Source organism: Paraburkholderia sp. (assembly GCF_049581445.1).
GTDB lineage: Bacteria > Pseudomonadota > Gammaproteobacteria > Burkholderiales > Burkholderiaceae > Paraburkholderia.
In genome coordinates, this window is record NZ_JBAURZ010000392.1 from 57,672 (window position 1) to 109,351 (window position 51,680).

Below are 51,680 nucleotides of genomic sequence, written 5' to 3' on the forward strand. Positions count from 1 at the left end.
AACAATTCATAGAGTGACAAGTTACCGGCAAGGGGCAAAGCATCCATCTCTATCCTCCCGAGGGCGCAAAACTGCAACAAGGTGAAAAGGAGTTTCCTACGCTGAAACTCGCCAATCAACTTCGCAATGCGTCGCAGACTTGCGCGAAATGACGCGCCCCAAGTCGAACTTGTTGACCGATTATCCTACCCAGCCAACCCAAACTTTCTGCGCCAGTCTGCGTCACTCCCTCACCGCGTCGCGAACTTGCGCACAACGTTTTGAAGCCAGATACTCTGGGTTAGCAAGGGGCGGACAGTAAACTACCTTCATGCAAGGCTTGATTGAAATGACCGGTAAAGACACGAATTTGCTCGCAGCATTCTGGACTATTGCAGGCGACACGCACCCTGATGACGCAGAATGGATTAGCCCCGACGCCCTTGCGGTGCGAGCTGAGGCCGCCTCCAAAGCTGGCTGGAAGGGGATTGGCTTGAGCCTTGACGATTGCCGCTACAGCGTACAAAAGTACGGTGTAGCGGGAGTTCGTCAAATCCTTAAGGACAACGGCCTCGAGTTCTTTGAACTCGAAATTCTGATGGACTGGTACACGACCGATGGCCGTCGCGAAGCATCGAATCGCGCACGCAGAGAATTCCTGGAATTCGGTGGTGAGCTAGGGATGTGCAATCTGAAAGTCGGAGTCAGCCATCTTGACCTCACTCCTATAAACCAACAGCAGATGGCCGACGAGTTCGCCAAACTCTGCGACGACTTCGATACCATTAACGCTACGGTCGGGCTTGAATTCATGCCGTTTTGCAAGGTCGCAAGTCTCGCAGACGCGCTACCCATCGTCCAAGGCGCCAACCGGGAGAACGGTGGCCTCATCATTGATATCTGGCACGTGGTCCGTAGCGGCACTACCTATGAAAATGTCGCCGCCGTCCCGGCCAACCTTATCAAGGGCGTTGAGCTCAACGACGCGAATGCCAGTGCCATCGGCACGCTGATGAATGACTCGACCTATCATCGCAAGGCTTGTGGCGAGGGCGAGTTCAACAGCCCATCCTTCATCGACGCCGTGAAAAAGGCTGGATTCCACCAGAAGTATTGGGGAGTGGAAATTCTCTCCGACTTCCTTCGCAAGGCGTCCGTCGATGTGCGCGCCCAACACGTATTCGACACGACTATCGCCCAGTTCAGCCCGGCTTGACCTGCAAGCGCGAGGGGACTCGCCCGTTCACACGAGTTTCATCGTGAACGAACGTTACGCGTAAGTCGATGAAGCCCGTATGTTCCTCTCACGGGCTTCATCACGTGCATCAACTGAAGACAAGCGTTTCCAGTTGTCGCTTCATATCCTTCGCCACAACGAAGCTGTTGCCATGCTGTTGCTTCTTGCAGAAGGTCTCACTGCACCACCAGCCGTCGAAGCCTGTCGCTTTCACAGCGTCAGTCCAATCTCGCAGGTTCAACACGCCACTTCCCGTTGGCACATCTCGCAAGACCGTCTCCATAGGTACGCCACCCATGTACGGCAAGGAGTCGCACACATGCACGCCATAAATGTAATCGCGTCCGACTTTCGAAAGTTGCTCTGGCGTTGCTCCCGATGTATAGCAATGCCAGAAGTCGATAACTAGCTTGAGGTTTTCTCGACCGGCTCGCCGCACGACGTCAACCTGCTCTTCAAGGGAGTTGAGCGGAGCCCATGAGAGTGCTTCAAGGTAGACCGTCAAGCCATACTCATGTGCGCGGTCAGCGATTGCGCTCAAATTCTTCACGGTCAGCCTCACCTGGTCTTCGTACCGGTGCTGCAGAAGTCCCGTGTATCGCTTCGAATGCCCCTTTTCGTTGAAGTCCATGACCGCGTGGACGTCCAGTGGTCCCGACACGATCTGCACTCCTTTGGCTCCGATGGCATACGCCAGCATGAAAAGCTCATCCGCCTCCCGGAAGAGATTCTTCTCGGCGCTGCCCTGCCGCTCAACGTCAACAAGAGCCCCAATCCCGTGGACCACCAAGCCGTCCAGCTCGCTGCGCAAGTCATCGACCGAATAGCCAGCATCGAGATAGCTTCGCACTTTGTCCTGCGTTATTTCTACCGCCGTGTAACCGGCGCTTCGCGCGATATCCAGTTCCATCACCAACGTTGAATGCTTCGCGGCAGTAGTGTTGAACGTGATACGGTTTTTCTCGAGAAACACCTTCTACTCCAATCATTGCTGCGGCGCGATAAAGCAAACTAATCTACGCGGGTTCGATTACGCCCCGCTCTCTGTGAGCACGGACGTTGGAAGGGAAAGGCGCCTGCCGCGGATGATGTCCGCGGCCTTCTCGCCAATCATCGTGCAAGCGGCATTCGTGTTGCCCGACGGAATCCGCGGCATCACTGACGCATCTGCGACTCGAAGGTTTTCAATCCCTCGAACCCGTAGCTCGGGGTCGACCACGCTGAGCGCATCGCTGCCCATTCGACACGTCCCGACCGGGTGAAGCGCAGCGCGCGCGTTCTTGCGAAGATATTCTCCTAGCTCCGTGCGGCTCTCGAACTGCTTACCGGGATAATGCTCGCGTTCGATGTACGGTCGGATCGCCGGTTGGCTCATGATTTCCCGACCGATAAGAAATCCTTCGGTCAGCCTGTCAACATCGTGTTGTTCAACCATATAGTTGGGCACAATCCGAGGTGGGTCTGCTGGGTTCGAACTGCGCAGCAACACCTGTCCCCGCGAATGAGGCTGGACATGCTCAAAATTCAGCGTGCACCCCGTTCCGCCCGGAACGCTTTCTGTACCTTCTTCAACGCCTGCGCCCACGATAAAGAAATACTGCAAGTCAGGCGGCAAGTCGGTTTGCGACCCTCGGCAGAAAGCACCTCCCTCAATGAGATTAGATGCGATGGGACCACTGCGCGCGACGGCATACTGAAGTGCGGCCCACGCTTTCCAGTGCAGTTTTTTGAACTTGTCGTAGCTGTCCGAGCCAGCCTTCATCTGATAAACGAGCGACATTTCGAGGTGGTCCTGGAGATTCCTGCCGACACCAGGAAGATCAGCATGAATCTTGATGTCATGCCGTTCCAACAGCGGGGCATGGCCAATCCCGGAGAGCATCAGCAGTTTGGGCGTATTGATCGTCCCCGACGAAACGATGACCTCTTGCTCCGCGAAGACCTGCTTCTTCTCACCGGCAACGACATATTCAACGCCGACGGCCCGGTCCTTGTCCAACAAGATTCTCAGGGCCTTCGCCCCGACCAGCACCGTGAGGTTTCCGCGCTTCTCCGCCGGCCGCAGATAGGCACTTGCCGAGCTTGAGCGCAGTCCGTCCTTGACGGCGACCTGATAAAGCCCACAGCCGTCTTGCGCGCCTCCATTGAAGTCCGGGACGTACTGCAATCCGGACTGCTGGCAAGCTTGAAGCCATTTTCGTGTTAGAGGATGGACACTCGCTGGGAAGCTGATGCCGACGGGACCTACCGTGCCGTGGTATTCGTTTGAGAAATTTGCATTGCTCTCCGCACGCCGGAAGTATGGGAGAACGTCCCGGAATGCCCAACCATGGGCGCCCGAAGCTTCCCAAGTGTCATAGTCCTGCGGGTTTCCTCGCACATACACCATGCCATTGACGGAGCTACCGCCACCGAGAACGCTTGCCTGCGCCATAGTGTCGTTCTCATCACGCTCGTACCCAATTGTGGACTCCCAACGATACCGCTTGAGCAAACCGCCCTGCGCAGTCTTGTAGTACGTGCCTGGGAAGCGAATATACGGACTTGAATCCCTAGGGCCCTCCTCAAGAAGAATGACCGTTGCGCACGGGTCTTCTGAGAGTCGAGCTGCGATGATGCAGCCTGAAGTTCCCCCACCTACGACAACATAAGTTGCACTCATTGAACGAAGCTTGTTCATCTTGTATTTCGAAGATAGTGAAAAGACAGCCGCTCTACATGACTTGCGATGGAGACGTTCTAGACACGCGCATAGGGCAAGGAAACACGACTTGACCGCCCACGGAAGTACCCCAGTCGATTTAAGCAAGTATTTTCGATCAAATGAGCGCATTCAATTTCGCACCCTCGCAATTACTGACGCACCGTGACGCATATCGATGAGTTCTCCCATCTGCTGGTCCGCCTAACAACGGTAGTGCGTCACTTAACTTCACCTGCTGCGGAGGATGCGAAATTGACCAGCATGTTTTGAACGCAGACCCTTAGGCCTCTAGTCTCGGACTCGTGGCAAACGTACTGCCTTAAGCCGGTGCTCCCGGTTTTCGATGCCACTGCTGCTGGTACGTCCGTTCAGCATGGCCAGATGAAGGCTGAGAGCTTTTGAACCACAACCTTGAGAGGCAACCATGCAGCAGATTGCAAACGCGCGCCGTGAGCACGACCTACTCGGAGACCGCGACGTACCTGGCGCAGCCTTGTATGGTGTCCATACACTTCGTGCCGTCGAGAATTTTCCTATCAGTGGCATACCCATCGGCCAGTACCGGGGCCTGGTCCGTGCGCTTGCCGAGGTAAAGCTAGCGGCGGTTCAGGCAAACGCAGAGCTTGGGCTTATTGATCTGGAGCGCGCTGATGCAATCGCTGCGGCCTGCAAAGAGATAATTGATGGCCACCACCATGAACACTTCGTGGTCGATGTCATTCAGGGAGGGGCAGGAACCTCGAGCAACATGAATGCGAATGAGGTCATCGCCAACCGCGCGCTCGAAATCCTAGGCCATTCACGGGGGGACTATCAGAAGCTGCATCCGAACGAACACGTCAACATTGGGCAGAGTACCAACGACGTCTACCCTTCCGCAATCAAACTGGCGCTGCAGTTCTACATCGACGAATTGCTAGACTCGATGGCGTACCTGCGTCAGGCGTTCCAAGCAAAGGCTGACGAATTCCGGGGTGTGTTGAAAATGGGTCGCACTCAACTTCAAGACGCCGTACCAATGACGCTGGGGCAGGAATTCAGCACCTATGCCGTCATGCTTCATGAGGATGAGGCTCGACTGGCTGAGGCTCGACTGCTGCTGCTTGAAATCAACCTCGGGGCAACTGCAATTGGTACCGGCATTACCGCACATCCCGACTACGCCGCCGGTGTGTGCCGGCACCTTCGAGGCAACTCTGGATACGCGTTCCTAACGGCAGCGAATCTTGTCGAAGCAACGCAGGACTGCGGGTCATTCGTGCAAGTCTCCGGTGTCCTCAAGCGCATCGCAGTCAAACTATCGAAGGTATGTAACGACCTTCGGTTACTGTCCTCTGGTCCGCGCTGCGGTTTCGGTGAGATCAATCTTCCGCCAATGCAGGCCGGCTCCAGCATCATGCCGGGCAAGGTGAATCCCGTCATTCCAGAGGTCGTGAACCAGATTGCCTTCGAAGTAATCGGCAACGACCTGACAATTACACTCGCAGCCGAAGGTGGGCAGCTTCAGCTTAACGCGTTCGAGCCCATCATTGCGTTTAGCCTGTTCAAGAGCATCCAGCACCTGGCGGCTGGGTGCAAGACACTTGCCGACCGATGCGTTCGCGGCATCGTCGCGAATCACGAACAGTTGCGCATGAGCGTTGAACGTTCGATTGGGGTGGTAACTGCGCTGAATCCGTACATTGGCTACGCGAACGCAACGGAGATCGCACGGGAAGCGCTTGAGACTGGCGCGCGCGTCTATGACCTGGTCCTCGCGAAGGGGCTGCTGTCGAAGTCCGACCTGGATCGCATCCTCGACCCGCTGGCATTGACAGTTCCTGAGAACCAGCCTCGGTCGTATAACAACCCGTCAAGTTGAGGCGGAACGGTCGGTATCAGCGCAGATAAAGTCACCGGATGCGAATTCAAAGAGGCCCTCGTTGGCGGGGCCTTGAGCTACGAAATCACCGTGTTTCTGTTAGTACGTCACAGAAGTCCCACTGCCAGTAAAACTGTGCTGGACAGGAGAGTCATTTGCATAGTCGCCAACGGCCTGGATGATGTTCACGATCTGCTGCGGCAACGCCCCGCCGCTGACGGCGGTCATTGCAGTACGATCCATCTCAACGACTACGGGGAGGTCTTTGATTACCAGCGTGTTCATTTCGGTTCTCCAAGGGTAAATTGATCCGTCAGGAATGTCAGAGCTTGTTTTGAGGGTGTCGCCACTCCTCGATGGGGATTAATGCAAAGTGCGTGCCAATCGGCGGCGCCGCGGCAAGCGATAACACAACTAGTTGAAAATATTGGATTTTTAATTGCGACCAGGGCGAATTGGTAGACCGACCTGCGCGCTGCGGCTGGTGGGTCGGATCCAACTCTCCGTCTGGCGCTGTTGGTTAGATCGCGACGCATGCGGTCCGCCTCCGTATCCCGTGTTTGTACGATGTCCTTGAGGCTCAGAATCCGATCGAAGCCTGACGACAATGAGTCTGTCGCGGACGGTCTCGCTTTCCTGCTGGACTGCTATGGCCACCATGCTGCTGTGGCCTACGATGGCGAAACTGCGCTCAGGCTCCTTCGTACCGGCGCTTTTGAAATCACTCTTCAACGGCAAGCCTCTTCCGGGTCACGGAGCAAAGCGAGCGGCAGTTTTCAGCATGAAAGCGACTTTCCTAAGTCGGCGGACCAGGCCGCGCCGCGCTCGGTGTATTGCGCGTACGTTCGAACGCGCAAAGACTAGAACAACGTGCGGATACCGACCCGTACCGCAGTCGAAGACTGACCACTACCCACGTAGAGGCCATTGGCAAACACGGGTGCCGCGCCTCCGCCAAGGAACACCGGCGCGGCACCGCCCGACGCGTGCAGATAAGTCGCGCTCGTGTAAACATCCGTACGCTTGGACAAGGAGTAATCGAGCAAAAGTGTCGCGTTCTGCCACTTCTGTGAGCCAAGCTTGCTGTACCAGTAGCCGCCCATCACGGTCGTTGCCGGTGTGAGTTGGAGCACATCGTTCACTTCATACGTCGGCATCGAGCCATTGTCGTTGCCAATGCGGAAATGCGTATCGGTGAAGAGCAGCCGCGTTATGCTTATGCCGAAATGATAGTCGGCGCCCACGCCCAAGGTGCTCACGCTTTCCGCAAGCACTGGGGTGGCGGGCAGATTGGGGAAGAACGTAGTGCCGGCCTGGCTGGGTCCATTCAGACCGAGGTCATGTGTGTCGGTGTACGCAGCAGCGAAATCCACCGGTCCATTCGAATATCGCATGCCAAACGCAATCACCCGCCCTGTTCCCGCCGATACGGATTGCGAAGGAAACGCATACAGTGCGCCAGCCTGAAATCCTGAGTAATTAGGTGACGTGTATTTGATTGCGTTATTGATGTGCAGCGTGCCCGCAAGGTGATCGAAATCGCCGGGGTGCCACGCGTACTGTCCGGCGTACGAGCCCATTGCAAACTGCGTGAGATTGTCCCAGAAGAAGTCATACTGCTTGCCGAGCGTGAACCGGCCGAATCTGTCATTAGCAATACCCAACCACGCCTGGCGGCTGAACAGCACACCCGATTGCACCATCGTACCGGAGTAAAGATTGAAGCCGTTTTCCAGGTCAAAGATGACTCGCGTACCGCCGCCGATATCCTCGACGCCGCGCAAACCCCAACGGTTCGATTGGATCGACCCATCGTTGGCAACGAAGGTTGAATGGCCGTTCAGGTTGCTGAAATAGGTGACCCCTGCGTCGATGATGCCGTACAGCGTCACGCTGCTCTGCGCGTGGGCAACCGGGCTTGCTAGCGCAATCAAGGCAGCAGTGCTCAAGGCGAACTTTCTCATTGCAGTCTCCATTAGTTATTTTTTCAGGCAAAACGGTGCCCTCCCGGTTAAGGGATGTCTGTTCCCGCCTGGGAATGCCCGACGGGCCGTCGGGCGTCAATGCGATTGCTGCGAAGCCTGTTTGGCCTCTGTGCGGCTGCTAGCCGTTGAAGCGATAGAGCGTCGAGCTAACACTGAAGCGGACGCTCTCACTTAACGCATTGCTGACGACCACATAACGTTGACCGCCAACCGTGAAGGACGCGGCGTCGGTTGCGCCAGAGGTGGCGAACTCGTCGACAAGTTCGAAGCGATCATCCCGCCACCTGAAAATCTCCGATTGCAGTTCGACAACCGGTGTCTTGGGCGTGCCAGTGATAAAACACACACGCACAAAATAAAGGCCATGGTCCCCATCGATCAGACACAGTTCGCGTCCGCCCGGGCCACCGATTTTTTGCATAACGATGAAGCGGTTGCCGTCGAACCGATAAAGCGTGGTGTGTTCAAGCAGATTGGCGTACAGCATCCATAGCGCGCCATCCGCTTCAAAAAACTGGAAGGCACGTCCACCGTTTTCGTCAAACAATTGCAGCAGCACGAATTTTTCGCCATCCCAACGGAGGACCGAGGATCCACTGACGTGATCGGCATACGCGAGATAGTGCTCGCCGCCAAAACTCGCGAACGCCCAGTTGTATCCCCATAGTCCCTCGAACGTCTGGAACGGCTCGAAGCGCTCGCCGTTCCATTCGAACAGGCACGACTGGCGCGGATGCCTGGGAACGACGCCATCGACCACCGCGCCTTGCGCCAACGCCAGGAAATGACGGGACTCGAATGAAAAGGCGAACCATTGCTTGGCGGCGAATACGGGAAAGCGTTGCAGTGGCACCCACACATGGGAGACGCGTTCGTATACGACGGCCTCGGTATCGAGGTTATAGGGTCCCTTACCGGTTCGGATGCCGGCCGCGGCGAGAAAGCGGCGGCCGTCGATCTCGAAGTACTCCAGGTCTTCGCCACCAGATAGGGGCAGTGTCTCGTACTCGACGAAACGGCCGTCCTGCCACCGGTAGATTGGCGCTTCGACGTCGCTGTCACCGCCGTTCATATAGGGCGGTTCACCGGGCACGTCGCGTGCCAGTTGCGGCACAGCGAGAAAGATGCCCTCATCCGTCGCAAAGACTTCGGCCGCACGCGCACCGGTCGTGGCCAACTGCTGGATCTGCGTGACCAGACCTCCGCGCGAATCAATGTTTGCCATTGCCGGCGTCTCCAAACTCGGAACCTGTGATTGGGAAAGACCTGGCTGCCATAGCCGGCTCAATCGCTTCGCGCGGTCTCAGCAGATTGGCCAGCGCGATGCCGAGCGCCCCGGCCACCGCAAGGATCGCCGACAGCATGAACAGTGTTTCGAACGACAGATGCTGCGACAGCAAAATGCCACCGACCACCGGCCCGATGATCGAACCAACGCGTCCGATGGCAAGTGCCCAGCCGATACCGGCCGCCCGCACGTTGGCTGGGAATAGATAGCTAGCGATCGCCGGAAACGTCAATTGGCCGCCGACCAAAAACGCGCCCACTGCAAACAACATCGCAAACGCGACATTCCCCGCGCCGATGATTTGACCGAGCGCTGCAGTCAACACCGCGCCACCCAGAAAAGACAGCGACACCGGCACGAAGGGCGCACGTTTGCCGACCGTGGCAGACAGCACGAGTGCTCCGCCGATGGCGCCGAGATTGAGCACAACCGAACCAAGCGCTGCGCGACCCGGTTCAACGCCGTTCATGTTGAGGATAGTCGGCATGAAACTGACCAGGAAGCCAGAAAGGATCATGCTCGACAGCACACCGAACCACAGCGCCAGCGTTGCCCCAAGCCGGCCGCCCGTGAACACGCCGCCGACTACTTGCAGGCCACGAGTCGACGTTTGCTTCAGCGCAGGTGCCCGTTCGACGCGACTGAGGTTGCGCGAAGGGATCACGAGAAGCACCGGAATCATCACGAGTAGCGAGAAGGCGCCACCCATCAGGAAGACCAACGGCCAGCCGAATCGCATCATCAACGCCGCGGTAACCGCCCCCCCGACCACAGCACCAAGTGGAAAGCCGATGAACATCAGAATCACCAAGGTCGAGCGGCGTTGTGGTGAACTACTTTCGGCTGTAATTGCGGCAACTGGAGGAATGGCACCGCCCATACCGAGTCCGCCGATAAACCGCAAAGCGGCCAGCATCGTTGCTGAGCCAGCAAATGCACAGCCCAGCGTGAAAACGCCGGTTACGGCCAGTGCCATGAGAAGCATCGGACGGCGCCCGAAGCGATCCGCCAACGGGCCGACAGTCAACGAGCCAAGAACAGTGCCGATGAACCCCGCGCCGAATATGCGGCCGACAGTGGCGTGATCTATCTGCAACGACCTGGCGAGTAATGGCGCGACGAACGACAGCATCAACGTGTCGAACCCATCGATCATCGATACGGCGAAGCAAACGAGCGTAATGCTCAAAACGTTGCTCACCGATGGACCGGCGGAAGGCTCTCGTGCAATTGGATTCATAAAACCTGTCTCCGTCATCAAGGGCGTTTTTTTATGGTCCGCGCGGATGCCCTGCCGTGCGGGTCGGATTGCCTGTCGCCTTTCCTTTGCTCTATCTTTAGGACTCGCCCATGTGCGGGTAGCTCACATTCGTGAACCCGGGTATCTCGACCCTCTGCGGCTGATTACCATTTTTGTGCAGCTGATCAACGATGTAATCGGCGACGCAATTAGATAGCAGTTGAGATGGGTCTTCCATGATGCGTCGCAGGCGTGCGACGGTCGCCTCACGGTCGTCGACCGACTTGATCGGCGGCATGCCGTCTGCGGGCGCGGGATCAAAGCCGTACGGGCGCTGATCTGGAAAGAGATCGCGTGCGACATCGATACTCGCTCGCGTGTTCAGCCACAACGCCCTATACGTGCGTTCGAGTTCTGCGAGTCCCGCTGCGTCAGGCAGTTCCGCGACCGAGAACGACGGCGCATGCGGCGCGACCAGTACACGTTCCGGCAAAAGCACCCGGTCAGACGCGCTCCACACCAGGTAACACATATTGTTGGTGGCCCAGGTGGCGCCAGCGGTCGGCCGACCTGATTGACCGCTGACCAGCACCATTAAACGGGTCCAGTCCAGCGATTGCGCGCGCAACCAGTTGCCAATGCGATAGACAATGTCGAGAAAGGCGAGCCCGAAGGTTGCGAACATCACATCGTTCATCGGTACCGGCAAGGCATCGCCAGGTGGCGACGCGAAGTACTCGTCGTTCAGACGATCGAAGCTCAGCAACGAATGATCGTTTTGCATCCGCTCAATCAGATCGATCGTGACCCTGCATGTGTAGTCGACCAGATCGGCGATCTTCTGTTCGTGGCCCGCGAAGCTATCGACGGCGACATGATCGCGCCAGAACGCGCTTGAATTCGCCGCGCGGGTAGCCTCGGCGTGATCTCGCAGGCGTATGGAATCGCTTTGCCAAGTGTCATCGTGCGGCGACAGTTCGCGCATACGCGCCAGATAGGCAATGGCTAGCGGCAAATGCGAAACTGCCGTTAGCTCGATGAAACCGCGAGTCGATTTGCGAAAGCTCTCAATCGTCGGCGCGCGTCCTGTGCCGGAAAACAGCACGATATCGCTGCCGGTTGACACCAGCAGGGGATCGTCAGCTGCCTGTCGCGCCATCTGCTCGGTCAAATGCGCGCCGATGCTCTGCGGGTCCGACGTGAACGCGCGAAAGAGACCAGCAAACGCGGCATTGGGTTGGTAAGCCATGATGGGTTTGACTGCCTCAGTAATCGAACAGACGTGCGGGGTTGTCGGACAAAACCATCTTGTGCACTGCCGGATCGTTGGTCCAGGCACCGAGCAAGTTCAGCAACTCGCCGGTGTCGCGCGTCGAGTCTGGAATGTGCGGCCAATCCGACCCCCAGATCACCTTCTGCGGCGCAGCTTTGATGATGGCTTCGGCCATGGGCGCCACGGCTTCGTAGCCACGATGCTTTGCAATGCGATATGGCGCGCTCAGCTTCAGCCAGCAATTTCCGTCTTTTAGCAAACTGAGCAGACGTTCGAAATCGGCCGGAGTCAGGCCGTCCTCTTCGAGCATGTAGCCCATGTGGTCGATCACGAAATCCGTTTGCACATCCGCGAGAAACGGGATCAGATTGCGCACCACCCAGCCGGGCGCGTAGAACTGCACGTGCCATCCCAACGTCGTACACAGTCGGGCCATGCGCGTGATGTACTGCTGGATTTCAGCGGTAGGCAAATCTGCGCGTGCAAACAGGTCCAGCCGCACCGCGCGCACGCCTGATGCGTGGAAGCTGTCGAGCTTCGCGGCATCGGTCCTCTCGTCGATCATCACCACGCCGCGGGCGATCGAACCCGCGACGTGCAGCGCATCGATCATGCAGCGGTTGTCGGTGCCGTAGAAACTTGGCTGAACGATCACGAAGCGCTTGAGTTGCAACCTGCCCATCAACTGCAAGTAATACGCGAGCTTGCCGTCGGGGAGCGTGTAGTGTGGATGTTCGACGTGGGGATATCTGTCGGACGGCCCGAACACGTGCATGTGCGCATCGCAGGCGAGCGACGGCATCGTGAACGACGGGCGCGACAGCGTTTCATAATCGCGCATCGGCGTGGAGATCAGCGGGGTTTCTGCCATGGTCGGAAAGTAATGAGGTTTAAAGAGCACGGGCCTGTTCCGCGCGTTCGCGCAGCGCCGCAAGGAAAACATCGCTGTCGATGCCGCCGAAGATAAAGTGGGCAGCGCCCTCTCGACGCAGATCATTCAGCGCGTCGCATTCCGGCATGCCGCCGACAATCGCGACCTTGCCGTGCCGCTGCGCCGCAGCGATCACCCGGCGGCAGGCGGCAACCACGTCGGGATGTGCAGACTCCCCGGTGTGTCCCATATCGGCCGAGAGGTCGTTACAGCCAAGTGCCAGCAGGTCCACACCCTCGACCGACGCAATCGCGTCAGCAGCCTCGACTCCTTCCCTGCTTTCGATCAGTACCTTGAGCACGGTGGCCTCGTTGAGGCGACGGTTCATTTCGCGGGGCGGCAGTTTTTCAAATTGCACGTACGGGAGGGTGGCGAGTTGCGAGCGCTGCCCGAGTGGTGGAAAGCGCGTGGCGGTAACCGCATCGCGTGCCTGCTGGGCCGTTTCGACGCGCGGCACGATGATGCCGAGCGCGCCGCCGTCGAGTACCCGGTTGATCGTGCCGTAATCGCGCTCGGGCACGCGCACCCACGGCATCAGCCCCAGATCGACGGCGCATGAGGCAAGCTGGGAGACAGTGTCGAGCGGCAGAGAGCTGTGCTCCATGTCGATCCAGATCGAATGATATCCAGCCGCCTTGGCCCAGCGCACGGTGTCTGTCGTGCGAGAGGCCCGGATACCCAGCGCGATGATCTGGTGCCGCCCGCGCAGGCGCTCGATCAGTTCTGCACCGTTCATGCTGTCTCCGTTTTTGTGTTGGTGGAACACAGTATCGTCGACGGAACAGTTTTGATCTATTCTCTGAAATCACATTATTGATTTGCAGAGTAAATCAGTGAATATCCGGCAGCTTGAGTATTTCGTCGTCCTTGCGCAGGAATTGCACTTCAGGCGCAGCGCCGAGCGACTTGGCATCACGCAGGCCCCGCTTAGCCTCGCCATTCAGGCGTTGGAGGCGGATCTCGGCGCGCGGCTCTTCCACCGCACGCGCCGCAGCGTAGCGTTGACTGAAGCAGGATTTGCGTTGCTTGAGGATGCGCGCGCGATTCTGGCGCGCGTTGAGCACGCAAAGCAGAGCGTTTGGGACACAGTCAGCGGCGAGGTTGGACGTCTGCGCGTCGGATTTACCAATGCATCAACGCTTTCGCCGTTTTTCCCGCGGCTCATCCATGCGTACCGAACGCAACGGCCAAAGGTGAGCATCACGCTGCTGGAGTTGTCCTCGTCTCTGCAAATCGAGGCCATCGAGCAACGGCAGATTGACGTCGGCTTGTTGCGGCTGCCCGAGAGCGCACCACCTGCTGAGGTTGTATTCACACCATTGATGGAGGAGCCTCTATTGCTCGCGATGCATGTGGGGCATCGACTCGCCAATGTTCCATCTATCAAACTGGAAGATCTGCGCGACGAGCCGTTCATTGCGTATCCACGGCAGGCAGGCGTGGCGGTGTATGAACAAACGGTCGCGCTGTGCGCGAAGCGCGGATTTGAACCTCAAGTCGTACAAGAGGCTCAACAGGCTTCCACGCTGATTGGATTGACCGCGACCGGCCTTGGCATTGCCCTCGTGCCCGCGGCATTGCAAGCCATTGCGGTAGCTGGCGTTGTGTTCAGACACCTGGACGAGACGGATACTACTACCACGCTGTATATCGCCCATCGCTATCGCGACGCCAACGCTCGAGCAATGCAATTTGTGGAGTTGGCGCTCGGTCTCAGATGAAACGCGGCGGTCGCACCCAGTCAAACGGTGCAGAACGGGTACGATTTATAACGATCGAGGCGTGGCCATAGATGCCATGACAGAACACTACGTCAGGAAGCGTCGGTGCGAGATGGTCGGACCGACCAGATAAGAGATTGTGCGGAGCAACCCTCTTTTTGCGGAACAAATTCGGGATGCCAGAAATCTTAGAAAGCCTTGGTGGGCCGGGTGGGAGTCGAACCCACGGTGTCCTTTCGGAGGCGGATTATGAGTCCGCTGCCTGCAACCAGCACGGCGTCCGGCCCTAACAAAAAGACCCGGTCTGAAGGCCGGGCCTAGTCGCTGATTGGCCGACATAGTACACGAAAAAAGGGGCTTCCGGCACCGCCTCGCCTAAGCAAAACGATTGGAAAGCCCCTTTATCCGCATCAGCAGATGTCGATCAATCAGTTCCCTTCAAGGAACGACTTCAGCTTGTCAGAACGGCTCGGGTGACGCAGCTTGCGCAACGCCTTCGCCTCGATCTGACGGATCCGTTCACGCGTCACGTCGAACTGCTTGCCCACTTCTTCGAGCGTGTGATCGGTGCTCATTTCAATACCGAAGCGCATACGCAGCACCTTCGCTTCGCGCGGCGTCAACGAGTCGAGTACGTCCTTCACGACATCGCGCATGCTGGCATGCAGCGCGGCATCCGCAGGCGCAACCGTGTTCGTATCTTCGATGAAGTCGCCCAGATGCGAATCGTCGTCGTCACCGATCGGCGTTTCCATGGAGATCGGCTCTTTCGCGATCTTCATGATCTTGCGGATCTTGTCTTCCGGCATTTCCATCTTTTCCGCCAGCGTTGCGGGATCCGGCTCAAGGCCGGTTTCCTGCAGAATCTGACGCGAGATGCGGTTCATCTTGTTGATCGTTTCGATCATGTGAACCGGAATCCGGATCGTACGTGCCTGGTCCGCAATCGAACGCGTAATGGCCTGACGGATCCACCACGTAGCGTACGTGGAGAACTTGTAGCCGCGACGATATTCGAACTTGTCCACCGCCTTCATCAACCCGATGTTGCCTTCCTGGATCAGGTCGAGGAACTGCAAGCCACGGTTGGTGTACTTCTTCGCAATCGAGATCACGAGACGCAGATTCGCCTCGGTCATCTCACGCTTAGCCTGACGCGCCTTCAATTCACCGGCCGCCATCTGACGGTTGGTTTCCTTCAGGTCCTTCAGCGGCAGCACGACGCGCGCTTGCAGATCCAGCAGACGTTGTTGCTGTTCGCGAATGGCCGGAATGTTACGCGTAAGAATTGCGCTATAAGCGTGACCTTCGACAACGATCTTTTCGGCCCATTCGAGGTCCGTTTCGCTGCCGGGGAAACGCGCGATGAACTCGGCACGCGGCATTCCGCACTTGTCGACCACCGTATGCAGAATCTGACGCTCGACCTGACGCACTTCGTCCACCTGGGCGCGCAGCGTGTCGCACAGACGCTCCACAGTACGCGCGGTGAAGCGGATGGTCATCAGCTCGTTCTGGATCGTTTCCTGCGCCTTGAGGTAAGACTTCGACTTGTAGCCTTCCTTCTCGAACGCACGACGCATCTTGTCAAACCATTCGCTGATCATTGCGAATTTTTCGAGCGACGCGCGCTTGAGCGCTTCCATCTGCGCCGCATTGGCAGTGGCTTGCGCCGCACCGTCGTCGTCTTCTTCGTCCTCGTCCGACTCTTCTTCGACTTCTTCGTCTTCGCTCTCGATCGCTTCCGCTTCCTGCGCGGAGAAGCCGTCGGCGTCTTCCGCGTTCGCGTCGATCAGACCGTCGACCAGTTCGTCGATACGGATTTCCTCGTTCGCGACGCGCTCAGCCATCGCGAGGATGTCGGCGATCGTCGTCGGGCATGCGGAGATGGCCATCACCATGTGCTTCAGGCCGTCTTCGATGCGCTTCGCAATCTCGATTTCGCCTTCGCGCGTGAGCAGTTCCACCGTGCCCATTTCACGCATGTACATGCGGACCGGGTCGGTGGTGCGGCCGAATTCGGAGTCGACGGTGGAAAGCGCAACTTCGGCTTCCTCTTCGACTTCGTCATCCGACGAGGCCGCCGGCGCGTTGTCGTTCAGCAGCAGCGTTTCAGCATCGGGGGCCTGTTCATACACGGCCACGCCCATGTCGTTGAACGTGCTGATGATGCCTTCGATCGCCTCGGTTTCCGTGAAGTTGTCCGGGAGGTGGTCGTTGATTTCGGCGTAGGTCAGGAAGCCGCGCTCCTTGCCGAGCTTGATCAGCGCGCGCAGTTTCGAGCGACGCTCTTCGAGCTCTTCGACGGTGCCTGGCTGGCTGGAGGCGAACGCGTCTTTCAGCAGCGCTTTTTCCTTCGCGCGTCGGTCGCGTGCCTTGGCCTTTTCGCCTTTGCCCGGAGCTGCAGTAGTTTCCTCGCTCGGGGTTGCGTCGTCATCGACGGATACTTCGTTCAGCTTTTTCGTCATGGAGTTCGCCGTACCGGCTGTAGTCTCGACTCGCGGCTGCTGGACAACAGCCGGTAGAACCGTGGATACTGAAGACTCGCGCGCTACCGCATCGTCCTGGGCGGCAACCGCTTCCCTTGCGCTTCTGGCACTCGGCTGCTTCGTGACCGGCTTGACGGCTCTCGCCGTACTTACCGACGCCGCTTTCGCAGCGGAAGAAGTCGAGGTTTTTTTCCCTACAGAAGCTAAAACGGTTGCGGCAGACCTTTTATTCGCGGAAGAAGCAGAACTGACATCGGTGACCTTTCTGGTCGGCTCATCTGAGCTTTTGTCCGTTAGTTTCTTTCCGCCTGTAGTCTTTGCCATTGCAATCGCCTTTCGCCTTTTGCCTGGAAAACAAACCGCTGAAAACTTTTTATTGTAGCACCTTAGGTCCAGCCCACCCCTGCTACAGCCCGAGCTGACGCTTCATGTCGGCCCGTTTCTGATTCAGCTCTGACAGCTCCGCAAACTCCTCGGCGGTATGCCTCGACTGTCGCGAAAGCTGGTCTAAACGCTCACAATAAGCGTCGTAACGCATCTTCAGGATCGCAGCCTTCAACTCCTCGCCGACAATCCGTTCCTGCTCGCGCCGTTCCTCGATGACGGTCGGATCCGCGGGATCCTTCAGCAACAAATCCCGAACGTTTTCATCATAGTCCAGAATTTTGCGAAAGATTTCCTCGAAAGTCGGGGCGTTCTCGCCATTTCGCAAGAGGTCCGACAGCAACTGGAACTCCGCCGCGTCGCCCAGCGCGCGTGCATGGGTCGTGACTTCCTCGAAAAGCTCGCCGTGCCGCGTGATCGTCAGGAGCGCCTGTTCAGCCTCCTCGTCGAGCACCGCGACCGTACGCGGGTACATCACCAGGTTCCGAAGCGTTTTTTCCTCAATTCCGGTGACGCTGCGCCGGTCCTTGCGCGCCGGCGCGGCTTTGGCAGCCACAGCGATCCGCGAATCCACTTCGCATAACGCGGCCACTTCGTCGAACGGCACGTCCAGCCGGTCGGCGAACATATGCATGATCTGCGCGCGCAGCGCATTGGCCGGCAGCGCCTGCAGCAGCGGCTTGGCGTCGAACAGCGCGCGGGCCCGGCCTTCCGGCTGATCCAGCTCCTTGCCGGCCAGCACCTCGTTAAGCATGAACTGCGACAGCGGCATGGCCCGTTCGACCTGTTCAGCAAACCCTTCGGTGCCGAATTCCCGCACGTAGCTATCCGGATCGTGCTCCGTTGGCAAAAACAGGAACCGGATCGTCCGGTTGTCTGCCGCGTGCGGCAGACAGGCGTCGAGCGCCCGACGCGCCGCCCGGCGGCCGGCCGAATCGCCGTCGAAGCTAAAAATTACCGTGTCGGTCTGGCGCAGTAATTTCTGCACGTGAATTGGCGTGCAGGCTGTGCCAAGCGTGGCAACCGCGTTCTGGAACCCTAACTGAGCCAGTGCGACCACGTCCATGTAGCCTTCGACCACCAACGCGTAATGCTGTTCACGAATCGCCAACCTTGCCTCGAACAGCCCGTACAACTCGCTGCCCTTGTTAAATAGAGGCGTTTCCGGCGAATTCAAATATTTAGGCTCGCCACCGTCCAGCACCCGGCCACCAAAGCCGATCACCTGCCCTTTGACATTGCGGATCGGGAACATGATCCGCTCGCGGAACCGGTCATAACGACGGTTCTGACCCTGAGCATCGGACTTCTCGCTGACGATCACGAGGCCTGATTCGACCAGCGCGTCATCCCGATAGTTGGGGAATGCGGCTTCGAGGTTCTGCCAACCATCTGGTGCATAACCGAGGCCGAAACGGGCAGCGATCTCCCCGGTCAAGCCACGCTTTTTCAGGTACTGGATCGCCGTGGGCGCGCCGCGCAACTGCTTGCGATAGAAGTCGCTCGCGGTCTGCATCACGTCGGACAGCGCCGTCGTCACGGCCTTGGATACCGACGGTGCATAGCCACCGCCGCCTTGAGTGGGCGATGGCTCCTGAGGCACGGTCAGGCCGACCGACTGCGCCAGGTCATTCACCGCCTCCGGAAACGTCAGCCCGGCATGCTCCATCAGGAAGCCGATGGCCGTGCCGTGTGCGCCGCATCCAAAGCAATGATAGAACTGCTTAGTCGGACTAACCGTAAATGAAGGGCTCTTTTCGTTATGAAACGGACACAACCCCATGAAATTCGCGCCGCCCTTCTTCAGTTGGACGTACTTGCCGACCACGTCGACGATATCGACGCGGTTAAGCAGATCCTGCAGGAACGAATGCGGAATCACAGTGGGGCGTTACCTTGAATGCCTGAAGGCTGCGTGGCCGAACCCGGGTTGGGCCGCGCAGACCGGAAACCGCGTGGTTACTTCGCGAGTGCTGCCTTGACTAGCCCTGACACGGCGGTCATGTCGGCACGGCCCGCGAGTTTCGGCTTGAGGATGCCCATCACCTTGCCCATGTCCTGCGGGCCGGCAGCGCCGCTTTGCGCAACCGCGGCCTGCACTTCTGCGGCGATTTCGTCCTCCGACATCTGCGCCGGCATATAGGCCGCGAGAATCGTCAGTTCCGCGCGTTCCTTATCCACGAGATCGGTGCGGCCGGCAGTTTCGAACTGGCTAATCGAGTCTTTGCGCTGCTTGATCATCTTGTCGATGACCGTCGTGATTGCGGCGTCGTCGAGCGTGATGCGCTCGTCCACTTCCCGCTGCTTGATCGCCGCCAGCAGCAGGCGGATGGTGCCGAGGCGCTCGGTTTCGCGCGCCCGCATGGCGGCCTTCATGTCGTCGTTGATCTGATCCTTGAGACTCATCATTCACCTGAATGCGTTGGAATGTAAAAAGGCCTGGCCATGCCCGGTGCATCAACACAAAAACCCGCTTGGGACAGCTTCCTCAAGCGGGTTGGCGCGAATTCGCGGAGTGGATGCGGCTTGACCAGGTTGGCCTTGAGGGCAGGTTTTCCGCATGGCGGCAACTCTGGAGCCGCCACCGGTTGCGTGCCGACGCTCCGTAGGAACCGCAGCGACGTCAGAATCAGTAAAACTTCTTTGGCAACATCTGACTGCCTAGTCGCTTGAAGTGGCGCTTCACCGCCGATGCCTTCTTGCGCTTCCGTTCAGCCGTGGGCTTCTCGTAAAACTCGCGCGCCCGGAGTTCAGTCAGGAGACCGTTCTTCTCGACCGTGCGCTTGAAACGGCTCGTTTTCTTTTACGCGGATGATCGTCATTTCGCAATAACGAAACTTTGTAAAGGTTGGGGAGTATAGCAGACCTTTCTCACAAAGATACGCCGCCGTCAAGCCCCTTGGGCATACTCCGCGGCCGCCTGGCCTGCCGCGACCCCTGATGCCCATGCCCATTGAAAATTGTACCCGCCGAGCCAACCGGTGACGTCAACCGCCTCGCCGATAAAGTACAGCCCCGGCACCCGCGCGCTCATCATGGTGGCCGAGGACAACTCGCGCGTATCGACACCGCCGCGCGTTACCTCGGCCTTGCGGTAGCCCTCCGTGCCGTTCGGCGTAAGCGTCCAACGCGAAAGCGCCTCGCCGATCCTACGCAGCGTCTTGTCCGGCAAATCGGCAAGGCGCGCCTCCGCTGGGATCTGATGGGTCTCCAGCCAGACATGAGCGAGGCGGGTCGGCACCCATTCGGCCAGCAGATTCGCGATCTGGCGTTTGCTGGCGGCTTTTGCCTCCAGCAAGGCGCAAGTCGCATCCTGCTCCGGCAATAGATTGATGTGGATCGGCTCGCCCGGTTGCCAGTAACTCGAAATCTGCAGCACGCCGGGCCCAGACAACCCGCGATGCGTGAGTAACAGGTCTTCGACAAACTCAGCGCCGGTCTTGCGGTCACCGGTTGCCAGTTGAACCTCTAACGAAACGCCCGACAACGCGGAAAACGGCTCCCAATCGGCTGCGGCGAATGTGAGCGGCACCAGCGCCGGACGCGTGTCGATCAGCTTATGACCGAACTGTTTGGCCAGACGATACGCAAACTCCGTCGCACCGATCTTCGGGATCGAGAGGCCGCCCGTCGCCACCACCAAGGCCTTCGCATGGATCGGCCCGGCGTGGGTATCGAGCGTAAAGCCGGCGCTCGCGTCGTGCTTCACCTGCTCGACCGCGAGCGGCCGGCGCCATGCAATGCCGCCGGCATCGCACTCGCTTTTAAGCACGTCGATCACCGCATCGCTCGACTGGTCGCAAAACAACTGACCTTTGTGCTTCTCATGCCAGGTGACGTGATAGCGCTTGAGCAACGCCATGAAATCGCGCGGCGTGTAGCGCGCGAGCGCGGAGCGGCAGAAATGCGGATTGGCCGACAGGTAGTTCGCCGGTCCTGCGTAGAGATTCGTGAAGTTGCAGCGGCCGCCACCGGAGATGCGGATTTTCTCCGCCAGGCGTGGCGCGTGGTCGATTAGCACGACGCGCCGGCCGAGTTGCCCGGCGACCGCCGCGCACATCATGCCAGCCGCGCCGGCGCCGATGACCGCGATATCGAAGGATTCCATGGCGCGCATTGTACCTGCGGCCTATGTCCCTCACTGCTATACTTTGGAGTTCGCCTTCTTACTTTTTGGGCGCTCCAGCCGCATGGTGTACGCGCGCTGGCCACACCCATCCAGCCCTCTGATCATGCTCGTTCTCGGCATCGAAAGCTCCTGCGACGAAACCGGTCTTGCGCTCTACGACACGGAGCGTGGCCTGCTCGCGCACGCGCTGCATTCGCAGATCGCGATGCACCGCGAATACGGTGGCGTGGTGCCCGAACTTGCGTCGCGCGACCATATCCGCCGCGCGCTGCCGCTGCTCGAAGAAGTGCTGGAGCGGGCCGGCACGGCGCGCACTGAGATCGACGCGATCGCCTACACCCAAGGGCCGGGCCTCGCCGGCGCGCTGCTGGTGGGTGCCAGCATCGCCAACGCGCTCGCCATGGCGTGGGACAAGCCCACCATTGGTATTCACCATCTCGAAGGGCATTTGCTGTCGCCGCTGCTGGTCGACGAGCCGCCGCCGTTTCCTTTCATCGCGTTGCTGGTGTCCGGCGGACATACGCAGTTGATGCGCGTAACGGAAGTGGGCGTCTACGAGACGCTCGGTGAAACGCTGGACGACGCTGCCGGTGAAGCCTTCGACAAAACCGCCAAGCTCCTCGGCCTCGGCTATCCTGGCGGCCCGGAAGTGTCACGCCTTGCGGAGTTCGGCACGCCGGGCGCGGTGGTTCTGCCGCGCCCCATGCTCCATTCCGGCGACCTTGATTTCAGCTTTAGTGGCCTGAAAACCGCTGTGCTGACTAACGTGAAGAAGCTCGGCGGCGCGAATATCTGCGAACAGGCCAAGGCCGATCTTGCGCGTGGTTTCGTCGATGCCGCCGTCGACGTGCTGGCCGCCAAGTCGCTCGCCGCGCTGAAAAAGACCAGGCTCAACCGGTTAGTGGTGGCGGGCGGAGTGGGCGCGAACCGGCAACTGCGCGAAGCGCTCTCCGCGGCCGCGAAAAAACGCGGCTTCCATGTGCACTATCCCGACCTGTCGCTTTGCACGGATAACGGCGCGATGATCGCCTTGGCAGGCGCGCTGCGCCTCGCGCGCTGGCCGGAGCAGTCGGGCAAAGACTATGCATTTACCGTCAAGCCACGGTGGGATCTAACTTCGCTTGCACGCTAAACGCGGCGCATTAGACGATTAAACCGGCGACGCTCAGCGTCACGCAATGCCAATACCAATGCTGCAAAGGACAACGGCCGCTATAGCGGCCGTTTCTACGTCATGACAAACAAACCGCTTAGCGCGCCGTCCGCTTGTCATGCTCGATCACAGCATAGGCGCTGTGATTGTGGATCGATTCGAAGTTCTCAGCTTCGAGCACATAGGCGACGATCCGCGCATCCGCATTTAAACGCTGCGCGACGTCACGCACGAGGTCCTCAACGAACTTCGGATTCTCGTAAGCGCGCTCGGTAACGAACTTCTCATCCGGCCGCTTGAGCAGCCCCCACAACTCGCACGACGCCTCTTCTTCGGCAATCCGAATCAGATCTTCCACCGGCACGTCATCGGTCAGTTCCGCGCTGATCGTCACATGCGAGCGCTGGTTATGAGCGCCGTACTGCGAAATTTTCTTCGAGCACGGGCACAGGCTCGTCACCGGCACCAGCACTTTCAGGAACAGGCGCGTCACGCCGTTGCGCGTGTCGCCGGTCAGCGTCACTTCGTAGTCCAGCAGACTTTGTACACCCGAAACCGGCGCGGTCTTGTTCACGAAGTACGGGAACGACACTTCGATACGACCCGCCTCGGCTTCGAGCTTGTCCAGCATCGAGGCAAGCATCTTGCGGAACGTAGCCGGTTCGAGCGGCGCCTTGTTCTCTTCGAGCAGCGCCACGAAACGGGACATGTGCGTCCCCTTCTGATCAGCCGGCAGATGCACGTCCAGGTTCCACGTACCGACGCTCGGCTGCGCTTCGCCGCCCAGCGCACGCACCGTGAGCGGATGCCGCACGCCTTTCACGCCGACCCGCTGAATCGGGATCTGGCGCGTGTCGACGGTGCTCTGCACATCGGGCATCACAAAGGCGGGATTCATCTGATTCATCTTCTTATCCTCACTGGCCGCGCGCAGAGACACACTTGACGGTGCACGCAGCGGCAAACGCCGGCATTGGCCGGCGTTGCATGATGGGCCCGCAGACCCATCGATTCAAGTTGGAGATTGCTATAGCCGCGATAGCGCCCGATCCACCCCGGCACGTGGCCCGGGGCTACATGAACGGTTAAGCCGAAAGCTTACGCGACGCGCTTGACCGACTGGCCCGCGACGCCAGTCGCCTGATCGAGGAAACGTTCGCGGATCGATTTAGCAATGCCCGTGCTGTCCAGACCGCACCCTGCGAGCAGTTTGGCCGGATCCCCGTGATCGATGAAACGATCAGGGAGCCCCAATTGTAGTACGGGCCGCATAACCCCACTGGCGAGCAGGGCTTCGACGCAGGCCGAACCGGCGCCGCCCATCACGCAGCCTTCCTCGACCGTGACGAGGTAGTCATGCGTCTCCGCCAACTGACGCACCAGGTCGGCGTCAAGCGGCTTCACGAAGCGCATGTTGGCCACGGTTGCGTCCAGTTGCTCAGCCGCAGCCAGCGACGGCGTCACCATCGTGCCGAACGCCAGAATGGCGATACGCTTGCCCGCCGGCTGCAAGGATTCGCGGCGCACTTCGCCCTTGCCGAGCGGCAGCGCGGTCATTTGCTTGACCGTCGCCACACCCGTACCGGTGCCGCGCGGATAGCGCACCGCCGTCGGATTCGGCTGCTGCAATGCCGTGTAGAGCATCTGACGGCATTCGTTTTCGTCAGAAGCGGCCATCACGGTCATGTTCGGGATGCAGCGCAGGAACGCCAGATCGTAATTGCCCGCGTGAGTCGCGCCATCGCCACCGACCAGACCCGCGCGGTCGATCGCGAACACGACCGGCAGATTCTGCACCGCCACGTCGTGGATCAACTGATCATAGGCGCGCTGCAGGAACGTCGAGTAGATCGCCACGACTGGCTTCATGCCCTCAGCCGCGAGACCAGCCGCGAAGGTCACGGCATGTTGCTCGGCAATGCCCACGTCGAAGTAGCGATCCGGGAAGCGCTTCTCGAACTCCACCATGCCGGAGCCTTCACGCATGGCCGGCGTGATGCCGACGACACGCGAGTCCAGTTCGGCCGCATCGCACAGCCATTCGCCGAACACCTGAAAGTAGGTCTTCTTCGATGGCGTGGCAGCCGGCTTGATGCCCTCAGCCGGATTGAACTTGCCCGGTCCGTGATACAGCACCGGATCAGCCTCGGCCAGCTTGTAGCCCTGGCCTTTCTTGGTGACCACGTGCAGGAATTGCGGACCGCGCAGTTCCTTGATGTTCTGCAGCGTCGGGATCAGCGAATCGAGGTCGTGACCGTCGATTGGACCGATGTAGTTAAAGCCGAATTCTTCGAACAGCGTAGCCGGCACGATCATGCCCTTCGCGTGCTCTTCGAGCTTGCGGGCGAGGTCGAGCATCGGCGGCGCGACGCGCAGCACACGTTCGACGCCGGCGCGTGCCGCAGCGTAGAAGCGACCCGACATCAGGCGTGCGAGATGGCGATTGAGCGCGCCCACCGGCGGCGAAATCGACATGTCGTTGTCGTTCAGGATCACGAGCAACGGCACGTCATCTTCAACGCCTGCATTGTTCATGGCTTCGAAGGCCATGCCGGCCGTCATCGCGCCGTCGCCGATCACCGCAATGCCCATGTGGTTCTCGCCTCGCAACTTGCTGGCGATCGCCATGCCGAGTGCGGCCGAGATCGAGGTGCTGGAGTGAGCCGTACCGAAAGCGTCGTACGGCGACTCGTCGCGCTTCGGGAAGCCCGAGATGCCGCCCAACTGACGCAGCGAATGCATCTGCTCGCGACGGCCCGTCAGGATCTTGTGCGGGTAGGTCTGATGGCCCACGTCCCAGACGATCCGGTCCTTCGGCGTGTCGAACACGTAGTGCAGCGCAATGGTCAACTCGACCGTGCCGAGATTAGACGAAAGATGGCCGCCCGTCTGCGAGACGCTGTCGAGCACAAAGGCACGCAGTTCGTCTGCAAGCGGTTGCAGTTGGCGGCGATCAAGGCGGCGCAGGGCGGCCGGGTCGTCGATGGTTTTCAGCAAGTCGTACATCGTCGTTCCATTGTAGGAAAACTTACGCGCCCGCACTTCATACACGCATCCATCCCTTCGAATGCGAGGCGGCGAGCTTTCGCGTTTAGCTGACCCGGTTCACCACCAGGTCGGCCAGTTCGGCAAGACGCTGCGCCCGCGCGCCAAACGGCGCGATTGCAGCGTGGGCATCGATACGCAACTGCGCTGCGAGCGCACGCGACGCATCCAGCCCAATAATCGACACGTAGGTCGGCTTGCCGTCCTTCGCGTCTTTGCCAGCCGTTTTGCCGAGCGTCGCGGAATCGGTCGTGACGTCGAGAATATCGTCGACGACCTGAAACGCGAGGCCCACAGCGGCCGCATACGCGTCCAGCGAACGCATCGCGTCCGCGCTCGGCGTTTCGCCCGCCAAGGCGCCCATGCGCACCGAAGCACGTAGCAAGGCGCCGGTTTTCATGCGGTGCATGGTTTCGAGTTGCGCACGCGTCAGCGTGTGGCCGACGCTCGCCAGATCGATGGCCTGGCCCCCGGCCATGCCGATCGAGCCGCTCGCCAGCGCCAGTTCGCGCACGAGCGCGGCCTGCTGCGCCGGCTGCAACACATCCGCTGTCAGCGCGACGAAAGCTTGCGATTGCAGCGCGTCGCCAACCAGCAGCGCGGTCGGTTCATCATACTTAACGTGTACCGTTGGCTTGCCGCGACGCAACGCGTCGTCGTCCATGCATGGCATGTCGTCATGCACCAGCGAGTACACGTGGATCATCTCCAGCGCCGCAGCCGCTGCGTCGAGGCATTCGGCGCGCGCACCCGTCAGCTCGCCGGCCGCATGGCACAGCAGCGGGCGGACCCGTTTGCCGCCGCCCAGCACCGCATAGCGCATGGCTTCGTGCAGTTGAGCCGGCTCGGTCGTGGGCTCCGGCAAATAGTGTTCAAGTGCCGTCTCGACACGTCCGAGCACAGCATGCATCCATTGTTCGAAAGTCATAGGTCGTCCCCGCTTTCAGTAGCGGTTGTGCCTGCGCCACTCATGGGCAGCGGCTTCAGGGTCTCGCCGTCAAGTACCCGCACCTGCTGCTCGACCTTTTCCAGCTGCTGCTGGCAAAACGTCACAAGAGCCGCGCCGCGCCGGTACGCAGACAACGACTCCTCAAGACTCAGACTGCCACCCTCCATCCGCGCCACGAGCCCTTCGAGCTCCGCCAGCGCCGCTTCGTAATTCTCGGGCAGCGGTGTGCTGTCAGCGCCCTCGGCGGGCAAGGCAGCGGTGTCTTTCGATGCGGTCTTCGCCATGAATGGTCGCAAAATTAAAACAAGTCGGACATTCTACGGCAAAAGAGGAAAAACCGATCCGCTTGGCGGGCCGCCCCCTACGGTTTCCCTTACCGCCCACCCAAAGCCTGACAGAAAAAAATCCTTCGTGTGCGCGTGAAAACAACGAACTTCCTGGAGAATTTTGACCCAAATCAGGGACTTAAGCACCCCAAGGAGGGGGGAACTGATATAATCTCCGGCTCCCTAAATCGAAACTTTCGATGGTTGGGTTGTTCACTGCTTTCACGTCTTCACGGGAGTGGGAATGTCCAATCTGAGCAATGCATTGCAGTTGCGGTCTGTTCACAGCCAGCTGCCAGTCACGGCTTACTTTGACGAAGCGCTTTTAACGCGCGAAATCGACACCCTTTTCAAGAAAGGTCCTCGCTACGTCGGGCACGAACTCATGGTGCCGGATGCGGGGAATTATTTTGCCTTGCCCAGCGAGAGCGAGGGGCGTGTGCTCGTCCGTAACCAGCAGTCGCAAGTCGAGCTGCTGTCGAACGTGTGCCGCCACCGGCAAGCCATCATGCTCAACGGCCGCGGCCAGACGGAGAACATCGTCTGCCCCCTGCACCGCTGGACGTACGATCTGAACGGCCAGCTCCTCGGTGCACCGCATTTCGCTGACAACCCCTGTCTGAATCTTGGCGCCACGCCGCTGCAGAACTGGCAAGGACTGTTGTTCGAAGCCCAGGGCCGCAATGTCGCGCGTGATCTGGCGCAGCTTGGCCCCAGCCAGCATTTCGACTTTTCGAACTTCATGTTCGATCACGTCGAGGTGCACGAGTGCAACTACAACTGGAAGACCTTCATCGAGGTCTATCTGGAGGATTACCACGTCGCGCCGTTCCATCCGGGACTGGGCAGCTTCGTCAATTGCGACGATCTGACGTGGGAATTCGGCGACTGGTATAGCGTGCAGACGGTCGGCGTGCACAAGGACCTGGAACAGCCGGGCAGCCCGACGTACCGCAAATGGCACGACGAAGTGCTGCGCTTCCGCGACGGCAAGGCGCCGGAGTTTGGCGCCATCTGGATGGTGTACTACCCGGGCATCATGATCGAGTGGTATCCGCACGTGCTGGTGGTGTCGTGGCTGATTCCGCGTGGCCCGCAGAAAACCACCAACGTGGTGGAATTCTATTACCCCGAGGAAATCGCGCTGTTCGAGCGTGAATTCGTCGAAGCAGAGCGCGCGGCCTACATGGAAACCGCTCGTGAAGACGACGAGATCGCCGAACGCATGGACGCGGGGCGCCGGGCGCTGATGAACCGGGGTGAGTCGCAGGTTGGGCCGTATCAAAGTCCGATGGAAGACGGCATGCAGCACTTTCACGAGTTCCTGCGGCGCGAACTCGGCACGATCTGATCTCAGCGAGACTGGGACCGCCGAATGGATCGGCGCAGCTCCCACGCTGGCAGCAAACAATGGAAAGACGGGCTTCGGCCCGTCTTTTTTTGTTTAGACTAACAGCATTACTCGGTTGTACCGCTTGATGATGCTTGCCGCATGCTTTTGCCGGCTCGGAACGCCAGGTCAAGGGGCGTTTCAAGCGTCCAAAGCTTGCCGTGATCGAGCCTTGCCCCCAAGCCGCGCCGAATTCGCCCGTTTCAGGAGCCGTCATGCCACACACTCACTACACCACTCTGATCTCCGCCGCGAATCTCGCGGAACGGCTCAGCGCTGCGCCTGGCAGCGTGTTTGTCATGGACTGCCGTTTCGATCTGGCGGACACTGCCGCTGGCGAGAAAGGTTATGCCGCCGGACATCTGCCAGGCGCGCAGTATTTCAACCTGGATCGCGACCTGTCTGGTGCGAAAACGGGCAACAATGGACGTCATCCTTTACCCGAACGCACAGCCCTGGTTGCGCTGCTGGCCGCGCGTGGTCTGAAGCAGGGCCAGCAGGTTGTCGCCTATGACGCGCAAGGCGGCATGTACGCCGCCCGCGCCTGGTGGATGCTGCGCTGGCTGGGTCACGATGCAGTGGCGCTGCTGGACGGCGGCTTGCAAGCCTGGGAGGCCGCAGGCCAACCCTTGACGCAGGATGTCGCCACGCTTCCCGCTGGCGACTTCAAAGCAGGTGCGCCGCTCGCCGTGACCTTCGACGTGCAGGCCGTGCAGCGCAACCTGACAACGCACGAACGAGTGGTGGTCGACGCACGTGCTGCGGATCGCTATCGCGGCGAGAACGAGACCTTGGACCCTGTCGGCGGCCATATTCCCGGCGCGCTGAACCGCTTCTTCAAGGACAACTTTGCAGCCGACGGCCGCTTCAAACCTGCCCATTCGTTACGCGAGGAGTTCGGTTCGGTTCTGGGGGCGACTGCGCCGGATCGCGTGGTACTGCAGTGCGGCTCCGGTGTGACGGCTTGCGTGAACGCTTTGGCAATGGAAGTGGCCGGCCTGCATGGCGCGGCGCTGTACGTGGGGTCGTGGAGCGAATGGAGTTCGGATTCGTCGCGGCCTGTCGCGACCGGGCCGAATCCTTAAGAGCTCGAACGAGACGCGCCGTTGTGATCGGATGGCGCGTCTTCGCACAGCGGCAAGAGAGCATGGACGCGCGTGGGCTTCACGGCTTGAGACGTTCACGGCTTGAGCGCTTCTGGGCTTCTGGACTTTATGGCTTGAGCGCTTCAGCGCCCAGACCAACCCTCCGGGCGCAAACGCCCCAACGCCATCAGGCCACGCCGTGCTGCTTGAACCAGACCAGCGCACGTCGCCAGCCGTCCTGCGCATCGTCCTTCTTGTAGCTCGCACGATAATCCGCGAAAAACGCGTGCCCCGCATCGTCATACACGACGAACTGCGAACCGCGCCCCCCCTCCGGTCCCTGCGCAATCGCCTGCTTCATCTGCGCGAGCGTGTCCTGCGGAATACTCTGATCCTGCAGACCGTAGAGCCCCAGCACCGGCACCTGGAGGTCCGCCACCCGATCGATCGGATTGGCCGGCGTATTGGCCGTGTGGTTGCCCGCCACACGCCCGTACCACGCCACCGCCGCCTTCACGTGCGGATTGTGCTCGGCATACAGCCACGTAATTCGCCCGCCCCAGCAGAATCCATTGACGCCCAGTCGCTTCAGGTCGCCGCCATTGGCGCCCGCCCACGCAACTGCGGCATCGAGATCGGCCAGAACCTGCTCGTCCGGCACCTTGCTGACCAGTTGGTCGTTCAGTTGTTGCATGCTCGGATAGGCTGACGCGTCGCCTTCTCGCACATACAGGTCCGGGGCGATCGCCAGATACCCGAGCTTCGCAAAGCGGCGGCAGACGTCCGCGATATGCTCGTGCACGCCGAAGATTTCATGCACGACAATGATCACCGGCAGATGCGTCTTGCCGGCCGGCTGGGCACGGTAAGCGGGCACGAGCGTATCGCCCGAATGAAAGGCAACTTCGCCGGCTTCGAGGCCTTCGCTATCCGTATGGATGGTCTGTGCGGACACCGGCAACACCGCAGCGGCAAAGCCGGTGCCGAGCGCCGCCTTGATAAAGGTCCGTCGATTGAAGGGAACGTGCGGGACAAGGCAGTCGACTTCAGGCTTCAGCATGCGGCGCTCCTTGGGTGAAGTGCAATTAAAGGCGATGAAGGGCGATGAACCGGGTAACGGAAGGCAACAGGATACGCTCGCGCCCATCCCTGTTGCAGAAACCCAACCGCCCCAAACACGATCAGTGCAACTTGACCCGTGGCAGCGTCGTGCGATGCAGCCAGTGCGCGAACGTATCCAGCACCATGCGGGCGTAGCCGTGCAATGCAGCGATATGCAGCCGGTACAGCGACATGTACATGAAACGCGCGAAGAGACCTTCGATCAGCATATTGCCGCCAATGACCCCGCCCATCAGATTGCCGACCGCGCTGAAATGACCGAGCGACACCAGCGACCCGAAATCGCGATACGTGAACTCCGGCAAAGGCCGATTCTCGAGCCGCGCCGACAGCGCCTTCAGCAAAAAACTCGCCTGCTGATGCGCGGCCTGGGCGCGCGGCGGCACGTTCCGCTCGTTGCCCGGCCAAGGGCACGCGGCGCAATCGCCAAGCGCGAAGATGTTGTCATCGGTTTCGGTCTGCAGCGTTCGGCGCACGATGAGTTGCCCAAGCCGGTTGACCGGCAGGCCGTCAAGCTGACTCAGGATGGCCGGCGCCTTGATACCCGCCGCCCACACTGTCAGATCGGCCCGGATCGCCTTGCCGCTGGCGGTCCGCACCACACCGGGCGCGACCTCGGCCACCGTCTCGCTGGTCATCAGCCTCACGCCCAGCTTCGTCAGAAGTTCTGCCGTGGCGGTGGATACGCGCTCCTGCAACGCGGGCAAAATACGCGGCCCCGCCTCGATCAGCACGATGCCAACGTCGTGCCTCGGATCGAGCTTATGCAAACCGTACGCGGACAGCACCTGGGCGGTATTGCGCAATTCGGCAGACAATTCGACGCCGGTCGCACCGCCGCCGACAATCGCCACCTGAATGCGCGGCTCAGTAGACGGCACCGACGCGTCAGCCACCGACTCCACCGGTTCATGCACCTGATGCTCCGCGCGCATGCAGGCCGCGATCAGGCGTTTGCGAAAGCGCTCCGCCTGGGTCACGGTATCGAGCGCGAGCGAATACTCCGGCGCACCTTTGACGCCAAAGAAATGCGTCGTACTGCCAATGGCAATTACCAGCGTGTCGTAGTCCAGTTCGCGTTGCGGTAGCAACTCCTCGCCGTCGTCGTCAATCACGGGGCCCAGCGTAATACGCTTGGCCGTACGGTCGAGACCGGTCAGTTCGCCCTGCTGAAACTCAAAGCCATGCCAGCGCGCTTGCGCGGCATAAGCAAGTTCTTGCGTGAATGGGTCCATGCTGCCGGCAGCGACTTCGTGCAGCAGGGGTTTCCAGATATGAGTTGGATTGCGGTCGACCAGCGTGACCTGCGCCTGTATGGCGCCCTTGTTGTTGTGCGGAGCGTAGCGATCGCCAAGACGCGTCGCCAGTTCCAGACCACCCGCACCCCCACCAACGACGATAAAACGATGCATCGCAGCTCTCCGTGTTTGTCGATCGGTTGTGCATCGAGAGGGCCCGCGTCATTCGCGTCGGGCCGTCCGTCAGTGATTGTCCGCGAGCAGCACGGTGTGCCACAAGTCATCAACGCGCATGTGTGACATGCGCGCGACGATATCGCGCGCCGTCACAACAGCGTCAATGCGCTTCTTCCCAGTTGACGCCCGCGCCGACCTCGGCGACCAGCGGTACTTTCAGCGCTGCGACGCCGCACATCAATTCGGGTAAGCGCTTACGCACTTCGGACAACTCGTCATCGGGGACTTCGAGAATCAATTCGTCGTGCACCTGCATGATCATGCGCGAGCCGACCTTCGTCGCTTCGAGCCAGTCCTGCACGGCGATCATCGACAGCTTGATCAAATCCGCCGCCGTTCCCTGCATTGGCGCGTTAATAGCGGCGCGTTCGGCCGCCTGGCGGCGCGGTCCGTTGCCACCATTAATCTCCGGCAGCCAAAGACGCCGGCCGAATACGGTTTCGACGTAGCCCTTCGCCTTCGCGCTGGCGCGAGTCTCGTCCATGTAGGTCGCCACGCCAGGGTAGCGCGCGAAGTAACGGTCGATATAAAGCTTGGCCGCGTCACGCGTGATACCGAGATTGGCCGCGAGGCCAAACGCGCTCATGCCATAGATCAGGCCGAAATTAATGACCTTCGCCACGCGCCGCTGGTCGCTCGATACTTCCAGCGGTGTCACGCTGAAGATTTCCGCCGCCGTGGCGCGGTGAATATCCTCGCCTTGCGCAAAAGCGCGCAAGAGCGAAGCGTCGCCGGAGATATGCGCCATGATGCGCAGTTCGATCTGCGAATAATCCGCGGACACCAGCTTGTGACCCGGCGGCGCAATGAATGCCTCGCGGATGCGCCGGCCTTCGGCCGTGCGGACAGGAATGTTCTGCAGGTTTGGATCGTTCGAAGCGAGACGCCCGGTTACCGCCACCGCTTGCGCGTAGTTGGTGTGCACGCGGCCGGTCTGGGCGTTGACCATGCGCGGCAACTTGTCGGTATACGTGGACTTGAGCTTCGAGAGACCGCGATGCTCCAGCAGGAGCTTGGGCAAAGGATAATCTTCGGCGAGCTTTTGCAGCACTTCTTCATCGGTTGAAGGCGCGCCGCTCGGCGTCTTCTTCACAACCGGCAACTGCAATTTCTCAAAGAAAATCTGTCCAATCTGCTTGGGCGAGCCGAGATTGAATTCGCCCTCTGCCAGCACATAGGCTTCAGTTTCCAGTTCGATCAACCGTGCCGCAATTTCATTACTTTGCAGGCGCAGCTTTTCGGAGTCGATCAACACGCCATTGCGTTCCATCTTGCGCAATACGCGCGAGGTGGGCACTTCGATCTCGCTATAAACGCGCTTCAAGCCCGCATCCGCCGCGACCTGTGGGTACAAAGCCTGATGCAGACGAAAGGTGATATCCGCGTCTTCTGCTGCGTATTCGGCAGCCTGTTCAAGCGCCACCTCGTCGAAACCGATTTGACCTGCGCCCTTGCCCGCCACCTCTTCATACTTGATGGTCTTGATGCCGAGATGGCGCAGCGCGAGGCTGTCCATGTCATGCGTACGATGCGATTCGAGCACGTACGACTGCAACAACGTGTCATGCTCGATGCCGTTCATCGCAATGCCGTAGTTCGCCAGCACCTGTTCGTCGTACTTCATGTGCTGACCGACCTTCTTGTGGTCGGCGCTTTCGAGCCAGGGCTTGAGTTTCGCGAGCACTTCGTCACGCGGCAGCTGAACCGGATGATCCGGTCCGCGATGTCCAACGGGAATATAAGCAGCGGAGTTAGGCTCGACCGATAGTGAAATGCCGACAAGTTGCGCCAGCATCGGATCGAGCGCGGTGGTTTCGGTATCGAAGGCGGTCAGCTCGGCCGCGTTGATCTTCGCGAGCCATGCGTCGAACTGTTCCCACGTTTGCACGGTATCGTAATGACGCTCGCCGTCAATCACCGGCGCCACGTCTTCGCCCGCGCCAGGGCCTTCCACGACCTCGGCCACTTCGACTTCCCGCAGCCACGTCTTGAAGCCGTGTCGCGCGAATACATCGCGCAGTTCATCACGCGCTTCGGGGCGTGAGGTGAGGCTCTCTTCAATCGACACCACCTGATGCGTCAGATCGCATGCGGTGTCGACGGTCACGAGCTTGCGCGCCATGGGCAGAAAATCGAGCGCCCGTCGCAGATTGTCTCCTACCGCACCTTTGATCTCGTCCGCATGTGCGACGATGCCATCAAGCGTCTCGTACTGGGTGAGCCATTTGATCGCGGTTTTCGGCCCGCATTTCTCGACGCCCGGCACGTTGTCGACGGTATCGCCGATCAACGACAGATAGTCGACGATGCGCTCCGGCGGCACGCCGAATTTGGCCAGCACGCCTGCGCGATCGAGCGTCTCGTTCGTCATCGTATTGATGAGGGTGACATGGTCCGTCACGAGCTGCGCCAGGTCTTTGTCGCCGGTCGACACGATCACCTTCATGCCGCGCTTCTCGGCAGCGACGCTCAACGTGCCGATCACATCGTCGGCCTCAACGCCGTCGATCATCAGCAACGGCCAGCCGAGCGCACGCACTGCAAGGTGGATAGGTTCGATCTGCCGCGCGAGATCTTCGGGCATCGACGGGCGGTTGGCTTTATAGTCGGGATACCAGTCGTCGCGAAACGTCTTGCCCTTGGCGTCGAACACGCAAGCGCTATACTCTGCGGTAACTTCCTTGCGCATGCGCCGCAGCATATTGATGATCCCGTACAGCGCCCCAGTGGGTCCGCCGTCAGGACTGCGCAGATCAGGCATGGCATGGTAGGCCCGGTACAGATAACTCGAACCGTCGACCAATAGCAAGGTCTTCCCTTCCAGCTCGGTGCCAAGCTTTGTTTCCAGGACTCGTTCTTCAGGCATTATGACAAAGAGAAAAGTGATTCCGAGTCTGCGATCACTCGCAGATCAAGAGCGCGCAACGGCCAAGAAGGCCCGCGCATCGTGGCAGATGTTCACGATTATGGCAGAGTTTATTGAGGCGACCGAGTACCTCTCGGAGATTCGCCCGGCTGTCAGCATCTATGGTTCAGCGCGTTTGAAACCGAACTCGCCGTACTACAAACTCGCCACGCAAATCGCTCGCAAGCTCTCTGATGCAGGCTTCGCTGTCATCTCCGGCGGCGGCCCCGGCATCATGGAAGCGGCCAACAAGGGCGCCCATGCAGGCAAGGCACCATCAGTCGGCCTGAACATCGAACTGCCACACGAGCAATCGGGCAACCAGTGGCAGGACATCTCACTGCGCTTTCGCCACTTCTTCACGCGCAAGGTAACGTTCGTGAAGAACTCGGACGCGGTGATCGTGATGCCTGGCGGTTTCGGCACGCTGGATGAACTCGCTGAAGTGCTCACCCTCATTCAAACCAAGAAGTCGCGTCACGTGCCGATCATTCTGGTGGGCGGCGAGTTCTGGTCTGGACTGCTCGGCTGGTTCAAGGATTCACTGGTGCCGATGGGCCTCATCAATCCGGATGACATGAACCTGATGCAGGTGATCGACGACCCGGATCAGGTGCTCGAAGCGGTGCTCAAGTTCTACGAAGACCGCGAAGAGACAGAACCGCATCCGGCGAAGTCCGATGAAGACCGGATGTTCTATCTGTAATGCGATGTGACTTGATGCGGCGCTTGGGTGGGACTGCCGGATGCATTCGCGCTCAAACGCCGCCGTCCACGTCAGTCTGATCGCCCTGCTCCTGCAGCCAGCGGCAAAACTGCTCGACGAGCGGCGCATCCGCCACTTCGCGCCGCGCTACCCACCAATAGCCGCGCGCGTCGATGCGCGGACCGTCGAGCGGCATCACCAGCCTGCCTGAGGCCAGTTCGTCGGCCAGCAGGGGCAACGGCCCGAGCGCTACCCCGAGTCCATCCACAGCGGCCTGCAACGCCAGATAGAAGTGATCGAACGACTGCTTCTTGCGGCATTTCGCCTTCACTCCCGCAGCCGTCAGCCAGTGATGCCAGGCTCCGGGCCGCGTATCGGAGTGCAGCAGCACATGGCGCGCGAGGTCATCGGCGACGTTGATCGGCGAGCGCTGCAATAGCGCCGGACTACACACCGGCAGCTCGCTTTCTCCCAGGAAATGTCCGCTTACGCAGTTTGGCCAATGCGCCGGACCGCGCCTGACCGCTACGTCGCAACCCTCCAGCGTTTCCACCGGCGCGTTCGAGGTGGACAGCCGCAACTCCACGTTCGGCATCTTGCGCTGAAACTGATTGAGCCTGGGCAGCAGCCACTTCATCGCGAAGGTGGGCAGCGCATTGACGCGCAGCACTTGAACCACGCCGGTATCGCGCAACTGGCCGGTGGCGAGCGCGATGCTGTCGAAGGCGGCTTGCACGGTCGCAAGATAGCGGCGGCCGTCGTCGGTCAGCCGCACGCGCTTGCCAATGCGATGAAACACCTGCACGCCGACCCACGCCTCGAATGCCGCCACCTGCCGGCTGATGGCACCGTGAGTCACATGCAGTTCGTTCGCCGCAGCGGTAAAGCTGTCGTGCCGGGCGGCAGCCTCAAAGGCGCGTAGCGCAGGAAACGGGGGAAGATTGCGAGCCATGCTTGTGATTCTAGATCACAAGGAAGCGCCCGAAAAATCGTTTTGCCTGGCGGCGAATCGGCGCTAACCTGCGCAAGATGGAAAAGATGGCTCACAACGATATGGAACAAGATCTCAACGCGGCCGAAGCCGGTCTCGCGGCGCCACCCACCGTCAGCGAAATTTTTAGCGGTTTCCTCGGCCTCGGGCTGACTTCGTTCGGCGGCGCGCTGCCGCTCGCGCGGCGCGCGATCGTCGAACGGCGCCGCTGGCTCAGCGCCTCCGAATTCACCGATTTGCTCGGCCTGTGCCAGTTTCTGCCAGGCGGCAACGTGATCAACCTGTCGGTGGCGATCGGCATGAGGTTTCGGGGACTGCCCGGCGCCCTTGCTGGCTTGCTTGGCTTGATCGCGGGGCCATCGCTCATCGTGATCGGCCTCGGCGTGTTGTATGAGCATACGCAAAATGATCCGCACATCCGCCATCTGTTTGCCGGCCTCGCGGCTGCGGCGGCCGGCTTGCTGATTTCGATGGCCGTCAAGATTCTGATACCGCTGCGGCGCAAGCCCGCCGGAGTGGCCATCGCAGTGCTGGGTTTCATCGCCATCGCGCTGCTGCGTTTCCCGCTACTCCCTACGATGCTGGTGCTGACGCCGTTGAGCATCTACCTCGCCTCGAAGGTCGCACGATGAACGACACCCTGATCTCACTCGCGATTATTTTCAGCCAGTTGTCGCTGCTTGCCTTCGGCGGCGGCAATACGATCCTGCCGGAGATGCAGCGTCAAGTGGTCGAGGTGCATCACTGGATGCCGGCCAGCGAGTTCAGCGCGCTTTTCGCGCTGGCGCAAGCCGCGCCTGGACCAAACCTGATGGTCGTCACGCTGGTAGGTTGGCATGTGGCTGGCTGGGCGGGGATGCTGGTGACGTCGGTGGCGAAATTCGGGCCGTCGTCGATCGTGACGATTCTCGCGCTCCATGCGTGGGAACGCTTCAAGGACCGTCCTTGGCGCAGCTATGCGCAAGCCGGGCTCGTGCCGGTGACAGCAGGTCTGGTGGCCGCGAGCGCTTCGCTGATTGCACGCGCGTCGGATACGACAATGATCGCCTGGGTCATCACGGCCGTGTGTGCAGCGGTCGCGATAAAGACGCGCATTCACCCGTTGTGGCTGCTCGCCGCCGGCAGCCTGATTGGGCTGACCGGCTTCGGACAGTTCTGACCTTACTGGAACGCCACCTCCGCAAAGCTGCGCAACTTACGGCTATGCAAACGGTGCAGCCCATTCATGCGTAACAATTCCATCGCCTTCACGCCGATCTGCAAGTGCTGATCCACCTGGGCCCGATAAAACTGGTCGGCCATCCCAGGCAGCTTCAATTCGCCATGCAAGGGCTTGTCCGATACGCAGAGTAAGGTGCCGTAAGGCACCCGGAAACGGAAGCCGTTCGCGGCGATCGTCGCGCTTTCCATATCGAGCGCAATGGCGCGGCTTTGTGACAGCCGTTGCACCGGCTCGCGATGATCGCGCAACTCCCAGTTGCGGTTATCGACGCTCGCCACTGTCCCCGTGCGCATCACGCGCTTGAGTTCGACGCCGTCGAGCTGCGTTACCTGTGCCACCGCGCGTTCCAGCGCCACCTGCACTTCGGCCAGCGCCGGAATCGGCACCCACAGCGGCAGATCGTCGTCGAGTACGTGATCCTCGCGCACATACCCGTGTGCCAGCACGTAGTCGCCCAGCCGCTGCGTGTTGCGCAAGCCGGCGCAGTGCCCCAGCATGATCCACGCATGCGGGCGCAGCACGGCGATATGATCGGTAATCGTCTTGGCGTTCGACGGCCCCACGCCGATGTTGATCATCGTGATACCGCTGCCGTCGGCGCGCTTCAGGTGATACGCGGGCATCTGCGGCAGACGCGGCGGCGGCGTGCCCTCGGTTTCCTGGTCGCCGAGATTTGCGTTGTAGGTGATCACATCACCTGGCTCGACGAACGATGTGTATTCGCTGCGGTAGGTGCGCAGTTCGGCGTCATCGGTGTGCGCCATCATCGTGCGACCCAGCTTGACGAACTCGTCGATATAGAACTGGTAGTTCGTATAGAGCACGTAGTTCTGGCAATGCGTGGGCGACGTCGCCGTGTAGTGCTTCAGGCGATGCAACGAAAAATCAACGCGCGCGGCCGTAAACAACGCGAGCGGATGCGGCTCACCAGGCCCCGGTTCATACGTGCCGTTGACAATGCGATCGTCGAGCAGCCGCAGGTCCGGGGTATCGAACACGTCTCGCATGCCACCCAGCCGTTCGCGATCGAGATCGCCTTCCAGATGAATGCCTTCAGCGAACGCAAAATGAATCGGAATTGGCTGATCCGAGACACCGACCTCAATCTGCACATGATGGTTCTTCGCCAGCAATCGCAGTTGCTCGCGATAGTAGTTGCCGAACAGATCCGGGCGCGTCACGGTGGTTTCAAACACGCCGGGACCCGCCACAAAACCGTACGAACGGCGCGAGTCGATGTGCGTATTCACCTCGGTGCGCACCCTGACAAACGGGTAACAGGCGCGCACCCGACGCTCGAACGGTTCGTTACGCCGGTAACGCGCGAATGCGTCGCGTAGAAACGACGCATTCGCTTCGTAGATGGCAGACAGGTGGGTGACCGCCTGAGCGGCGTCATCAAAAGACTCGGTTGGGAAGTCATTGGCGGGAGTGTCCACCGCGCGCTGATTGGTGTTGTTGTTCATCTTCATTCGCCTCGATTGATGAGACGACATTACCACGGAACCTTCCTGAATTGATGTACGGGGACGGACCAGACACGTTCCACCACATTCGCGCCCGTACCACGGTAAAGCGGCGCAAAATAACCGGATGACGCCCGAGGGCCCGCGCTGGATTCGCATTTGCTAGAATCGGGACACCTTATTGGAGAATCACCATGAAGCCGCTCCTTCCCATCGCCGTCGCGCTGGCGCTTGTCATCGCCAACACGGCGATGGCTGCTGAACCCGTGGACGCCCCGCCGCCGGTCGACGAACCCATGTCCGCCAATGAACGGGCCGGTTTGCCGGACCTGAAAGCGATTAACCGTCCAGCCGCCGAGGTCAGCTCGAAGGTCGAGATCAATCAGCCGCGCCTGCCGAGCTTTTATGAAAAGAGCCCGAACGGCACCGAAATCACCGAATACCGCGACAAAGGCAAGCCCGTCGAAATCAACGTTCATTCGAATTTCGGCACGCGCTACCAGATGACCGCGCCGCTCGACACATCGCCCTCCGCGCGCGACAACGGCCAGCCGAGCCAGCGGCTTCCCTCGGTGAGCCTGACCTACTGATTTTGCAAGAGCGGCGGGGCACGGCGCCCCGCTAGTGCGTGGAATGAGCAGCTACTCGCACCTTCGCGCTGCTGGCGCAGACTGTCCGACTGGCTAATTGGCCGCTTGACTCCTGATCTTCCGTTAGCCCTTACCCCGCCGCACTGGCCGCAACGCGCCAGCCCGACCACCTGACCCGACGTTTCCCGCATGGCTGTCTTCACCGCTGTCACCGACTCCCAACTAGCACAATGGATGCAGCACTACGATCTCGGCGATATCGTCGAGTTTCGCGGCATCTCGTCCGGTATTGAAAACAGCAACTTCTTTTTGACGACGACGCGCGGCGAGTACGTCCTGACGATCTTCGAAAAGCTGACAGCGCAGCAACTGCCGTTCTATCTCGATCTGATGCAGCACCTGGCGGCCCATCGTGTGCCGGTGCCCGACCCTATGCCGCGCGAAGATGGTGCATTGTTTGGCATGCTGCATGGCAAGCCCGCCACCATCGTGACCAAGCTCGACGGCACGCCTGAACTGGCGCCGGGCGTCGAACATTGCATCGAAGTGGGGCAGATGCTGGCGCGTATGCACCTGGCCGGGCGCGATTACGTGCGGCATCAGCCGAATCTGCGCAGCCTGCCGTGGTGGAAGGAAACCGTGCCCGCGGTGCTGCCGTTCGTCACCGACGCGCAAAGCGAGTTGCTGGTTTCGGAGCTTGCGCATCAACAGGCGTTTTTTGCCTCCGCCGATTACGCCGCGCTGCCCGAAGGCCCGTGCCATTGCGACCTGTTCCGCGATAACGTCCTGTTCGCACATGCCGCGCCGGACAGCGGCCACGAAGTGCGCCTCGGCGGCTTCTTCGATTTCTATTTCGCCGGTTGCGACAAGTGGCTGTTCGACGTGGCGGTCACCGTCAACGACTGGTGCGTGGATCTCGCCACTGGGCAGTTGAACGACGCGCGCATGGAAGCCATGTTGCGCGCCTATCAGACGGTGCGACCGTTCACGCCTGAAGAGAACCGTCACTGGGGTGACATGCTGCGCGCAGGCGCCTACCGCTTCTGGGTCTCGCGCCTGTATGATTTTCACATGCCGCGTGCGGCTGAACTGCTCAAACCGCACGACCCAGGTCATTTCGAGCGCATTTTGCGCGAACGCCTTGCTGGCGTCGCACTTCCAGGCATCCATACCTCATGCAATTAATTGAAGTCCCCGCGAAGACCGGCTATGTATGGTTCCGGCAAGGCATCTGGCTGTTCCGAAAGAATCCGCTCGCCTTTCTGACGCTGTTCTTTGCGTATTTGCTGGTCATGACCCTGGTGGCACAGATCCCGTTCGTGGGTGGCGTGCTGCCACTCGTGTTCATTCCGGGCGTAGCGGTCGGCTTCATGGCGGCCTGCCGCGATACCATCGCCGGCAAGCCGGTGTTTCCGACTATTCTGGTCGACGGCTTCCGCTCGTACGGTGGTGTGGTGGCCAAACGCCTGCTGGTGCTCGGCGTGCTGTATATCATCGCCATGGCGCTGGTACTGGCCGGCTCAGCGCTCGCTGATGGCGGCACGCTGCTGAAGGTGATGGTGGGCGCCGCGTCGATGGCGCCTGAGACGATTGAAAACAGCAACATCATGCTTGCCTTCCTTACGGCACTCGCGTTCTATATTCCGGTTGCGATGCTGTTCTGGTTCTCGCCGATTCTCGCGGCGTGGCACGATGTGCCGCCGGTCAAGGCCATGTTTTTCAGCCTGATCAGTTGCTGGCGCAACCGTGGGGCGTTTATCGTCTTTGCGGCGCTGTGGTTCGCCGTGGCCATTACCGTTTCGTTTGGACTGTCGGCGCTGATGCAGGCGCTCGGTGCCGGTGACTTCGCCATCGCCGTGCTGATGCCCGCCACGATGATCGTCACGACCATGCTGTACTGCTCGTTCTATGCCACCTATCGCGGCTGCTTCGGTGTTCAAACGCCTGACACGCCGGACCTTCCTACAACGTCGGCCAACTGATTCGATTTCCAGGCGCGGGGTGCGTGAGTTGGGCCCCCGCGTTGCGCTTCCTTCTTGATTGCGCTGCTTGCTCCCACGCGTAACCACACATGATCAAGCGGCAAGATTCTCTTATGCTGATGGGGATGTCTGCTGCGCGCCGCGTAGCACTGATTCCTCGCTAAGAGCGGCCACGATCGCCGTCAGCACCTCGGTCCAGTCGCCTCGCCGTTGCTGTGTGAATAGCCGCATGCCTGGGTACCACGGACTGTCATCGCGACCCCGCAACCAGCGCCAGCATCCCGCAAAGCGGTTGATGAGCCAAACCGGCTTGCCCATAGCCGCGGCAAGATGCGCCACCGACGTATCAACCGAAATCACCAGATCAAGGTTATCGATCAGCGCAGCGGTATCAGCAAAGTCCGCGACCTCATCCATCCAGTCGATCAACCCGCCCGCGCCGGTCGGATCCATGCGTTTGGCGGCATCATCAGTTTTTTGCAGGCTGATCCAGCGCACATGGGTCAGCGAGAGCAGCGGTTCAATCTGCGCGGGTGTGAGGCTGCGCACGCTATCTGCGCTCCAGCCGGTATTGCCGCCAGCCCATACCAGACCCACGCGTGGCAGATCGGCGCCACGCACGCCAGTGAGGCGCGCGTGCCACCTGGCCGAAAGCGATGCGTCGGCGTAGAGATAGGGTGTCGTGGAAGGAATCGTGTCCAGCCTGGTCTGGAAGGCCATGGGTAGCGACAAGAGCGGACTCTGCCAGTCCCATTCGCTGAGGTCGTCAGGGCACGCGTCCAGCAACGACAGACCTGGCCAGCGAGCGCATAAGCAATGTTCGAACAGGCGCCTCAAAGGTTTTGGGCAGACAAATCCAACATGGGAAAACCGCGCGAGGGCCATGGGCAGGTAGCGTGCAAACTGCAGGCTGTCTCCATAGCCCTGTTCTTGAAACACAAGCAGGCGCTGTCCTGTTTCGGGTCTGTCTGCTGCGTTAGCGGACACGTCCAGCCCTTGTCCCTTCCACTGCGGCAAAGGCAACTGCGGGCGACCAGGTCCTGCCTGGTCAATCAGCGTCCTGGCACCGGCCCAGCGGTCTTCAAAAAGCGGCCAGGCCTCTTCATAGCGCCCCATCGCCAGCAACACATGACCCAGGTTGCTGCGTGCCTCGAGATTGTTCGGATCCAGCACCGTTGCGTGCCCGTAATGCAACGCGGCTCCGCTCAGATCATCCAGCGCCCGCAAAACCGTTCCCAGATTGTTGCAAGCCGCCGAGTGGGCCGGCTCCAGTTCAAGGGTTCGCTTATAGCTGGCGGCCGCCTCTTCAAGTTTGTGCTGCAGTTGCAATGCGAGCCCCAGGTTGTAGTGGAGCAGCGGCATATCGGGTTGTAATAAGAGCCCCCGCTGGGCACTTCGCACGGCGTCAGAAAACACACGCATATTCGTCTGAACCACGCACAGGCTGTTCAAGAAAATGGGATTCGGTTGCGCATCGACAGCGCGCGCAATCCAGTGTTGGGCTGACACGCTATCACCTGAAGCGAACGACACGAGACCACGAAGGTGCAGCCCGCCAGCGTGCGTGCTGTTCGATGCGAAGACTTTATCCAGTGCCGACAGCGCCCCATCATAGTGCCCGGCTTGATACGCGCTGAATGCCTGCTCGTACCAGGCAACGCAAGTATCAGACGTAGGAGATGGAATAGCAGGCATGGACTGAATCAATGGATAGTGATGAGGGTACAGAGCGCGAAGGGAACGGTTCTTGCGAACGCTTGCCTCGTGATGAAAGCAGAGAGCGATACGGCCGTTGTTCGCGAGCAAGACCGTTGGGCCGCAAAGGGAAAACAGGCTGCGCACAATTCGCGAATAGTGTGATCGCGCAATTGCAGTTACGCTCGCACTCCTCGTCTGACGTTCACGCGCCGATAACGCCGGGACAATGATACCTTCGACCCACTAAGCCTCGACCGAATCTCTGCTCATTGGATGCGGCACATCAACCCTCATGGACCGATTCGCATGACACGCGTGCGCCGTCTGAATAACGACTTCGATACCGGCCTTGTCTGGTTTCGTCGCGACCTGCGCAGCACCGATCAGGCCGCGCTTTACTACGCTTTAAAGCATTGTCAGCGGGTGTGGTGCGTCTTCGTGTTCGACACGACCATCCTGCAACCAATCGTTAATGCATGGCGGGCTCGTCATGCCAGCCAAACGCCTGAGGACCGGCGCATCGAGTTTATTCTTGCGACGCTTGGCGAGCTTGATCAAACGTTACGGGAACGTGGTGGTGGACTGATCGTGTTGCATGGCGACGCTCGCGAGACCATTCCGAAGCTCGCCGCGCAACTCGAGGTTGAGGCGGTTTTCACCAATCACGACTACGAGCCAGCCGCACTGGAACGTGACGAAGCGGTACGCGAACAACTCGCTGAAGGTACCCGCGAATGGTTTACGTTCAAGGATCAGGTGATCTTCGAGCGCGATGAAATTCTCACCGGGCAGGGCAAGTCGTTCACGGTATTTACGCCGTATAAGAACGCATGGTTGAAACAACTCACTGCCTTTGATCTGAAACCTTATCCCGTCGAATCGTACATATCGCACCTGGCCGCAGTGCCCGCCAAGCTCGACCGGGGCCTGCCGGCGCTCGCGCAACTCGGCTTCGCACCAAGCAACCTGGGCGACCTGACGCTGCCGACCGGCGCGAGCGGCGCGCAACAACTGCTCGACGACTTCCTCACTCGCATTGACAGCTACGCGGATCGCCGCGATTTCCCCGCCGCAAAGGGACCCAGTTATCTGTCGATGCATCTACGCTTCGGCACCGTTTCGATCCGCACGCTCGCACGCCTTGCGCATGAACTGTCGTTGCAACCGGACGGCCAAGGCGCAGCGACATGGCTGTCGGAACTCATCTGGCGGGATTTCTACTTCATGATTCTGGCGCACCATCCGAAGCTGGCGCGCGGTGCGGCATTCAAAGCCGAATACAATGGACTGCGCTGGGAAACCGGGCCACAGGCCGACGCGGCGTTTGCAGCCTGGTGCGAGGGACGCACCGGCTATCCGCTCGTGGATGCGGCGATGCTGCAACTGAACCGGACCGGCTACATGCACAACCGTCTACGCATGGTGACGGCAAGCTTTCTCGTGAAGGACCTCGGAATAGACTGGCGGCTCGGCGAACGATATTTCGCAGAGCGGTTGAACGACTTCGATTTTTCGGCGAACAATGGGGGCTGGCAGTGGGCCGCGTCGACGGGGTGCGATGCGCAGCCCTATTTCCGGATTTTTAACCCGGTGACGCAATCGGAGAAATTTGACCCTGAGGGGCGCTTCATTAAGCGCTATCTTCCGCAATTGCAGAACGTGCCGCCCAAATGGATTCACGCGCCATGGCTTGCAGGTGCAGACCGACTCGCCGAATTCAGCCTGATGCTCGGCAAAGATTATCCTGCGCCAATTGTGGATCATGCACAGGCGCGACAACTGACGTTGGCGCGCTTTGGCAAATGACAGCCTGAAAGGCCATCGTGCTGGATTGGCTCTGGCGTTCAGTTCAAACACGCTACGAGTATGGTTCCAGCCTACCCGGCTCCCCCGGCAATTTGACATCTCAAACCGAGGCGAGCGATACCACTGATAGTGGGCACTCACATGCCCGAACCGCGGCTACGCCGATGGTTCTTCCAGCTTCAGCTTAATGCTGGGTCATCCACGAAGGGTGGCGCACTGCTGCTTCGCGATCGATCTTGCGCATACGGAACTCGAGGTCGTACAGATCGGTCGCTTCAGCCAGGTAAGCGTCGCTACGCTCTTTGGCCATCTGGTCAGAGGATTTCGTCAGGAACAGGAACAAGCGGCTCAGAAGATACATGGTCAACCTCGGAGAAGAGATCTAGGGTTTTCACCTAGTGAATAACCCGTATTGTAGGGAAAACCCTAGGGTTTGCCAAGCGATCTTTTCCGAGTTGTTCCTCTAACGCTCTAAGCCCCACCGGACGTGGCTCCCGCTTCCATCCCCTCGGCCACCGACGGCCTGGCCGCCCGCCGCTGATGCTTGAAAAACTCCCAGATGAGCCCGCTGGCGTCCGGACCTTTGGCCGAGTGGAACGGTATCGCATCGTCGCCGCCACTCCAGGCATGGCCCAGGGCCTGAACGCGGCACAGACGAACCACGCGCCGCCCGCTGCGCACATAGTCGCGCATCACGACGCCCGCTTTGCGCTCTTCGCGCAGTTCGCCGGCTTTGCGTTCGCCGCTTGCGTCGATCAACCGGTTTAAGCGCAGAAACTGCAGGGTCAATTGGTCCGCATTGACCGGTGCGACCACATGATCCGCATCGCCCTGCAAGATGATGGCGGGCATGCCAGGATAAGCGGTCACATCGACCCCATCGTCAACCAGTGACACCGGATCATGGCGGGTGCCGCGCCGCATCACATCCATTGCAACGATGCCTGAGCGGGCCTCGCCGAATGCCGGCCCCGAATGCATCGCCACTGCGGCAAAGCGGTCCGGATAGTGGGTGGCGAGCAGTGTGGCCAGGCCCGCTCCCGCCGACAGTCCCGCGACATAGATCCGCTCGCCATCGAAGCCATGCTCGGCCACCAGTGCGTCGACCAGCGACACCACCGCGCGCGCCTCGCCGCCACCGGCGCTTTCGCTGGCGTCGTACCAGTGCCAGCAGCGGTGCGCATGCACGTGCTTGGACTGCTCGGGATACGCCACCGCAAAGCCGAAACGGTCGGCGAGCAGGTTCATGCGCGTGCCCTCAGCGAATTCGTCAATCGACTGCTTGCAGCCGTGCAACATGACGACGAGCGGCATCGGCGTGGCCACGCTCCCAGTCGGCACATACAGACCGTATTGCAAATGATTGACGAGGCGCCCTGGCGAGGGCGGCGCCGAATGAAACGAGCGCGTCCACGAACCGCTCGCCCAGGCGGTTGCTCGTGGGCGGACGCGGGATTCCCTTGCGCCGGGCCGGGGCGCATCGCGTTTGGCGGGCGTGCGAAGCTTGGTTGCAGGCTTGACAGGCTTGAGTTTGGCCGACAACTTGCCGACCGGCCGCACTGGCCGCGCAGCGGTGCGTTTAACCGAGTCGCGTGCGTGTTGGGTTTGAATCGCGATGAGGCGTTTCAGGCCTCCCAGCCAGATTTTCGTCAGACTTTTTGCCATTGATTGTGACCTCGCAAAAAGGGACCAATGCTGTTCTGTGGAACGATAATTCGTTGTGCATTGCACAATAACATCAATCTCCACGCGTTGCTGAGCGTATCGTCAGGCCACCCGAGCGGACGAAACGCTGGCGCCGCGACGCAACTCATCGCCGCACTGCACCATCGGGTCGCGCCAGAACGTCGCGTTAAAAGCCCTGACGGGCACTCCCGTCTATACTGATAGTCAGACACTGGCAGCGCGCATGACCTCATCTTGCGCTGTCTTGTCGGCCAACTCGTTGGCTGGCGCGTTATACAACCAAGGTCCTGATTCTACGCGGCGTGCGCCGCGCTTTTGCCATGCCAGAATTGCCCCGTCACCTGTGGTATCTGATCACCAGCCTCGGCGGGGCTGGTGTGACGCTGCCGCTCGCCATCGCGATCGCGCTCTGGCTGGCACTCGGGTACACATGGCGCATGGCGCTGGGCTGGCTGGTGCTGCTGGGCGCGGCCATCGGCGTCGTGACGGTCACCAAGCTTGCCTTTCTCGGCTGGGGCGTCGGCGTGCGCGAACTGGACTTCACTGGTCTGAGCGGCCATGCGGCTCTCTCGACCGCTGTCTATCCGGTCGCCCTGTTCGTCATGCTACTGCCCGCGCGGCCCAAGGTACGTGCCGTGGGCGTGGCGCTCGGATTGGCCACCGGCATTGCCGTCGGTCTTTCGCGGGTTGTCGTCGAGGCCCACTCGCCGTCGGAAGCGATCACCGGCTGTTTCGTTGGCGCCGTCACCGCGCTAATGTTCGTCCGCTGGGCGTGGGATGCGGAGCCGGGCCGGCTTTCCGCGACGCCGGTCACCGTCAGTCTCCTGACGCTGATGGTTGCGCTGCACGGCGTGCGTCTGCCCACGCAGCGCTGGGTGACGCACATCGCCCTCAAGGTCTCGGGCCACGAGCGGCCGTATATTCGCGCGCGCTGGAAGGCGGGGCTCTACGACCAGCCGAACGCCGTGCCACTGTCGCGAAAGCAGAACGCCGCCTCGGCACCGCCTGTATCGGACGAAAGAGACGTGTGAGCTTCCTCACTCCTGGGTCATCGATATGACCCACGACGCCTTGATCCGCGCAAAGTCCAAAGTGTAATCCGCCAGACACAGGACCTTGACGCTCCCGAGCGCGAGGTTCACCCCGCACCGCCCCGCGATATTTTCGGCTTCCTGAGCGAGCGCAGCAGACGTTCGCCTTCCTGCGCCGTATGGCGCTTCACCGCCTCGCACCAGCCGCGCGCAAAACCCGCCTGATACGGTTCAACATCAAGCGCTTCCAGATAACCCAATGCGACGGCCACATCATTGCCGTCGCCCAGCACGCTCTGCAAACGCGAGACTGTCTTCGCACATTCGCCGCGGGTTTTGCGTGACGCGATCGACTCGAAAAACTCCAGCGCGTAACGCAAATACTTCGCCTGGATGCGCTCCTTGTGACGCGCCTTGTCGTCGAGCGTGGTGAGTTTTGGCGCGCTCGCCAGGCGATCGTAGTATTTGCGCACGCGCTTTTTCGCGTAGGCATGTAGCAATTGATCTTTACCTTTGGCAGGCGGCTCGCGGGACGGCAGCACGCTCAGCCATTCGAGCCACGCCAGCGCAAGCTGCGCATACCGCGTCGAAGCCACCGCGCCCTGCACGCGCTCACGCGCTTCAAGACGCCGCAGGTTCGCGCGCTCGCCGGTTGAATTCCAACGCTCGTTATCGGCGTCTGCGGTGGCGAGCGCGGGCAGCGTCGAATCGACGAAAACGTCCCAATCGCGGGCCTCACCGAGTATGCCGCCCAGCCACTTCAAATCGGGCGCAATACGGGTCTTCCAGGTGTCGTCCGTCCAGTGCGGGAAGATACGCAGCGCCGTCTTCAGGCGCCGCTGCGAAACACGCAGTTGATGGACGAGCTCGACGCTGATCGCATCGCGCACGCCGGCGTCGTTGCCGAACCAGTGTTCCGCCACGTTGTGGCAGATCGCGATCAACGCGGCTTGCGGCGTGGAGCGGCCGGTTAGATCGATCGGCGTGGCCCGCGCGGGCGTCGACGGCGTAACGCTCAAGTCTGCACCCTCGCAAGCTTGATCGAAGGCAGGACGCAGAGCAGGGAATGCCGGTAACACGGCGACCAGTTCGCGAGCGAGTGCGAACACGGTGGCCAGCGTGGGTCCCTCGGCATCTTCCATATAAGAGGCACTCAAACGCAGTTCGCGCCGCGGCGGCGCGACACTCGGTGACTGCATGGCGACCCGGTCGAAGACAATTGCCACGACGATATCGTCCGCGCCTTGCCACTGCCAGCAATGACGCTCGCATGCCAGCGTGACGCCAGGCGCGAGATCTTCCGCGCTCTTCAGCGCATGTCGGACGGAATCCGGTGCGCCTGCCAGCGCCGATTCGGGCGATGCATCGCCCTCCAGCAGAGTGTCGAATAGCGCCTCGCACACCATCATGCCGGCGCTAAACAACGTATGCCGGGAGACCAGCATGCGGCGTTTGTTCGCGACGGTTTCTACCTGGACCCGTAGACCCGATGCGGCCAATGCGCCCTCGTGATCCAGACGGACGCTCGTTAGCTGCGTGGCGACATCCTTTTCGCTTGCGGGAAGCGAGTCATGACCCGAAGGAGACGTGGAGCCGTCGTCGCGGCATGCCCGTGTTACGCGCGGTAGCGTATCGAGCGCATGGATCAGGCTAGCGTCCAGCGTGTGCGCAGTCTGGGCGTGATGGCGGGATTCGGGCAATGCAGACCACGCGGCTGCCGCGCGATGGGGAACATCGAGCACCATTTCGAAGACGCGAACCATACACTCCCCAGTGGTTGAGAGGATCAGGCCGCGCAGGAAAAGCAGTGCGGAGCCTGCTGTTTATGGTACACCGGGGCGTGCGCGGGCCAAGACCGAGCGGCTCTCGAAGCTAAGCGTACTAGCGCGTTCCCCCGCCGCCTACGCGCCGAGCGGGGTCTCGCCGCTCTAAAGATGCAACTGGTCAAGGCGTCGTGGGATTCATGCTCCACGAGTGCGCTTTGATACGCAACGCGGAGCCGTCCTTCTGTGCAATCAGTAGGAAGTTTCCGCCAACATCCATGGTCCGCTCCTCCGACACGTTGATATTCCCGGTCCAGCTGCCGGATTCCCAAGCCACATTTCCATCAGATGTGCAAAGCCCCTGCTGGATTTCTAAGCTGTTCCAGACTTTCGTTGCCATTGCGGCCCATTCCTCGATTCCCTTTCTGCCGCTCACGACTGCGTAGCCCGCCGGGACGAGAATGGCGTCGTCGGCGAACATCGCCACCCAACCGACCGTATCGTGAGAATTGACCGTCTCGGCGAACCTACCGTTCAGCGCTGCAAACTCCTGCGAGATGTCCATGGTTGTACCTCTCTGAGAGGCGTGGTGAGACATAGGAAAGCCCGGACGCTCGGCACGGGCCAAGACACATACGCGCTATTGGGGCCATCAGCCCAAAGTTCAGTCTAGGTAAGCACCGCGCAGCACTCAATTACATTACATAGACAGCACGTTTCAACGCGTTAGCTTGGCGGGCAGTGACCGTACTGGCGGCGAACGACTATCCAGCGTGGAGTGATAAGTCTGTTCACCACCAACAACGGTCGGCTCCCGCTTGATCTCGGGATAGACCAGGCGGTACCGGACGACTGCCTTGGCTGCAATTGATTGCAACGGCGTGCGGCGCCGGCACACTCGACCTTTCGGACATAACCCAGACTCAGACAACCGGCCTCAAGCGTACTGGGCAATTCCAAGACCAAAAGACCAGTTCTCTTTCGGTACATCCACAAGGTTGACGAATACGTCCTCTGGCCGTATCCCGGGGCTTTCGGCGAGATTTGCCGCTATCGCAGCGTACAGTTTTTTCTTCTCTGCAACGCCCCTTGTAGCGTTCGCCGTGATCTGTATCAGCACCAGATCATCGCTGCGCTGGATATCCAGGTACTGCTTGCCATAGAAAAAGTTGTCCCCGTCGTGCTCCGTGACGACCATGAAAATGTCGTCCTCCGGCACATTGAAGGTTTCCATCAGCGAGCGTTGGATGCCTTGCGTCAGCGCCTTCCGGTAGGCCGCCGGCTTGCCGGCGCGTACTGCAATACGGGTGAATGGCATGATGAATGTCCCTTGTGAAGAAGATTGAGTACACAGCTTAGGACGCTTCAATCATAATGAACAGGCATCCAATGTGATTTCATTCATTTTCAATTGAAATGAAAGTACTCGATCTCGACGCGGTCCGCGCCTTCGTCCTGGTGGCCGACCTGCACAGTTTCACGCGCGCCGCCGACGCGCTCGACACCACGCAATCCGCCGTCAGCCTCAAGCTCAAGCGGCTGGAGGCGCATCTGGGCAAGCAACTGGTGGAACGTACGCCCCGTGTGGTGCGTCTGTCCGCCGACGGCAGTGCCTTTCTTGGCGCCGCGCGCGATCTGCTGAACGCGCACGAACGGGCCTTGGGTTCGCTCTCGGTTGAGCGGCGCAGGCTGGCGCTGGGCCTGAGCGAGCACGTCGCCGGGCCCGATTTGCCGGACCTGCTGGCCAAGCTCAATGTGTACGATCCGGGACTGGTAGTGGAACTGCACGTGGGCATGTCGGCGGCGCTGCTCGCGCAGTTCGACGAGCGGCGGCTCGACGCCGTGATTGTGCGTTTCGAGCCGGACGATGCTCCACGCGATGACGCCACGGTGCTCTTCAGTGAGCCGCTCGGCTGGCTCGCCGCGCAGCACTGGCTGCCGCGGGTCGGCGAACCCCTGCCGCTGGCACTGCTCACGGCGCCGTGCAACGTACGTGCGATAGCGATCCATACCCTGGAGACGGCCGGCATTGCGTGGCGCGAGGCGTTCGTGGGTGGCGGCGTGGCCG

At 60.4% G+C, this 51,680-nt stretch carries 44 protein-coding genes, 1 tRNA gene and 1 pseudogene (1 of these 46 only partly in view); 15 read left to right on the forward strand and 31 right to left on the reverse strand.

Annotated elements, in window-relative coordinates; all coding sequences use genetic code 11:
- Positions 1–47: the start of a hypothetical protein gene (locus tag WCA85_RS34080; protein WP_424069986.1), read on the reverse strand. It extends 211 nt beyond the left edge of the window; the window shows 47 of its 258 coding nt (coding positions 1–47); its start codon is at positions 45–47; its stop codon lies beyond the left edge, outside the window.
- 263 nt (positions 48–310) lie between these two features.
- On the opposite strand from WCA85_RS34080, the gene WCA85_RS34085 reads away from it, so the two are divergent.
- A complete protein-coding gene (locus WCA85_RS34085) occupies positions 311–1,195 on the forward strand; it encodes a sugar phosphate isomerase/epimerase family protein (RefSeq protein ID WP_424069988.1) in 885 nt (294 codons plus the stop codon).
- Positions 1,196–1,304: 109 nt separating this feature from the next.
- On the opposite strand, the gene WCA85_RS34090 is transcribed toward WCA85_RS34085, so the two are convergent.
- Both WCA85_RS34090 and WCA85_RS34095 read right to left on the reverse strand, forming a co-directional pair.
- Complete coding sequence (locus tag WCA85_RS34090) at positions 1,305–2,189, reverse strand: sugar phosphate isomerase/epimerase family protein (RefSeq protein WP_424069990.1); 885 nt, start codon at positions 2,187–2,189, stop codon at positions 1,305–1,307.
- 57 nt (positions 2,190–2,246) lie between these two features.
- Complete coding sequence (locus tag WCA85_RS34095) at positions 2,247–3,896, reverse strand: GMC family oxidoreductase (RefSeq protein WP_424069992.1); 1,650 nt, start codon at positions 3,894–3,896, stop codon at positions 2,247–2,249.
- Positions 3,897–4,344: 448 nt separating this feature from the next.
- Between WCA85_RS34095 and WCA85_RS34100 the strand changes: the two genes are divergently transcribed.
- Positions 4,345–5,781: an aspartate ammonia-lyase gene (locus tag WCA85_RS34100; RefSeq protein ID WP_424069994.1), complete on the forward strand. Its 1,437-nt coding sequence runs from the start codon at positions 4,345–4,347 to the stop codon at positions 5,779–5,781.
- A gap of 99 nt (positions 5,782–5,880) precedes the next feature.
- On the opposite strand, the gene WCA85_RS34105 is transcribed toward WCA85_RS34100, so the two are convergent.
- From WCA85_RS34105 to WCA85_RS34135, 7 genes are all read right to left on the reverse strand, one after another.
- Entirely contained in the window at positions 5,881–6,066 is a 186-nt protein-coding gene (locus WCA85_RS34105; protein WP_424069996.1) for a hypothetical protein, read from the reverse strand.
- Between the two features lie 575 nt (positions 6,067–6,641).
- Positions 6,642–7,745 (reverse strand): porin, encoded by a 1,104-nt coding sequence (locus WCA85_RS34110; RefSeq protein ID WP_424069998.1) that lies wholly within the window; start codon positions 7,743–7,745, stop codon positions 6,642–6,644.
- A 139-nt stretch (positions 7,746–7,884) separates the two neighbouring features.
- Positions 7,885–8,991: a hypothetical protein gene (locus tag WCA85_RS34115; RefSeq protein ID WP_424070000.1), complete on the reverse strand. Its 1,107-nt coding sequence runs from the start codon at positions 8,989–8,991 to the stop codon at positions 7,885–7,887.
- Complete coding sequence (locus tag WCA85_RS34120; RefSeq protein ID WP_424070002.1) at positions 8,978–10,294, reverse strand: MFS transporter; 1,317 nt, start codon at positions 10,292–10,294, stop codon at positions 8,978–8,980. The genes WCA85_RS34115 and WCA85_RS34120 overlap by 14 nt, the downstream gene beginning before the upstream one ends.
- A gap of 97 nt (positions 10,295–10,391) precedes the next feature.
- Positions 10,392–11,543 (reverse strand): DUF5624 domain-containing protein, encoded by a 1,152-nt coding sequence (locus WCA85_RS34125; RefSeq protein WP_424070004.1) that lies wholly within the window; start codon positions 11,541–11,543, stop codon positions 10,392–10,394.
- Between the two features lie 16 nt (positions 11,544–11,559).
- Positions 11,560–12,468, reverse strand: a complete 909-nt coding sequence (locus WCA85_RS34130; protein WP_424070006.1) for an amidohydrolase family protein — start codon at positions 12,466–12,468, stop codon at positions 11,560–11,562.
- Positions 12,458–13,234: an HpcH/HpaI aldolase family protein gene (locus tag WCA85_RS34135; protein ID WP_424070008.1), complete on the reverse strand. Its 777-nt coding sequence runs from the start codon at positions 13,232–13,234 to the stop codon at positions 12,458–12,460. Before WCA85_RS34135 ends, WCA85_RS34130 begins: the two co-directional genes overlap by 11 nt.
- 97 nt (positions 13,235–13,331) lie before the next feature.
- On the opposite strand from WCA85_RS34135, the gene WCA85_RS34140 reads away from it, so the two are divergent.
- On the forward strand, positions 13,332–14,219 hold the full coding sequence (locus tag WCA85_RS34140) for a LysR family transcriptional regulator (RefSeq protein WP_424070010.1): 888 nt from the start codon (positions 13,332–13,334) through the stop codon (positions 14,217–14,219).
- 199 nt (positions 14,220–14,418) lie between these two features.
- On the opposite strand, the gene WCA85_RS34145 is transcribed toward WCA85_RS34140, so the two are convergent.
- The 6 genes and pseudogenes from WCA85_RS34145 to WCA85_RS34170 form a co-directional block, all read right to left on the reverse strand.
- Positions 14,419–14,506, reverse strand: a tRNA-Ile gene (locus WCA85_RS34145).
- A gap of 141 nt (positions 14,507–14,647) precedes the next feature.
- Positions 14,648–17,032 (reverse strand): RNA polymerase sigma factor RpoD, encoded by a 2,385-nt coding sequence (gene rpoD / locus WCA85_RS34150; RefSeq protein WP_424070012.1) that lies wholly within the window; start codon positions 17,030–17,032, stop codon positions 14,648–14,650.
- An 82-nt stretch (positions 17,033–17,114) separates the two neighbouring features.
- Positions 17,115–18,974 (reverse strand): DNA primase, encoded by a 1,860-nt coding sequence (gene dnaG, locus WCA85_RS34155; RefSeq protein ID WP_424070014.1) that lies wholly within the window; start codon positions 18,972–18,974, stop codon positions 17,115–17,117.
- Positions 18,975–19,051: 77 nt separating this feature from the next.
- Entirely contained in the window at positions 19,052–19,498 is a 447-nt protein-coding gene (locus tag WCA85_RS34160) for a GatB/YqeY domain-containing protein (RefSeq protein WP_424070016.1), read from the reverse strand.
- Positions 19,499–19,721: 223 nt separating this feature from the next.
- A pseudogene (gene rpsU / locus WCA85_RS34165) lies at positions 19,722–19,914 on the reverse strand (30S ribosomal protein S21).
- 68 nt (positions 19,915–19,982) lie between these two features.
- Positions 19,983–21,200 (reverse strand): NAD(P)/FAD-dependent oxidoreductase, encoded by a 1,218-nt coding sequence (locus WCA85_RS34170; protein WP_424070018.1) that lies wholly within the window; start codon positions 21,198–21,200, stop codon positions 19,983–19,985.
- Positions 21,201–21,324: 124 nt separating this feature from the next.
- On the opposite strand from WCA85_RS34170, the gene tsaD reads away from it, so the two are divergent.
- A complete protein-coding gene (gene tsaD / locus WCA85_RS34175) occupies positions 21,325–22,353 on the forward strand; it encodes a tRNA (adenosine(37)-N6)-threonylcarbamoyltransferase complex transferase subunit TsaD (protein WP_424070020.1) in 1,029 nt (342 codons plus the stop codon).
- 118 nt (positions 22,354–22,471) lie between these two features.
- Here tsaD and folE2 read toward each other — a convergent pair whose 3' ends face one another.
- The 4 genes from folE2 to WCA85_RS34195 all read right to left on the reverse strand — a co-directional run bounded on the left by folE2 (position 22,472) and on the right by WCA85_RS34195 (position 26,652).
- Positions 22,472–23,281 (reverse strand): GTP cyclohydrolase FolE2, encoded by an 810-nt coding sequence (folE2, locus tag WCA85_RS34180; protein ID WP_424070022.1) that lies wholly within the window; start codon positions 23,279–23,281, stop codon positions 22,472–22,474.
- Positions 23,282–23,472: 191 nt separating this feature from the next.
- Complete coding sequence (gene dxs, locus WCA85_RS34185) at positions 23,473–25,380, reverse strand: 1-deoxy-D-xylulose-5-phosphate synthase (protein ID WP_424070024.1); 1,908 nt, start codon at positions 25,378–25,380, stop codon at positions 23,473–23,475.
- An 85-nt stretch (positions 25,381–25,465) separates the two neighbouring features.
- Complete coding sequence (locus tag WCA85_RS34190) at positions 25,466–26,347, reverse strand: polyprenyl synthetase family protein (protein ID WP_424070026.1); 882 nt, start codon at positions 26,345–26,347, stop codon at positions 25,466–25,468.
- Entirely contained in the window at positions 26,344–26,652 is a 309-nt protein-coding gene (locus WCA85_RS34195) for an exodeoxyribonuclease VII small subunit (protein ID WP_424070028.1), read from the reverse strand. The genes WCA85_RS34190 and WCA85_RS34195 overlap by 4 nt, the downstream gene beginning before the upstream one ends.
- 286 nt (positions 26,653–26,938) lie before the next feature.
- On the opposite strand from WCA85_RS34195, the gene WCA85_RS34200 reads away from it, so the two are divergent.
- The gene (locus tag WCA85_RS34200; protein ID WP_424070030.1) at positions 26,939–28,045 is read left to right on the forward strand and encodes an aromatic ring-hydroxylating oxygenase subunit alpha; all 1,107 of its coding nucleotides are present in this window, start codon (positions 26,939–26,941) and stop codon (positions 28,043–28,045) included.
- Between the two features lie 254 nt (positions 28,046–28,299).
- Positions 28,300–29,169 (forward strand): sulfurtransferase, encoded by an 870-nt coding sequence (locus WCA85_RS34205; protein ID WP_424070032.1) that lies wholly within the window; start codon positions 28,300–28,302, stop codon positions 29,167–29,169.
- A 187-nt stretch (positions 29,170–29,356) separates the two neighbouring features.
- Here WCA85_RS34205 and WCA85_RS34210 read toward each other — a convergent pair whose 3' ends face one another.
- The 3 genes from WCA85_RS34210 to polA form a co-directional block, all read right to left on the reverse strand.
- Positions 29,357–30,229 carry a dienelactone hydrolase family protein gene (locus tag WCA85_RS34210; protein WP_424070034.1) on the reverse strand — a complete coding sequence of 291 codons (873 nt, stop codon included), beginning with the start codon at positions 30,227–30,229 and terminating at the stop codon, positions 29,357–29,359.
- 121 nt (positions 30,230–30,350) lie between these two features.
- The gene (locus WCA85_RS34215) at positions 30,351–31,703 is read right to left on the reverse strand and encodes an NAD(P)/FAD-dependent oxidoreductase (protein ID WP_424070036.1); all 1,353 of its coding nucleotides are present in this window, start codon (positions 31,701–31,703) and stop codon (positions 30,351–30,353) included.
- Positions 31,704–31,866: 163 nt separating this feature from the next.
- On the reverse strand, positions 31,867–34,632 hold the full coding sequence (gene polA / locus WCA85_RS34220) for a DNA polymerase I (protein ID WP_424070038.1): 2,766 nt from the start codon (positions 34,630–34,632) through the stop codon (positions 31,867–31,869).
- 1 nt (position 34,633) lies between these two features.
- Here polA and WCA85_RS34225 point away from each other — a divergent pair, with 1 nt between their 5' ends.
- Positions 34,634–35,377, forward strand: coding sequence for a TIGR00730 family Rossman fold protein (locus WCA85_RS34225; protein WP_424070040.1), 744 nt, complete (start codon positions 34,634–34,636; stop codon positions 35,375–35,377).
- 52 nt (positions 35,378–35,429) lie between these two features.
- Here the strand turns inward: WCA85_RS34225 and WCA85_RS34230 are convergent, their stop codons facing one another.
- Complete coding sequence (locus tag WCA85_RS34230) at positions 35,430–36,329, reverse strand: transcriptional regulator GcvA (protein WP_424070042.1); 900 nt, start codon at positions 36,327–36,329, stop codon at positions 35,430–35,432.
- Positions 36,330–36,430: 101 nt separating this feature from the next.
- On the opposite strand from WCA85_RS34230, the gene WCA85_RS34235 reads away from it, so the two are divergent.
- The gene (locus WCA85_RS34235) at positions 36,431–37,000 is read left to right on the forward strand and encodes a chromate transporter (protein ID WP_424070044.1); all 570 of its coding nucleotides are present in this window, start codon (positions 36,431–36,433) and stop codon (positions 36,998–37,000) included.
- Positions 36,997–37,527 carry a chromate transporter gene (locus WCA85_RS34240; protein WP_424070046.1) on the forward strand — a complete coding sequence of 177 codons (531 nt, stop codon included), beginning with the start codon at positions 36,997–36,999 and terminating at the stop codon, positions 37,525–37,527. The genes WCA85_RS34235 and WCA85_RS34240 overlap by 4 nt, the downstream gene beginning before the upstream one ends.
- 2 nt (positions 37,528–37,529) lie before the next feature.
- Here WCA85_RS34240 and WCA85_RS34245 read toward each other — a convergent pair whose 3' ends face one another.
- A complete protein-coding gene (locus tag WCA85_RS34245) occupies positions 37,530–39,056 on the reverse strand; it encodes an AMP nucleosidase (RefSeq protein ID WP_424070048.1) in 1,527 nt (508 codons plus the stop codon).
- 194 nt (positions 39,057–39,250) lie between these two features.
- On the opposite strand from WCA85_RS34245, the gene WCA85_RS34250 reads away from it, so the two are divergent.
- The 3 genes from WCA85_RS34250 (at position 39,251) to WCA85_RS34260 (ending at position 41,628) form a co-directional block, all read left to right on the forward strand.
- Positions 39,251–39,646 carry a hypothetical protein gene (locus tag WCA85_RS34250; protein ID WP_424070050.1) on the forward strand — a complete coding sequence of 132 codons (396 nt, stop codon included), beginning with the start codon at positions 39,251–39,253 and terminating at the stop codon, positions 39,644–39,646.
- Positions 39,647–39,835: 189 nt separating this feature from the next.
- A complete protein-coding gene (locus WCA85_RS34255) occupies positions 39,836–40,831 on the forward strand; it encodes a homoserine kinase (protein ID WP_424070052.1) in 996 nt (331 codons plus the stop codon).
- Entirely contained in the window at positions 40,822–41,628 is an 807-nt protein-coding gene (locus tag WCA85_RS34260; protein ID WP_424070053.1) for a BPSS1780 family membrane protein, read from the forward strand. The genes WCA85_RS34255 and WCA85_RS34260 overlap by 10 nt, the downstream gene beginning before the upstream one ends.
- A gap of 111 nt (positions 41,629–41,739) precedes the next feature.
- Here the strand turns inward: WCA85_RS34260 and WCA85_RS34265 are convergent, their stop codons facing one another.
- Positions 41,740–43,323 (reverse strand): tetratricopeptide repeat protein, encoded by a 1,584-nt coding sequence (locus WCA85_RS34265; protein ID WP_424070055.1) that lies wholly within the window; start codon positions 43,321–43,323, stop codon positions 41,740–41,742.
- Between the two features lie 309 nt (positions 43,324–43,632).
- Here WCA85_RS34265 and WCA85_RS34270 point away from each other — a divergent pair, with 309 nt between their 5' ends.
- On the forward strand, positions 43,633–45,132 hold the full coding sequence (locus tag WCA85_RS34270; protein ID WP_424070057.1) for a cryptochrome/photolyase family protein: 1,500 nt from the start codon (positions 43,633–43,635) through the stop codon (positions 45,130–45,132).
- A 184-nt stretch (positions 45,133–45,316) separates the two neighbouring features.
- Here the strand turns inward: WCA85_RS34270 and WCA85_RS34275 are convergent, their stop codons facing one another.
- The gene (locus tag WCA85_RS34275; protein ID WP_424070059.1) at positions 45,317–45,493 is read right to left on the reverse strand and encodes a DUF3563 family protein; all 177 of its coding nucleotides are present in this window, start codon (positions 45,491–45,493) and stop codon (positions 45,317–45,319) included.
- Positions 45,494–45,603: 110 nt separating this feature from the next.
- On the reverse strand, positions 45,604–46,797 hold the full coding sequence (locus tag WCA85_RS34280; RefSeq protein WP_424070061.1) for a PHB depolymerase family esterase: 1,194 nt from the start codon (positions 46,795–46,797) through the stop codon (positions 45,604–45,606).
- Positions 46,798–47,138: 341 nt separating this feature from the next.
- Between WCA85_RS34280 and WCA85_RS34285 the strand changes: the two genes are divergently transcribed.
- Entirely contained in the window at positions 47,139–47,849 is a 711-nt protein-coding gene (locus WCA85_RS34285) for a phosphatase PAP2 family protein (RefSeq protein ID WP_424070062.1), read from the forward strand.
- A gap of 107 nt (positions 47,850–47,956) precedes the next feature.
- Here WCA85_RS34285 and WCA85_RS34290 read toward each other — a convergent pair whose 3' ends face one another.
- From WCA85_RS34290 to WCA85_RS34300, 3 genes are all read right to left on the reverse strand, one after another.
- Positions 47,957–49,612, reverse strand: a complete 1,656-nt coding sequence (locus WCA85_RS34290) for a CHAD domain-containing protein (RefSeq protein WP_424070064.1) — start codon at positions 49,610–49,612, stop codon at positions 47,957–47,959.
- A gap of 181 nt (positions 49,613–49,793) precedes the next feature.
- A complete protein-coding gene (locus WCA85_RS34295; protein ID WP_424070066.1) occupies positions 49,794–50,177 on the reverse strand; it encodes a YybH family protein in 384 nt (127 codons plus the stop codon).
- Between the two features lie 372 nt (positions 50,178–50,549).
- Complete coding sequence (locus WCA85_RS34300) at positions 50,550–50,930, reverse strand: tautomerase family protein (RefSeq protein WP_424070068.1); 381 nt, start codon at positions 50,928–50,930, stop codon at positions 50,550–50,552.
- A gap of 98 nt (positions 50,931–51,028) precedes the next feature.
- Between WCA85_RS34300 and WCA85_RS34305 the strand changes: the two genes are divergently transcribed.
- Positions 51,029–51,680 (forward strand): LysR family transcriptional regulator (locus WCA85_RS34305; protein ID WP_424070070.1); only part of this gene is annotated, 652 nt, incomplete at its 3' end.

What these genes read in the sequence shown, in the direction of transcription:
- WCA85_RS34115 (WP_424070000.1), bottom strand. Translation starts at nt 8,991, where the DNA reads ATGGCAAACATTGATTCGCGCGGAGGTCTGGTCACGCAGATCCAGCAG.
- WCA85_RS34125 (WP_424070004.1), bottom strand. Translation starts at nt 11,543, where the DNA reads ATGGCTTACCAACCCAATGCCGCGTTTGCTGGTCTCTTTCGCGCGTTC.
- WCA85_RS34195 (WP_424070028.1), bottom strand. Translation starts at nt 26,652, where the DNA reads ATGGCGAAGACCGCATCGAAAGACACCGCTGCCTTGCCCGCCGAGGGC.
- folE2 (WP_424070022.1), bottom strand. Translation starts at nt 23,281, where the DNA reads ATGAATCAGATGAATCCCGCCTTTGTGATGCCCGATGTGCAGAGCACC.
- WCA85_RS34105 (WP_424069996.1), bottom strand. Translation starts at nt 6,066, where the DNA reads ATGAACACGCTGGTAATCAAAGACCTCCCCGTAGTCGTTGAGATGGAT.
- WCA85_RS34295 (WP_424070066.1), bottom strand. Translation starts at nt 50,177, where the DNA reads ATGGACATCTCGCAGGAGTTTGCAGCGCTGAACGGTAGGTTCGCCGAG.
- WCA85_RS34095 (WP_424069992.1), bottom strand. Translation starts at nt 3,896, where the DNA reads ATGAACAAGCTTCGTTCAATGAGTGCAACTTATGTTGTCGTAGGTGGG.
- polA (WP_424070038.1), bottom strand. Translation starts at nt 34,632, where the DNA reads ATGCCTGAAGAACGAGTCCTGGAAACAAAGCTTGGCACCGAGCTGGAA.
- WCA85_RS34260 (WP_424070053.1), top strand. Translation starts at nt 40,822, where the DNA reads ATGCAATTAATTGAAGTCCCCGCGAAGACCGGCTATGTATGGTTCCGG.
- WCA85_RS34215 (WP_424070036.1), bottom strand. Translation starts at nt 31,703, where the DNA reads ATGCATCGTTTTATCGTCGTTGGTGGGGGTGCGGGTGGTCTGGAACTG.
- WCA85_RS34265 (WP_424070055.1), bottom strand. Translation starts at nt 43,323, where the DNA reads ATGCCTGCTATTCCATCTCCTACGTCTGATACTTGCGTTGCCTGGTAC.
- WCA85_RS34250 (WP_424070050.1), top strand. Translation starts at nt 39,251, where the DNA reads ATGAAGCCGCTCCTTCCCATCGCCGTCGCGCTGGCGCTTGTCATCGCC.
- WCA85_RS34120 (WP_424070002.1), bottom strand. Translation starts at nt 10,294, where the DNA reads ATGAATCCAATTGCACGAGAGCCTTCCGCCGGTCCATCGGTGAGCAAC.
- WCA85_RS34275 (WP_424070059.1), bottom strand. Translation starts at nt 45,493, where the DNA reads ATGTATCTTCTGAGCCGCTTGTTCCTGTTCCTGACGAAATCCTCTGAC.
- WCA85_RS34210 (WP_424070034.1), bottom strand. Translation starts at nt 30,229, where the DNA reads ATGCTGAAGCCTGAAGTCGACTGCCTTGTCCCGCACGTTCCCTTCAAT.
- WCA85_RS34240 (WP_424070046.1), top strand. Translation starts at nt 36,997, where the DNA reads ATGAACGACACCCTGATCTCACTCGCGATTATTTTCAGCCAGTTGTCG.
- WCA85_RS34085 (WP_424069988.1), top strand. Translation starts at nt 311, where the DNA reads ATGCAAGGCTTGATTGAAATGACCGGTAAAGACACGAATTTGCTCGCA.
- WCA85_RS34170 (WP_424070018.1), bottom strand. Translation starts at nt 21,200, where the DNA reads ATGGAATCCTTCGATATCGCGGTCATCGGCGCCGGCGCGGCTGGCATG.
- WCA85_RS34135 (WP_424070008.1), bottom strand. Translation starts at nt 13,234, where the DNA reads ATGAACGGTGCAGAACTGATCGAGCGCCTGCGCGGGCGGCACCAGATC.
- WCA85_RS34285 (WP_424070062.1), top strand. Translation starts at nt 47,139, where the DNA reads ATGCCAGAATTGCCCCGTCACCTGTGGTATCTGATCACCAGCCTCGGC.
- WCA85_RS34110 (WP_424069998.1), bottom strand. Translation starts at nt 7,745, where the DNA reads ATGAGAAAGTTCGCCTTGAGCACTGCTGCCTTGATTGCGCTAGCAAGC.
- WCA85_RS34300 (WP_424070068.1), bottom strand. Translation starts at nt 50,930, where the DNA reads ATGCCATTCACCCGTATTGCAGTACGCGCCGGCAAGCCGGCGGCCTAC.
- WCA85_RS34290 (WP_424070064.1), bottom strand. Translation starts at nt 49,612, where the DNA reads ATGGTTCGCGTCTTCGAAATGGTGCTCGATGTTCCCCATCGCGCGGCA.
- WCA85_RS34190 (WP_424070026.1), bottom strand. Translation starts at nt 26,347, where the DNA reads ATGACTTTCGAACAATGGATGCATGCTGTGCTCGGACGTGTCGAGACG.
- rpoD (WP_424070012.1), bottom strand. Translation starts at nt 17,032, where the DNA reads ATGGCAAAGACTACAGGCGGAAAGAAACTAACGGACAAAAGCTCAGAT.
- dxs (WP_424070024.1), bottom strand. Translation starts at nt 25,380, where the DNA reads ATGTACGACTTGCTGAAAACCATCGACGACCCGGCCGCCCTGCGCCGC.
- WCA85_RS34205 (WP_424070032.1), top strand. Translation starts at nt 28,300, where the DNA reads ATGCCACACACTCACTACACCACTCTGATCTCCGCCGCGAATCTCGCG.
- tsaD (WP_424070020.1), top strand. Translation starts at nt 21,325, where the DNA reads ATGCTCGTTCTCGGCATCGAAAGCTCCTGCGACGAAACCGGTCTTGCG.
- WCA85_RS34225 (WP_424070040.1), top strand. Translation starts at nt 34,634, where the DNA reads ATGACAAAGAGAAAAGTGATTCCGAGTCTGCGATCACTCGCAGATCAA.
- WCA85_RS34235 (WP_424070044.1), top strand. Translation starts at nt 36,431, where the DNA reads ATGGAACAAGATCTCAACGCGGCCGAAGCCGGTCTCGCGGCGCCACCC.
- WCA85_RS34255 (WP_424070052.1), top strand. Translation starts at nt 39,836, where the DNA reads ATGGCTGTCTTCACCGCTGTCACCGACTCCCAACTAGCACAATGGATG.
- WCA85_RS34100 (WP_424069994.1), top strand. Translation starts at nt 4,345, where the DNA reads ATGCAGCAGATTGCAAACGCGCGCCGTGAGCACGACCTACTCGGAGAC.
- WCA85_RS34200 (WP_424070030.1), top strand. Translation starts at nt 26,939, where the DNA reads ATGTCCAATCTGAGCAATGCATTGCAGTTGCGGTCTGTTCACAGCCAG.
- WCA85_RS34280 (WP_424070061.1), bottom strand. Translation starts at nt 46,797, where the DNA reads ATGGCAAAAAGTCTGACGAAAATCTGGCTGGGAGGCCTGAAACGCCTC.
- WCA85_RS34160 (WP_424070016.1), bottom strand. Translation starts at nt 19,498, where the DNA reads ATGAGTCTCAAGGATCAGATCAACGACGACATGAAGGCCGCCATGCGG.
- WCA85_RS34270 (WP_424070057.1), top strand. Translation starts at nt 43,633, where the DNA reads ATGACACGCGTGCGCCGTCTGAATAACGACTTCGATACCGGCCTTGTC.
- WCA85_RS34230 (WP_424070042.1), bottom strand. Translation starts at nt 36,329, where the DNA reads ATGGCTCGCAATCTTCCCCCGTTTCCTGCGCTACGCGCCTTTGAGGCT.
- WCA85_RS34245 (WP_424070048.1), bottom strand. Translation starts at nt 39,056, where the DNA reads ATGAACAACAACACCAATCAGCGCGCGGTGGACACTCCCGCCAATGAC.